The sequence below is a fragment of the Parasulfuritortus cantonensis genome, from assembly GCF_004337445.1.
GTDB lineage: Bacteria > Pseudomonadota > Gammaproteobacteria > Burkholderiales > Thiobacillaceae > Parasulfuritortus > Parasulfuritortus cantonensis.
Window position 1 is genome coordinate 1 of record NZ_SJZB01000053.1, and the last position, 54,526, is coordinate 54,526.

Genomic DNA, 54,526 nt, shown 5'->3' on the forward strand with positions numbered 1-54,526 from the left:
CTAGACCAGGCCGGCGAAGCCCATGAAGGCCAGGCCGAGCAGGCTGGCGGTGATGAAACCGATCGGCGCGCCGGCGAACGTCTCGGGCACCTGGGCGAGGGCCAGACGCTCGCGCAGGCCGGCGAACAGCAACAGGACCAGGGTGAAGCCGAGCGCCGAGCCGAAGCCGTACAGCAGGCTGGGCAGGAAGGCGTGGCCTTCCTGGACGTTGAGCAGGGCGACGCCGAGCACGGCGCAGTTGGTGGTGATCAGGGGCAGGTAGATGCCCAGGACCTGATACAGGCCGGGGCTGACCTTGCGGATCACCATCTCGGTGAACTGCACGGTGGCGGCGATGACCAGGATGAAGGCCAGGATGCGCAGGTACTGGATGCCGAGCGGGGCGAGCAGCCAATGCTCGAGCAGCCAGCCGGCGCCGGTCGCGAGGGTGAGCACGAAGGTCGTGGCCATGCCCATGCCGAGGGCGCTGTCCATCTTCTTGGACACCCCCATGAACGGGCACAACCCGAGGAACTTCGCCAGTACGACGTTGTTCACCAGGGCGGTCGAGATCAGTATCAACAGGTATTCAGTCACGGCAATAAGGCCTCCTGTCCGGCCCCTCGCATTAACCATGCCAGCGTCGGATGGCGGCGTCCGGCCCGGATTTTCAAGGCTTTGCATGCCCATGCACCAATTAGGGGCATTGTCGCCTTGTCGTGGTACTTCCACATGCCGCGTGCCTGTAGGAAAAACGACAAGAAAAGCGCCAAAGCCGGCCGCAAAGGCACTCCCGACAAGCGGCATGTTAGTTGCTAGTATTCTCCCCAGACGCAACACATCCCGAATGAACCGCTTCATGAACGAATCCAGCCGTAGCCAACCGGAAGAGGGCGCCGAGCCGTCGATCCCGTTGGAGATATTCCGCGAGGTGGTCGAACAGGCCGCCCTGGCGATCTCCATCACCGACGCCCATGCGCACATCCTCTATTGCAATCCCGCCTTCCAGCGCGTGACGGGTTACAGCACCGCCGAGATCGTCGGCCGCAACGAGTCCGTGCTGTCCTACAAGGTCACCCCCAAGCTCGTCTACGAGAGCCTGTGGGCGCAGATCCTGCGCCAGCGCGCCTGGAACGGCCTGCTGGTGAACCGGCGCAAGGATGGCAGCCGCTACCTGGCCGAACTGACCATCACGCCGGTCGTGGGCGACAGTGGCAAGACCAGCCATTACCTGGGCATGCACCGCGACGTCACCGAGGTGCACCGGCTGGAACGCCAGGTCCAGAACCAGAAGGCGATGATCGAATCCGTGGTCGATGCCGCGCCGGTGGCCATCGTCATGCTCGACGAGCGCGAGCGCGTCGTCCTCGACAACCAGGAATACAAGAAGCTGATCGGCGAGCTCGGCCAGGAGCCGGCCGCCACCCTGCTGGGCGCCCTGCATGCCGACCTGGGCGAGGAGTTCGAACAGGGCCGCCTGACCGGGCGCGGCTTCACGGGCCGCGAGGTGCGCCATGTCGGGCGCAGCCGCAAGGCCCGCTGGTTCGCCTGTTCCGGTTCCTGGATCGAGGAACAGGACGGTAGCGCCGATGCCTTCTACGAGCCCGTCCGGCATCAGTATCTGCTCCTGGTGATTCAGGACATCACGGCCTTAAAGGAGCAGCAGGAGGCCATCCGGGTCAATGCCCTGCGTGCCGTCCTGGCCGAGCAGGAGCGCATCCAGGCCCTGCGCGAGACGCTGTTCGGGGCCATCTACCAACTTCAGGCGCCCTTCAACATGCTCGCCGCCGCGGTCCGCATGCTGGAACGCCAGCCGGGCGGCAGCGTCGCCGACAGTCTTTCCGCCAGCCTGGCCGAGGCCCTGGACAAGGGCAACGCCACCCTCGACACCCTGCGCGCCTGCATCCCCAGCCAGTCGGACGAGAACATCACGCCGGTGGACCTGAACGCCATGCTCAAGGACCTGTTGCGCCTGTTCACGCCGCGCCTGCTGGCCGACGGCATCACGGTGGAATGGCAGCCGGCCGGCCTGCCGCTGGTTTCCGGCCGTCCGACCCGCCTGGCGACCTTGTTCAAGGCCCTGCTGGAGAACGCCATCGAGGCCATCCACGACAACCGCGGCGGCCGCCGCGAGTTGAAGGTGTCGACCGCCACCAAGCCGGACTGGGTCGAGGTGGTGATCGAGGACAGCGGCCCGGGCATCCCGGAGGAATGGCGCTACAAGGTGTTCGAGCCCTTCTTCACCACCAAGGGGGCCGACCGCCAGCACATCGGCATGGGCCTGTGCTCCGCCCAGGACGTGCTCACCAGCCACGGCGGCCTGATCGAACTGGCCGACGCGCCGGCCGGCGGCTGCCGCGCCCGCGTCCAACTCCCGACGACATAGGACGGCGCGCCATGGACATATACAGCCGCGATACCGGCCTGCGCCGCCGAAACGAACAACTGGAAGCGCAACTGGACACCCTGTTCCAGGTCAGCCAGGTGCTGTCCCGCTCGCTCGACCTCAAGGAGACCCTGGCCGGCGTGCTGAGCGCCCTGCATGAAGGCGGCGGCCTGGAGCGGGGCATGGTCACCCTGGCCGACCCGGAGACCGGCGACCAGCAGGTGGTCGCCGTGCACGGCCTGCGCACCGTGCGCACCGAGGACATCCGCTACGGGCCCGGCGAGGGCGTCATCGGCATGGTCATGGAGGCCGGCGACTGCGTGGTGCTGTCGCGCATCACCGAGGAACCGCGCTTCACCGGCAAGCTGGGCATCTATGACAGCGAGGGGCCCTTCATCGGGGTACCGATCCGGGTCGCCCAGACCATTGCCGGGGTCCTCGCGGCGCAGCCGTCGCGCGACGAGCGCAGCCAGCTCAAGGCGCACGCCCGCTTCCTGGAGATGGTCGCCAACGTCATCGGCCAGAGCGTGCGCCTGTCGCGCGAGGTCGAGCGCGAACGCCAGGAGCTCAAGGAGGAGCGCGACACCCTGCGCCGCACGGTGCGTGCCCAGTACGGCTTCGACAACATCATCGGCCACACCCAGCCGATGCGCCGGGTGTTCGAGCAGGTGCGCCAGGTCTCGAAGTGGAACACCACCGTGCTGATCCGGGGCGAGACCGGGACCGGCAAGGAACTCATCGCCAACGCCATCCACTACAACTCGCCGCGCGCCCGCGGCGCCTTCGTCAAGCTCAACTGTGCCTCGCTGCCCGAAAACCTGCTCGAGTCGGAACTGTTCGGCCACGAGAAGGGGGCCTTCACGGGCGCCATGACCCAGAAGAAGGGCCGCTTCGAGCAGGCCGACGGCGGCACCCTGTTCCTGGACGAGATCGGCGAGGTGTCGGCGGCCTTCCAGGCCAAGCTGCTGCGCGTCCTCCAGGAGGGCGAGCTGGAACGCGTCGGCGGCACCCGCACCATCAAGGTCGACGTGCGGGTCGTCGCGGCCACCCACCGCGATCTGGAAACCGACGTCGCCAACGGCAAGTTCCGCGAGGACCTCTACTACCGCCTCAACGTCATGCCCATCTACCTGCCCGCCCTGCGCGACCGCATGGAGGACATCCCGGACATCGCCCGTTTCCTGATCGGCAAGATCGGCGGCCAGCAGGCCCGCGAACTGGACCTGACCGACTCGGCCCTGCGCGTGCTCATGCACCACGACTGGCCCGGCAACGTGCGCGAGCTGGAGAACTGCCTGGAACGCGCGGCGGTGATGAGCGAGGACGGCACCATCGACCGCGACTCGGTGCTCCTCACCGGCATCGAGGAGCGGGTCTCCGGCGGCCGTGGGCCGGCCCGCGAGATCGACCTCGACGACCCCGGCCTGGACGAGCGCGAGCGGGTCATCGCCGCCCTCGAGCAGGCCGGCTGGGTGCAGGCCAAGGCGGCGCGCCTGCTCAACATGACGCCGCGCCAGATCGCCTATCGCATCCAGACCCTGAACATCAAGGTGAAGCAGATATGAGCGCCGGCCCGGACTGCCGCTACTTCCTTAGCTATGCCGGGGTCGGCCTGCCGTTCAAGCTGATCACGCCGCTGGGCGAGGACCAGGTGGCCAACCGGAACACCTACATCAAGGGTTACTTCGACACGGGCGGCAGCCTGCTCGGCTTCGACAAGCTGGTCTACGGCGAGGTCGAACTGGCCCACCGCTACGAATACGCCGCCGACGGCCGGCTGCGGCGGGCCGAGATCATCGACATCGACGGCGAATCGACCGTCCTCGAATACCCGGCTGGCTGAGGGATTGCCGGGATAGGCCCGCCATCGACCTTTCGGTATGATTCGGCGATGGCGGCTGAAACGCAGATTCCCGACGCAATTCGTGCCCACTTCGAGATCCACGAGTGGAAGCATGCCTGCGCCATACTGGCGACGGACTTTCCTGAAGAGTGGAATGATTTGCTCAGCCTCCTCGCATCCTTCCGGTTATGCCGAAGTTGGATCGTCAATCCGGGCGGCAACAAGTCAGGGGTGGCCAAATTCGTCGACGAGTTTCTTGGCGCACGTGGCTGGCGAGAGAAGCGTTTCGACACCCGGGTCCAAGTCGACCGGGCCGTCATGGCGTCGCCCACTCATGATGTCGACTGCTACAAGAACAAGGTTGCCTTGGAAGTGGAATGGAACAACAAGGATCCGTTCTACGATCGTGACCTGAACAATTTCCGGCTGCTGTTCGACCTCCGGGCGATCAGCGTCGGGATCATCTTCACGCGCTGCGACGAATTGCAGGACATCTTCAATCGGCTCGGCCGAGGGACCTCATACGGGGCTTCGACGACGCACATGAGCAAGTTGTTGCCGCGCATAGAAGGCGGCGGCGGGGCCGGGTGTCCGCTGTTGGTCATCGGAATCACAGAGAAGGTTTACGATGAGTGCTGCTGACGATTTCCGAGCCAGCATAAACGGCCGTTTCGGCACCATACTCGCTGACCCGCCGTGGCAGTTCCAGAACCGGACCGGCAAGATGGCGCCCGAACACAAGCGTCTGAACCGTTACGGCACACTCACGCTGTCGGACATCAAGTCCATTCCCGTCGATACGGTCGCCGCCGACCCGGCGCACCTATACCTCTGGGTACCGAACGCGTTGTTGCCCGAGGGACTGGACGTCATGCGGGCATGGGGGTTCGAATACAAGTCCAATCTCGTGTGGCACAAAGTCCGTAAGGACGGCGGTCCGGATGGCCGTGGCGTTGGTTTTTACTTCCGGAACACTACCGAGCTCGTCTTGTTCGGAACGCGTGGCAAGAACGCGAGGACGCTGGCGCCGGGGCGGCGGCAGGTCAATATCATCAGGAGCATGAAGCGCGAGCATTCGCGCAAGCCGGACGAACTGTACGACATCATCGAGGCGTGCAGCCCCGGCCCGTACCTGGAGCTTTTCGCGCGGGGAACCAAGCCCGGGTGGGTGGCATGGGGAAACCAGGCCGAGGAGTATCAGCCGAACTGGCCAACCTATTCCAACCATAGCCAGGCCACCTTGTTCGAGCCGCCCGGCCCAGAGTATTCCTGCCCGACCGAGGAATGCGCCCGAGAGGGCCGCTGAGCCGGCCGCAACCGCGGTCCTAGTCGCGGAAGAAGCAGTAGTTGTTGCGCCCGGCCTCCTTGGCCGAGTACATCGCCATGTCCGCCTTCTTCATCAATTCCTGGACGTCGTCGGTGCCGTCGACCGGATAGACGGCGATCCCGATGCTCGTCGTGATGCGGACCGTCTGGTCCTGGATCGGGAAGGCCTCGTGGAAGGTGGCGATGATCTTCTCGGCGATCAATTCGGCGTCGTGCGGGTGGGCGATCTCGGCCAGCAGCACGACGAACTCGTCGCCGCCCGGGCGCGCCACGGTGTCGCCGGCCCGTACGCAGCCGGTCAGGCGCTTGGCGACCTGGCGCAGGAGTTCGTCGCCGGCGTCGTGGCCGAGGCTGTCGTTGACCTGCTTGAAGCGGTCCAGGTCCAGGAACATCACCGCGAGGGCGCGCTGGAAGCGCCGGGCCTGGGCGATGGCGTGGCTGAAACGGTCGAGCAACAGGCGCCGGTTGGGCAGGTTGGTCAGGGTGTCGTAATAGGCCAGCTGGCGGATCTGCAACTCGGACTGCTTGCGCTCCGTGATGTCGCGGAAGAAGGTCACCAGGACGCCGCCCTGGATGTCCAGGTAGGTGGTGCTCACCTCGACGTCGATGACGCTGCCGTCGCGGCGCCGGTGCCGGGTCTCGAACAGGGCATGGCCGCGCCGACGGACCTCGTGGTTGCGCTGCAGCGCCTCGACCGGCGAACTGTCCGCCTCGATGTCGGCCAGATGCATGCGCAACATCTCCTGCCGGCTGTAGCCGAGCATGGCGCAGCCGGCGTCGTTGGTGTCGAGCAGGCGGCCGTCGAGGTCGATCATCAGATAGCCGTCGGTGGCGGTCTGCAGGATGGTCTTGTACTCGAGTTCGGCGCGCCGGCGTTCGCTCAGGTCCTGGAACACCACCACGGCACCGACGATTCCGCCTTCGCGCAACATCGGCGTGATCACCAGTTGCACCGGGAAGAACTCGCCCTTGTGCAGGAAGGCCTCCTCGCTCTTGCGCCGGCGCCCGTCGACCAGGGTCTGATGGACCGGGCATTCCTGGCGCGGATAGGCGGAGCCGTCGGGGTGGCGGTCGTGGAACAGCTCGTGCGGGTCGCAGCCGTGCACGTCCGCTTCGTCGAGGCCCAGCATGGCCAGGGCGGCGGGGTTGATGAACATGCATTTGCCTTGGTTGTCGACCCCGTAGACGCCCTCGCCGAGGCTGGACAGGAGCAGGTCGCTGCGCTCGGCCAGCATGGCGGCCTCGTTCATCGAGCGCCGCATCAGGTCCTCGGAGCGCTGCAGGCGGCGGCCGCTGATCAACAGGCCGGCCAGGCCGAGCGAACCGAACAGCAGGTGGCCGAAGAGCAGCGACTCATGCTGCCTGCGGGCGATCTCCAGGTAGGGCGCGAAGGGTACCGTCACGCTGATGCCGCCGCGCACGTCGCCGACCCGGTAGCCCTGGGCGGCATGGCACTTCAGGCAGGGCGCCTCCGTCTCCAGCGGCCGCATGTAGCGCAGGTAGGGCCGGCCGGACATGGTTTCCAGCGAGCACACCTCGCGGGCACCGGTCTCGAAGCGGAGCAGGGCGCGCTTCTCCCAGGCATCCGGGGCGTTTTCCGGGCGCAGCGGCTTGAGGCTGGTGATATGGCCGCGCACGGCGTAGCGCTCGGCCGCGAGTTCGTGCACCTGGCGGGTCATGTAGGCCGGGTTGATCAGGGTCAGCCGGCGTCCGCTGGTGGTCACCAGGTCGCGGTCGCCCAGGAAGGCCAGGTAGGGGTTCGGCGGGGTGCCGGCGCTCGGGGTGACGTAGATGCCGCCCTGGCGCGCCGCCCAGAGCCGGTAAACCAGGTCCTTCTCGTAATGGGAGCGCGCCTCCGCCTCGGCCAGGGCGCGGACGGTGCTGTCGACCTGCTGCCAGTTCCAGATCAGCGAGGTCGCCAGGGCGCCCAGCCAGAGCAGGATCAGCAGATAGATGAGACGCAGTTTCATGGTCGCCGGTCAACAGTGGGGAAGACGTCCGCAATTCCGGACCGCGTGCGGTGCAGGGAGGCGACGATGCTACAAATTATAGAGGCTGCGCCGGGCCGCGCCACGGGCGCCGGGCGTCAGCAGGAAAGCACCAGCCAGGCCGCCAGGCCGCCCTCCGGACGGTTGCCCAGCTCGACACGCCAGCCGTTCGCCTGGGCCAGCTGGCGCACGATGGCCAGGCCCAGCCCGGTGCCGCCGGTCTGGCTGCTGCGCGAGCCCTCGACCCGGTGGAAGGGCCGGAAGACCGCCTCCAACTGGTCGACCGGAATGCCCGGGCCGTGGTCGAGGACGCCGATCCGGCAGGTTTGCCCTTCGGCCAGCGCGCGTATCTCGACCCGGCCGCCGCCGTAGCGGCGCGCGTTGTCGAGCAGGTTGCCGAGCACCCGGCGCAGGGCGGCCGGTGCCGCCAGCGGATGGAGCGGCTCGGCCTCGACCTCGACCTGGACGCCGGCGCTGCGCAGGTGCCCGGCGAGTTCGTCCAGGAGCGCCGCCAGGTCGATCGGCACGGCCGCTTCGCTGCCCAGGCCGCGCGCCAGGTCGAGCAGCTCGCCGACCAGGCGGTCCATCTCGCCGATGTCGGTGTCGAGGCGCGCGATCCAGGCCGGATCGGGCCGCCGCTGCAGCATCTCGAGGGCCAGGCGCATGCGGGCCAGGGGGGTGCGCAGGTCGTGCGACAGGCCGGCGAGCAGGGTGGTGCGGGCCTCCAGGAGGTCGCGCACTTGGCGCGCCAGCTCGTTGAAGCGGCGCGCCAGGGCGGCCAGCTCGCGCGGTCCGGTCTCGGGCAGCAGGTCGGGCGCCTGGCCCTGGCCGAGCACCGCCGCGGCGGCGTCGAAGCGCTTGAGCGGCGCCACCGTCCGGCGCGCCAGCCACCAGGCCGCCAGGACCGCCAGGAACAGGGCGGCGGCCAGGGTGAAGAGGGCGGCGGCGAGCGGCTGCGAGCCGACCCGGCCGTGCGAGAAGCCGACCCACAGGGTACCGCCGCCGCTCGGCAGGGCGGCCCAGTGCCAGAGTTCGCCGTCCATGCGCATCGTGAGCAGGGGCACGGGGCGGCCGGCGCGCTGGTCCAGGCTGGCGGCGAGCTGGTCGAGATAGGGGGTCGGCCAGGTGGTCACCGGTTCCCCGCGCGGCGTCCCGGTCGCCACCGTCAGGTGGTGGCTCCGGGCCAGCTCGCGCATGAAGGCCGGCCGAGTCCCGGGCGGCAACTCGCTCCAGGTCTGCGCCGACAGGACCAGCAGGCCGGCCAGGTCGCTGGCGGCCCGGCGCGCCATGGGCATCATGAGCAGGGAGACGACGGCGACGGCGGCCAGGAGTTCGAAGAGGAGGAACACCAGGGCCAGGCGCCAGGCGTTCTGGTGGATCAGGCTGAAACCCGGCCGGCCGGCCCGTTCAGGCATGGCCGCCGCGCGGGTTGAACAGGTAGCCCTCGCCGCGCACGGTGCGGATGTACACGGGGTTGCCCGGGTCCGGCTCGATCTTGCGGCGCAGCCGGGCGACCCTCAGGTCGACCGTGCGGTCGTAGGGATCGCGCTCGTAGCCCTTGAGCAGGTCGAGCAGGACGTCGCGGTCGAGGACCCGGTTGGGGCGCGCCGCGAACACCTTGAGGAGGTCGAACTCGGCGCTCGACAGGCCGACGTCGAGGTCGTCGCGGAGCAGGCGGCGGGCGGCCAGGTCGAGCCGGTAGGGCCCGAAGCGGAGGCTGTCGGCCGGCGCGGCCGGGCCGGCCTGGGCGCGCCGCAGCAGGGCGCGCAGGCGGGCGAGCAGTTCGCGCGGGCTGAACGGCTTGGCCAGGTAGTCGTCGCCGCCCACCTCCAGGCCGACCACGCGGTCGATCTCCTCGCCGCGCGCCGAGAGCATCAGGATGGGCAGGTTGGCGCAGTCGTCCTGGCGCGCCCGCAGCTCGCGGGTCAGGGCCAGGCCGTCGGCGCCCGGCAGCATGAGGTCGAGCACGATGGCGTCGGGCCGGGCGCGCTCGATGGCACGGCGCATCTCCTCGCCGTCGGCGGCGAGGTCGACGGCGAAGCCGGTGTCGCCAAGGTAGGCGTGCAGCAACTCCCGCAGTGCGGGATCGTCGTCCACGACCAGGATGCGCTCGGGGGTGTCCATGACACCAGTGTAACGGACCCGGCGCGTCGGCACGGCGCCTGATACCGTCCGATACAAAGCGATACCGGCCGCTACCCGGGCGACATGGCGGCGCTGAACGGGTCTGCCAGGATGACGGTGTCTGGAGGCCGCTACCGGCCAGGAGAAACGCATGTCACCCCGTCGTCGTCCGTTGCTGCCCGTCGTCCTGTGCCTGGCCCTGTGTGGGGCCGGCGCGGCCGCTGCGCAGGCGGGCGAGACGCGCGACGGCGCCCCCAGGCGTGCCCTCAACCTGAACCTGAGCCCGGAGGACCGGCATTCGGGGACGGCGGCGCCGGCCGCGGCCGAGCTGCCCGACCTGGGCGGCCCGGCGGCCGCGCCGGCCGATCGCCGGGCCGGCGACGACCTGCCCTACGGGGCCGGCTACGAAGCCAGGCAACAGCGTTGGGGCGGGGGCACGAGCGGGGCGGGCCGGCACGGCTCCGGACGCGGTCGTTGAATCATCCAATCAAGCAAGGAGCAAATCATGAAGCGAAGTACAGCATGGGGTATCACCCTGATATCGGCCGCCTTCCTGGCCCTGGCGGCCGATGCCCAGGCCCGTGGCGGCGGCGGCGGCGGCGGCGGTGGTGGCGGTGGCATGGGCGGGGGCCACGGCTACGGCCAGATGTCCGGCAGCCAGTCCGGCACCATGACCCAGGACCAGACCCAGAGCCAGGACCAGGTCCGCGCCGAAGAGCGCCTGATGACCCAGGAGCGCCAGCGCCTGCAGGACGGCAGCGGCAGCATGACGCAGACCCAGACCACCACCCGGACGCGTCAGCAGACCTCGCGCTGAGGCGGCGGCCGGCCTGGCCCGGGGCCAAGCCATGCCGGCTTTGTAACCTTCACAACAACTCGGCCGCGCCGGCCTGTGCCGTTCCTGACAGCCGGGTCGCGAGCCGGCCGAGTCGTCTTTTTATAAACAATGGCTTAGACGCGTAGCGCCGCCGGGCACGGGGCTTGCACTGTGGGATACGTCTCCCCAAGGAGGAAATCCCGTGCAACTGCCCGTACTCAACTCCGAATCCAGCGGCGCCGCCAAGAGCGGCTGCTCGTCCCATTCCTGCGGTTCCACCGACGACCAGTTGGGCCATCTGCCGGAGCACATCCGCCAGAAGGTCCACAACCACCCCTGCTATTCCGAGCAGGCCCACCACTACTTCGCCCGCATGCACGTGGCCGTCGCCCCGGCCTGCAACATCCAGTGCAACTATTGCAACCGCAAGTACGACTGCGCCAACGAGTCCCGCCCGGGCGTGGTGTCGGAAGTGTTGAGCCCGGACCAGGCGGTCAAGAAGGTGATGGCCGTCGCCGCCACCATCCCGCAGATGACGGTACTGGGCATCGCCGGCCCCGGGGACCCGCTCGCCAACCCCGAGCGCACCTTCGACACCTTCCGCCAGCTGTCCGAGAAGGCGCCCGACATCAAGCTGTGCGTGTCGACCAACGGCCTGACCCTGCCCGACTGCGTCGAGGAGCTGGCCAAGCACAACATCGACCACGTCACCATCACCATCAACTGCGTCGACCCCGACGTGGGTGCCAAGATCTATCCGTGGATCTTCTGGAACAACCGCCGCATCCGCGGCCGTGAAGCCGCCGAGATCCTCATCGCCCAGCAGCAGAAGGGCCTGGAGATGCTGGCCGAGCGCGGCATCCTGGTGAAGGTCAACTCGGTGATGATCCCGGGCGTCAACGACGAACATTTGGCCGAGGTCTCCAGGATCGTCAAGGCCAAGGGCGCCTTCCTGCACAACGTCATGCCCCTGATTGCCGAGGCCGAGCACGGCACCTACTACGGCGTCATGGGCCAGCGCGGTCCGACCCACGAGGAGCTGCAGAAGCTGCAGGACCAGTGCGCCGGCGACATGAACATGATGCGCCACTGCCGCCAGTGCCGTGCCGACGCGGTCGGCCTCCTGGGCGAGGATCGCGGCCAGGAGTTCACCCTGGACAAGATCGAGGCCATGGACATCGACTACGAGGCCGCCATGGTCAAGCGCGCCGAGGTGCATGCCCAGATCGCCCGCGAGCTGGAGATCAAGCAGGCGGCCAAGGACGCCAAGCAGCAACTGGTCGCCATCGAGGGCCTGAAGGCCAAGGGCCCGGCCACCCGGCCGGTCCTGATGGCGGTCGCCACCAAGGGCGGCGGCGTCATCAACGAGCACTTCGGCCATGCCGGCGAGTTCCTGGTCTACGAGGCCTCGTCGGAAGGCGTGCGCTTCATCGGCCACCGCAAGACCACGCCGTACTGCGAAGGCGGCGACACCTGCGGCGACGGCGAGAGCGCCCTCGACCAGAGCCTGCGCGTCCTGCAGGGCTGCGAGGTGGTCCTGTGCTCGAAGATCGGCTACGAGCCCTGGGGTCCGCTGGAAGCCGCCGGCATCACGCCCAACGGCGAGCACGCCATGGAAGCCATCGAGGATGCGGTCGCGGCGGTCTACGAGGAGATGCGTAGCGCCGGCAAGCTGGCCGAGTCCGCCGCCGTCCAGAAAGCCGCCTGAGGAGAAAAGTCATGGCCTTTGAAATCATCGAGTCCTGCGTCAACTGTTACGCCTGCGAGCCCCTGTGTCCCAACCAGGCCATCTATGCCGCCAGTCCGCACTTCCTGATCGCGGCGGAGAAATGCACCGAGTGCATCGGCGACTACATGGATGCCCAGTGCGCGAGCATCTGCCCGATCGAGGGCGCCATCATCGACGAGATGGGGGTGGCGCTGAACGCCCCGGGCTCCCTCACCGGCATCCCGCCGGAACTGTTGGCCAAGATCGACCAGCAGGGAACTGCCGCCGTACTCTGAGCATGGCTACGGTCGTCTTTTACGAGAAGCCCGGCTGCGTCAACAACACCAAGCAGAAGGTGTTGCTGGCCGCGGCCGGCCACACGGTGTGGGCGCGCAACCTGCTCACCGAGCGCTGGACCGCCGCGCGCCTGCGGCCGTTCTTCGGCGACCTGCCGGTGGCCGAGTGGTTCAACCTGTCGGCGCCGCGCATCCGCGACGGCCTGCTCGACTATGAACGGGTCACCGAGACCGAGGCCCTGGTGCTGATGCTGGCCGATCCCCTGCTGATCCGCCGGCCGCTCATCGAGGTGGCGGGCGAGTGCCGGGTCGGCTTCGACCCGGTCGCCGTGGACGCCTGGATCGGGCTCGGCGCGAGCAAGGTCGGCGAGGACCTGGAGAGCTGCCCGCGCACGCACGCGGCGGAACCCTGCAAGGTCACGTCATGAGCGCGATCGAGCTCGCGCCCGGCGTACATTGGATCGGTGCGCTCGATCCGGACCTGCGCGAGTTCGACATCATCCTCAAGACCGCCAACGGCACCACCTACAACGCCTATTGCGTGCGCGGTTCCGAGGGCGTGGCGGTGATCGACACGGTGAAGGAGAACCGTGCCGAGGACTTCTTCGCCCGCCTCGAGGCGGTGACGGCCTACGACGAGATCAAGGTCATCGTCCTCAACCACCTCGAGCCCGACCACACCGGTGCCCTGCCCGAGCTCATGCGGCGCGCCCCCCAGGCCCGCCTGTACATCTCGATCAAGGCCCAGATCATGCTCAAGGGCCTGCTCAAGAGCGACGAGCTCGCCTACACGCCGGTCAACACGGGCGACAGCGTCTCGCTCGGCGACCGCACCCTGCGCTTCCTGCATACGCCCTTCCTGCACTGGCCCGATACCCAGTGCACCTGGCTGGAGGAGGCCGGCATCCTGTTCTCGGGCGACGTCTTCGGTTGCCACTACTGCGACCCGCGCCTGTTCAACGACAAGGTGGGCGACTTCCGCTTCTCGTTCGAGTACTACTACCAGCACATCATGCGGCCGTTCCGCGAGCACGTGCTGGACGCCCTGGAACTGATCGAGCCGCTCGCGCCCGGACTGATCGCGCCGGCGCACGGTCCGATCCTGCGCGACGCGCCGGCCCGCTACGTGCACCGCTACCGTCAGCTGGCGGTGCCGCAGCTGCAGAACGAGGCCGGCGACCACGCCAAGACCCTGGTGATCTTCTACCTGTCCTCGTACGGCAACACGGCGCGCATGGCCCAGGCGGTGCGCGACGGCGCCGAGGAGGTCGACGGCGTCCGGGTCTCGGTGTACGACCTCCAGGGCGGCGAAGTCGGACCCTTCGTCGACCTCGTCGAGGGCGCCGACGGCATCGTGTTCGGTTCGCCCACCATCAACGGCGACGCCGTCAAGCCGGTCTGGGACCTGCTCTCCTCACTGACCATGGTCAACGTGCGCGACAAGTTCGGTGCCGCGTTCGGCTCCTACGGCTGGAGCGGCGAGGCGGTCTCCATGCTGGAGGACCGTATGCGCGGGCTGAAGATGCGGGTGCCGGTCAAGGGCGTACGGGTCAAGCTGATTCCCACCGACGACGAGCTGACGCTCTGTCGCGCATTCGGACGCGACCTGGCCCTGAACCTGACCGGCCAGGTCGTCCGCAAGGTTATCACCATGGAAGAACTGAACAGGAGCCAAGCCCATGCCTAAGGCCAACGTCACATTCGAAGACATCGGCGTCACCGTCACGGTGCCGGCCGGTACCCGGCTGATCGAGATATCCGAGAAGGTCGGGGCCGGCATCACCTACGGCTGCCGGGAAGGCGAATGCGCCACCTGCATGATGAGGATCGTCTCGGGCATGGAGAACATGTCCGAACGGTCGGTCCTGGAGGACAAGGTCCTGCAGGAGAACATGGCCGGCCGCCAGCACCGGCTCGCCTGCCAGGCCCAGGTCCTCGGCGGCGAGGTGGTGGTGCGGCCAGGCTGACACAGAAATCGAGAAGACCAACAAGGCAATTCGAGAGAACGGAAGTAAGAACCGGTGCAACAGCAAATCCTAGGAGCCTAGCAACATGCCCAACATCACCTTTTCCAGTCCCCTGCACAAGGACAAGACTGTCTACGCCGTGGCCGGCAGCCACACCAAGACCGTCCTGACCCTGGCCAAGGAAAACCACATCCCGATCGACTTCTCCTGCCAGGACGGCGAATGCGGTACCTGCCTGGTGAAGGTCACCAACCTGTCCCGCAAGGGTCCCATGGGCGGTCCCCTGACCGACCGCGAGATCACCGTCCTCAAGGACCTGGGCAAGATCACCCAGGCCGAGATCGACGCCATGGCCGTGGACGACAACGTCCACACCTCCTGGCGCCTGGCCTGCCAGATGGTCTTGCGCGACGAGGACATCCTGGTCGAGTATCCCAGCAAGTAACGACCCGGCGCCGATCGCCCCCCGGTCCTGATCCCACCCCGAGCATGGACGCGGGGGCGATGGCGGCGCGCCGACGAGCCCTTGGAGGATCGTGAACCGCACTGCCACGCAACCCGATACGCCAGCCGCCGATCGTGATCTCTACGGTCGGCTCATGGCGCACGCCTGCGGGCATGCCAACGACGATCTGTTCGCCAAGATGCTGGCCAGCCAGGCGGCCGGCCAGGGCGCCCTGCCGCCCGGGCTCGGACTCCGGGCGGAGGCCTTCGGCGCCCTGCTGGCGCGCCACTTCCCCGGCTTCGGCCCGCTCGGCGTCGCCGCCGGTGCCGAACTCGACCCGGTACGGGCATCGGAGCGCAGCGACCTGGTCGGGCTCATGCTCGAAGGCCGGGCCGGCAGCGACCCCTCCGAGGTCTGGCTGGCCGAGATCGTCGCCGCCGCCTGCATGGCCGGCGACCACCTGTGGCAGGACCTCGGCCTGTGGTCGCGCAAGGACCTGTCGCGCCTGATGGCGGACAACTTCCCCCACCTGGCGGCGCTGAACGACCGCGACATGAAGTGGAAGAAGTTCCTCTACCGGCAGATCTGCGACCGCGAAGGCATCCCGGTCTGCCCGGCGCCGTCCTGCCAGTCATGCACGGACTACGCCAAGTGTTTCGAGAGCAAGGAATGATGGCGGCGCCGGCGCGCCCGGCGCCTGCCCGCCCGCCGTCCGTGGCCGAGCGCGCGGTGGCCGCCTACTTGGGCATGGCGGTCGGCGACGCCCTGGGTGCCACGGTCGAATTCATGACCCCGCGCGAGATCGCGGCCCAGTACCGCGTGCACGACCAGATCCGCGGCGGCGGCTGGCTCAACCTGCGCGCCGGCCAGGTCACCGACGACACCACCATGGCCCTGGCTTTGGGCGGGGCCATCCTCGGCCACGGCCGCGTCCTCGCGCAACCGGTCGCCGAGGCCTTCGACGCCTGGATGCGGGCCAAGCCGGTCGATATCGGCAACACCGTCCGGCGCGGCCTGCTGCACTTCCGCAAGAACGGCGCCGTCGAGGTACCGGTCAGCCAGCACGATGCCGGCAACGGTGCCGCCATGCGCGTCCTGCCGGTCGCCCTGGCGACCCTGGGCGAGCCCGAGGAGGTGGTCCGCCTGGCCTGCCGGACCCAGGCCCACATCACCCACAACAACCCGCTGTCGGACGCGGCGACCGAGTGCCTGGCGCTCATGGTCCGGGATGCCCTGGCCGGTGCCGACAAGGTGCGCCTGCTGCACGAGCGCGCCCACCCGCTGGCCCGCCTGCACCCCGAGTTCACCTTCCGGGCCGTGCGCCAGCAGGCCAATCCGAGCGGCTACGTCGGCGACACCCTGGTGGCCGTGTTCCAGGCCTTCTTCGATACCGACGATTTCGAGTTCTGCCTGATCGACGTGGTCAACCGGGGTGGCGATGCCGACACCACCGGTGCCATCGCGGGCATGCTGGCCGGGGCGGTGTACGGCCCCGAGGCGATTCCGCCGCGCTGGCTGGATGCCCTCGACCCGGGCGTGCGGCGCGCCTGCGCGGAGCAGGCGGCCGCCCTGGTCAGGCTGACCTGATCAGACCGTCCGGCGCCGGAACGGCAGCGTCTGGGCCAGCCCGGAGGCGGCCGGACGGGCCTCGGCGGCACCCGGTTCGATGACGTCGTGGCGGTCGAGCTGGGACAGGGTGACGATCAGGCCGGCGGTGGCCAGGAGCAGGAACAGCGGCCCGAACAGCCAGAACACCAGCGGGATGGCGAACAGGAAGGCGCGCATGCCCAAGGCCATCATGTTGCCGGCCTGGATCAGGCGGTCGGCGACGTTGTCGGGCGACAGGCCGGCGTGGGCATCCTGGTCGCTGTGCGGGACGTTGATCATGAACAGGACGTGATTGGCGAGCCGGATGGCCATGGCGTAGCCGAAGAAGGCGACGATGAAGTCGGCCAGCAGCACCATCACCTTGACGATCCAGAGCCCGGGCGACGACGAGCCCAGGAAGCCGAGCACGTGCCAGCTGCGCGCGATGTTCTCGGCCTGCCCGGACAAGGTCAGGGTGCCCATGACCAGGAGCGAGGCGGTCGACGCCATCATGATGCCGACCATGATGAAGTTGCGCAGGGTCTGCACCGCCATGACGTCCTTGCCCGGTTGGGTCATGACCTGGCGCACCCAGAGGCGGCGTGCGTTGGCGTTGACGGCGTGGATGGAGCAGGCCGGGTTGCGCCGGGCGCGGCGGTGGAAGTTGAGGTAATAGCTGGCGACCAGGGCGACGCTGGTCGCCATGGCCAGGGTATCGGCGCTGAATTCCTTCAGCACGGCGAGATCGGGGAGCAGTTCGATCATGGTGTCACTCCGCGGCCGGGCCGTTACAGCGTCGCCGGAGCGTTCTGCTCCAGGCTCGCCAGGTTGTGCCATTTCGCCGCCTTGGCCGGGTTCGGGGCCAAGCCCAACTGGCCCGACCGGTAGGCCTCGGAGAGGTCCTGCATGGCGACCGGATTGCCGTGCCGTGCCGCCTGGCGCAGCCAGGCCACGGCCTGGACCGGATCGGCGTCGACGCCCCAGGCGCCGTTGCGGTAGCGCAGGGCCAGTTCGTATTGGGCGTCGCTGTCGCCGGAGCGGGCGCGCGCCAGGAGGGCATCGGCGCGCTGGCCGTCCATGTTCAGTTGGTCGAACAGGCGCGCCAGGTGCCCCCAGACGCCGGTCGCGTCGGCGTCGGCCTCGGCCGGCGCGGCGGGATCGCCGCCCAGCGCCCGGCGGGCATCCTGGTCGCCGGCGGCACTGGCCTTCTCCAGCCAGCGCAGGCCCGCGAAGCGTTCCTCGGCGCTGGCGCCGGGGGCGCTCAGGGCGAGCCCGAGACGGCTTTCCGCGTGGCGGTCGCCGGCCTCGGCGGCGCGCGTCCACCACTGCCGGGCGGCACCGGCGTCGGCGGCGACGCCGTCACCGGCGGCATAGGCGTCGCCCAGGCTGGCCGCCGCGTAGCTGTCGCCGGCCTCGGCGGCATGCGCCAGCCAGCCGGTCGCGGCCCGGTGGTCGACCGGCAGGCCGTAGCGGCCGTCCCGGTAGGCCAGCGCCAGCATCAGCTGGGCGCTCGGTTCGCCGGCGCGGGCCTGGTCGAGGAGTTGCGCGCGGTCGGCCGCCTCGGGCGCCGGATGCGGCACCGCGGCGAGCAGACCGACCAGGGCGGCACCGGCGGCCAGGATGGCCAGGGCCGGCTTGGCCCGGCGCCAGTCGGGCGCGCCGGCGGCGGCGCCGAGGGCAAAGGCCCCGGAGGGCAGCGGGTAATTGCTAAGAGCGGAAGAATGACGCATGGTTGGACCCCTGATGAGCGGAAGATGATGTTTTCAAGAGCCATTTAGCAAGCCCGGGGCCACCCCCTGGAATTTCATGAAAGCCTTATATATTCATGGCGTTATCACGATACCCGGAAGGCCGGCCCGGCGCCGGCGGCAACGCGTCGCGTAGGAAGCTACGCGATGCGTAGCCTGCATCGCTGGTGGCAGGTCAACCGCCTGCAGCGCAAGGTCATGCTGGTGGTCCTGGTGATCATCGTGGTGCCCATGCTGGCGACCGGCGTGGCCACCGCCGCCTGGGTGATCAACCGGGTCGACGCCTCGATCGAGAACTGGCTGCGCGAATCGGCGCGCCTGAACCTGGACTGGTTGCACGGCCTGCACGACAACGCCCGCCTGTTCGCCGACCTGCTCGAGGAGGCCGGTCGCGAACCCTGGCCGCCGGCCCCGGGGCGCCCGCTGATCCCCGAGCGCCTGCGGCCGCTGGCCACCGAGCTGGGCATCGGCTTCGTCCAGGTCTACGGCCTGGATGGCCGGCGCCTGTACTCGTCGATGCCGGTCGACACCGCCTGGACACCGGAGGCCGGGCGCGACGAGGCGGTCATCCGGATCAACCGCGGCGACCACCGCCAGCTCGCCGCCGTGACCGTGGTGGTGCTGCCGCGCGGCGCTCCGGCGCGCTACCGGATGGTCCTCGGCACCCTGTTCGACAAGCCCCTGCTGCAGCGCCTGGGCGTGACCAGCGGCCTCAAGACCCGGCTGTTCTACCCGCGCGGCGAGGACTTCGCCAAGGCCTTCGCCGAGGAGGAGAGCGTCCCGCTCAACCTGCGCCTGCCGGCCGAGGCCTTCCAGCGTCTGCGCGACCGCCGGGAGTACTTCAGCCCCGAGGCCGAGGACGGCACCTACTGGGGCCTCTACACCCCCGTGCTGGACAGCAACGACCGGGTCGAGGCCATCCTGTTCAGCGGCCTGGCGCACAGCCGGGGCGACCAGATCCTGGCCGACCGCAGCACCCTGACCCTGGCCATCGCCATCCTGGGCAGCCTGTTGGCGGCCGGCATGGGCCTGCTCCTGAGCCGCCTGGTGATCAGGCCGGTCGAGAGCCTGCACGAAGGGGTGATGCGGGTCGCCGCCCAGGACTTCCGGGCCACCATCCCGGCCGCCGGCAACGACGAGCTGGCCGACCTGGCGCGCGCCTTCAACACCATGGCGGCCAGCCTGCGCGAGGCGCGCGACAGCCAGCAGCAGGAGTTCCGGCGCGACAAGATCACCGCCCTGGGCGAGCTTTCCCTGGCCATGGCGCACGAAATACGCAACCCGATCGGCGTCCTCAACACCGCCGCGCAGCTGCTCGACAAGGCCGCCGCCGACCCGGCCCGGCAGGCCGACCTGACCCGCATGATCCGCGAGGAGACGGCGCGCCTGAACGGCCTTCTGCGCGACTTCCAGCAACTGGCCCGGCATCGCAAGCCGCAGTTCCAGGCCATCGCCCCGGAACGTCCCCTGGAGGCCGCCCTGCGCCTGATGCTGGCCGGCCATCCCGAGGTCGAGCTGCGCCGCGAGTACGGCCACGGCGACGCCCTGATCCGGGCCGATCCGGAACTCCTCCAGCAGGCCTGGACCAACCTGGTCAACAACGCCCTGGAGGCGATCGGCGCCGCCCCGGCCCGCCTCACCCTGCGTTCCTGGCTGGACGGCGGCGCCCTCTACCTGGCCCTCGAGGACAACGGCCCCGGGGTGCCGGTGGAGCGCATCCCGCGCCTGTTCGAGCCCTTCTACACCTCCAAGGAGCACGGCAGCGGCCTCGGCCTGACCATCGCCGACACCCTGGTCGAGGCGAACGGCGGCCGCCTCCAGTACGCCCCCGGCCGCGCCGGCGGGGCCGCCTTCATGATGCGCTTCGCCAGCGCCCCGGGAGCCGAGTGATGCCGCACACCATCCTGATCGTCGAGGACGAGCGCAACATGCGCATGGTCATCCGCATGGCCCTGGAGGACGCCGGCCACCAGGTCATCGAGGCCGATTCGGCCGAGGCGGCGCTGGCCCGCCTGGACCGCCCGGACCTGGCCGTGGTCCTCACCGACCTCAAGCTGCCCGGCCTGCGCGGCGAGGAACTGGTGGCGGCGGTGCGCCGGGAACGCCCCGAGGTGCCGGTGATCGTGCTCACCGCGTTCGGCTCCATCCGGTCGGCCATCGAGTGCATCCAGGCCGGCGCCACCGACTACCTGACCAAGCCGTTCGAGGCCGAGGAACTCCTGCTCGCTATCCAGGGCGCCCTGCGCCTGTACGACCTGCTCCGGGAAAACCAGCGCCTGCATGCGGTGATGAGCGACGCCCGGCCGCGCCGGCGCCTGATCGGCGACGGTCCGGCCATGCGCCGGCTGCGCGAGGAGATCGCCCAGGTGGCGCCCTACCGCAGCAACGTCCTGATCACCGGCGAGAGCGGCACCGGCAAGGAGGCGGTGGCGCGCAGCATCCACGAGGACGGGCCGCGCGCGGCCGAGCCGTGGGTGGCCCTGAACTGCTCGGCCATCCCGCGCGACCTCATGGAGAGCGAACTGTTCGGCTACGTGCGCGGCGCCTTCACGGGGGCGGCCCAGAACCGCCTCGGCCGCCTCGAGCAGGCCAACGGCGGCACCCTGTTCCTGGACGAGATCGGCGACCTCGACCTGGCCCTGCAGGGCAAGCTGCTGCGCGTCCTCCAGGAGCGCGAGTTCTCGCCCCTGGGCAGCGATGCCGTGCGCCAGGTCGACGTGCGCGTGGTGGCGGCGACCAATCGCGACCTCCAGCAGCGGGTGCGCGAGGGTGCCTTCCGCGAGGACCTGTATTACCGCCTGGACGTCTACACCATCCGGGTGCCGCCCCTGCGCGACCGCCTGGAGGACGTGCCCGACCTGGCCGCCGCGTTCCTGGCCGAGTTGCGTGCCGAGATGGACAAGCCCGTGCTCGGCTTCGCGGCGCCGGCGTTGCTGGCGCTGACCCGCTACGCCTGGCCGGGCAACGTGCGCGAGCTGCGCAACGCGGTCGAACGCGCCCTGCTGTCGTGCCGGGGCGAGCGCATCGAGGTCGACGACCTGCCCGAACGGGTACGCGGCGAGACCGGCGCGGCCCCGGTCAACGTGGCCGCCGGCCCGGGCGCCGAGGGCCTGGATGCCTGGCTGGAGGAGAGCGAGCGGCGTGCCATCGTCGCCGCCCTGGCCGCCAGTGCCGGCGTCCAGGCCCACGCCGCGCGCTGGCTCGGCATCAGCGAGCGCAGCCTGTGGCACCGCATCAAGAAGCTCGACATCAAGGTCGAGCGCACGGTGCGCGAGTGACCGGGCGCGCGACCGTTGTCCTTCACCCCTTGCTGAACGGGTGCTTCCGATCCTGAGCGGACCGGGCCGGATCTACGAGAACACCTCTCCGAACAACAGCGACCAGGCACTTCCATAGGCGATCTGGTGTTGGGCTTCTCTCGGCAACCTGGCCAGGAAGTCGCGATGTTTCCGGTCGTAGTCGTCGATCTGACGCATGCGGTCGCCGCCAAGGTCGAGCGCGGACAGGAAACGCTCGGGGTAGGTGACGAACAGGTTCAGCCAGTCCGCTCGCAAACCGCCGGAACTGTCCCAAACCCGGGCATGGTGTTGCATCGACAACGGATACACGGAGCCGGCGTCGCCGAACGCGGTATCGAAGTACAGGTTGGGAAATCGCTTGATCAGTCCTTCGACGTAGGCGGGTGTATAGGTGGCCGCCCGTTCGGCGTACCTGACCTGGGCGATGTGGCACCAGATCACCCGGGCCGCAGGGTACTGGGCGAGCATGTGCTCGAGGGGCGCGAGCAGGCGGTCTTCCACCTCGTAATGGATCTGGAACGGGATGCCCAGTCGTTCGGCCAGGGCGAACAACTTGTGGCCCGTCGGGCCGTCGATGGCGATGTCGACGTCGCGGTCGAGTTCGCCCCGCTTGACCTGCCGTGGCGACGGGTAATGCCGCATCTCGTACTCGCCGAGCAGCAGCAACGGCTCCTTCAGCGCTGCCGTCCCATTCGCCGCCAGGACTTCATCGGCCGCTTCGGTAGTAAACGGAGGTTGTCCGCCGTTGCCGACCGGGATGAAGCGGTCCGGGTAGCGGGCGAGCAGGCGCGCGGACAGGTCGTCGTAGCGCAAACCTTCCCCGAACTGCCTCTCCGTCGGGTCGGCCGAGAGGGCCATCAGACCGATGTTCAGCTCGTCCAGCTTGCGGGCGACCGCGTCGATGTCGACCTTGGTCGGGTTGCATGAGCTTTCGATGTCGATATAGGGCAGGGTGCCCGAGGCGAGCAGGCGTTTTAGGCGCGCGGCGTAGCCGGATTTGAGGCCGATGACTTTCTCATCCGCCTGCGCGAAGCCCCGGACTGCCCAGCCGGCCACGGGAAGCAGCAGGGCCAGGCGGATCAGGTGGCGTCGTCGGATGTCCAAGGCTCATCCCCTCGTTGCTCAATTAGGTTGCGGAAGGGATTCTGCTCCGATTTGCGGTTCAGGGGTTTGCTCGGCCAATGTCCCCTTTCAGGCCGGTGCAAAGGCCGGAATCGCCTCATGGCCGACACTCGAGCCAACGCGGAGACGCGGGATAGTCACTCGATGTGCGCAGAGTCCCGGCATTGTTCGGGCGGAGACTCTCCGGCAATCACTTGCCGCCTCGTCTGATCCCGTGCCCGAACGTCCTCTGCGAGGTCTTGCTCCGGGACCATCGTCCGAGATTTACGCCATATTTCCAGGTCGTAAGCCGGGCTGCGGCCGGTGTCCTGAATCCATACCCAACGCTTGTCACAAGAGTAGGAAGCGAACGGCATATAGCTATGCCCGCCCTCGACGCGAAAATTCAGTGTTCTGTATGTGGACTCGAGTCGGCAAACGGCCCGGATAGTTGAGAACAAACAGGATTCCACCCTGATCAGGAGGGTGGCCGAATGTGGTCCCGGCGACACTTCGACGGGCGGACCTTCATGGCCGATCTTGACGTTGTCCACTTCGGTAACCAGGAGCTGATTACTCAAGGGGGCGTCCTGCCAATACGTCCAAATCAGAGCGGTTTCGTCCGACGTGACTGATTCATTGCCTGCGAGCCGGATAATCGGCGTGTCATTCACGCATCCACCAAGAATCAGCGCAAGAGACAGTACGGGAACAACTGGTTTCATCCCACTGAGCATTGCCGTGCCCCCGGAGGACAGGTCTCAATGCTGTACGTATAGCCTTTCTGCGGCCGGTTACAGCGGCCCGCGTGAGGTTCGGCACGGCCCTCCGCAGCCATGACCGTCGCCGGTCATCGCCATGCGCACGCAGGGCCGGGTGCCGAGGGCGTCGCCCGCCGGTTCAGTGCATTGCCGGGCTCAGAGCACCGGCAGGGCCATGCCGGTCTTGTTCTCGCGCGCGGCGCCCATGCGCTTGACGTGGGCGGCGAGCGCCGAGTCCATCGTAGCCAGGTGCAGGTCGAACCACTCTGCCAGGCCCTTCCTGACGTAGGCCCGGGCCAGCATCAGGCGGCCGCGCTGGACCGCGCGGTTCATCTGCACGAGGTCGCCGTAGACCCGGTGGTGTTCGCCCTCGTGCTCGCCCAGGGCCGGGAAGCGCGAGATGCGCATCAGCCGGCCTTCGCTGCTGAAGTGGTCGTGGGTGTGCTGGAGCAGCTTGCCGAACAGGGCCGCGAAGTCGGTGTCGTCGGCCTCGTTGAGCAGGTTGACCAGGGCGACGAACTCCTGATGCGTACGGTCCATGTCCTCGACGCCCAGGCTGTAGCGCTCAGGCTGCCACTCCATCATGCCGCCACCTTGAGCGGTTCGGTACCGGTCGCCGCGGCCAGGAAGTCGGCACAGTCGGCCGGGAGGAGTTCGAAGCCGAGCTTGTCCAGGAAGCGCTTTTCCTTGTCGGTGGCGTTCGGGATCAGGGCCCAGCCGCCGGCGTTGCCGAAGACGACGTCGGACAGCACCATGCGTTCGGTATCGCGAGTCAGGCGCATGCCCAGGAGCAGGTAGCGCTTGCCCTGGCGGGAGCGCTTCAGGAACGGCGGGATGGCGAAGCCGCCCATCAGCTCGGTGATGTAGTCGACGAAGTCGGCGTCCGAGGCGATGTAGTTGGATTCCGGCAGCGGCGTGCCGAGCGGCTTGAACAGCACCGGCAGGCTGACGTCCACGGCCTCCGGGTCGATCGCCCGGTAGGCGGCGCCGTCCCATTGGAACAGCTTGAAGCGGTAGCCGTTGGCGCTGATCCGGGCGATGCCGACGATCAGGGTGTGCGGGCTGGCGGCGTAGGCCTGCTGCAGCAGGGTGTCGCGGTTGACGTCGATGACGTAGGGCAGACCCTGGCCGGCCAGCCAGCCGTGCAGGGGCGACGCGGACCAGGCGGTGTCGCGGTAGGTGGCGTCGAGGAAGCGGGTCAGCGCCGAGCGGCCCTTCTTCAGTTCCACGTTCATGGCGGCACGGGGGAATTCGTACATCAGCTTGGGGGCCATCGGCTTGCCGCCGTTCATGGCCAGGATCAGGCTGTCGGAATCGGCCGGGATGGCGCGCCCGGCATCGTCGGCGACGCCGGCCAGGGCACCGGCGCCCAGGTAGGGGACTGCGCTGCCGTCGCGCAGGGCGGCCAGGATGGGTTCGAAGTTGACGGACATCGGGGTTTCTCCAGGCAAACAAACTCTCTATCCGCAAAAGCCGTGCCGACGGCAAAGTCGAGCAGGGGACAGGGTTTCCGCCGACAAAGCCATGTCGCAAACCCGACAACGACCGTTCCATTGGCGCAAAACGCAGCCGGGTTGGCCGCACAACCCCAGTCGTGGTGCGGGTTTCCGGCGTGGCCCGGATTTTGCGATGTGGATCTCGGTTATTCACGCTCCCAAGGGGAAACATTATGTTGTTGGACACTTACGAAAAGGCCGGTCTGCTCTTCAACGCCAACTTCAAGGAGGCGGCTGGCGCCGGCATGCAGGCCTATCGCGGCGATCTGGTGCTGGTCGAAGGCGCGATCGCCGATGCCGAAGGCCGCCGCAAGGCGCCCGAGGCGCTGCTCAAGGGCGCCGTGGCCCTGGCCGAGGGCGACAAGCTGAAGATGCTGGCCGGCTCCCTGGACGACCTGTCCGAAATCGAGACCCTGATCGGCAAGTACAAGGGCGACTTCGCCGCCGACGGCAAGTTCGTCTTCTACGTGGTCAACGTCGCCAAGCCGACCGTGGCCTCCGCCGACGGTGTCGAGTACCTGCTGATCCCGATGGTCGACGGCATGGTCTGGAACGAACTGGTCGACGAACTGGCCATGGAGAAGGGTGACTTCAAGGGCCAGGGCGCCGGCGAGAAGGTGGCCACCCTGTACGACACCCTGAAGAGCTACAAGCCGAAGTACGAGGCCATCAGCCTGGCCGACGCGATCGCCCGCAAGACCGACGCCAAGCGCGCGGACCGCGGCCCGGTCTAACCCTGGTCGGCAAGGTCGCCGCGGTCCAGGCGGTAGAAGGCGAACACCAGCCAGGCCGAGGCGACCACCAGGAATACCGGTCCGAACAGCCAGAACACCAGCGGCACGGCGAAGAAGAAGGTACGCAGGCCGACGGAGAACAGGCTGCCGGCCCGGTTCAGGCGCTGGCCGACGGCATGCGGCGACAGGCTCAGGTGGGCGCCGGTGTCCGGCACGTTGATCATGAACACCACCTGGTTGGCCAGGCGCACCGACATCGCGAAGGCGAAGAAGGCGACGATGAAGTCGATCAGCAGGCACAGCACCTTGATGATCCAGATCTCCGCCGAATGGCTGCTCACCAGGTTGAGCACGTGCCAGCTCTTGGCGATGTTCTCGGCCTGGCCGGACAGGGTCAGGGTGCCGATGATCAGCAGGGCGGCGGTGGAGGCCATCAGCGAGGCCCCCATGACGAAGTTGCGCAGGGTCTGCACGGCCATGACGTCCTTGCCGGGCGTGCTCATGGCGTGGATCACCCAGAGCGAGCGGGCCAGGTTGTTGAGGCCCTGGATGGTGTAGGTCGGGTCGCGGCGCAGGCGCCGGCCCAGATAGACGTAGTAGGCGGCGATCAGCGCAAGGCTGAACAGGAAGGCCGCGAGATCGTAGCCGAAGGTATACAGCCAGGACATAGCACCTCTCTGAACGTATCCGTGCCGGCCCGTCCCGGGTACCGGCCATGGTCATTGCGACCCGGGCGGACGGCCCGGGTTCCGGGCTCAGGCGCTGGTGCCGAGCCAGAAGCCGACATTCTTGGCGACGAACTCGTCCCAGGGCATGTAGTGCGACCCGTCGCAGGAGAAGGTCAGGCCGACCAGGCCGTTGAACAGGTTGAGCGAGCCGGAGCGCAGGTACAGGGTTTCGTCCATGAAGCGCAGGGCCTTGAAGGTCTCCAGGACGTCGCGCACGCGGTTGGCCGGCACCACCGCCTGCTCGGGATAGGGGCAGTGCGGGTAGGCCAGGCAGAGCCCGGGATCGGACAGTTCGTCGATGCCGTGCATGCGGTAGCGGTAGGGGTCGTTGAGCAGCCAGAGGGTGGCGCGCGAGCTGGAGAAGTGCAGCTTGCCGTGGAACACGCCGTGCACGGTCATCAGCTCGTTCATCAGGTCCAGCACGGTGTCGATGCGCTGGTCCATCAGGCTGTCGGTGCGGGCCTGGTAGAACAGGCCGGCGCGGATCGCCGGGTCGCCCTTCATCTGCTGCCACTGGCCCGGCTGCCGGTACATGGCCTGGGTGGCGGGCAGTTCGCGCAGGTCGAAGTCGGCGCCCAGGTAGCCGAGCAGGTGGCCGGCCGCGTCCTCGATGCGCTGCACCGCGGTCAGGCTGGGCCGGCGCGCGTTGCGGCTCAGATAAGCCTCGGAAAGTGAGAACGGCGCGCCCGCCAGGGCTTCGGCCAGGTAGGGCCGGTCGCCGCGGTCGCGGTCGAAGTGCTCGGGCATGGGCCCCTTGCGCGACAGGTTGGCGGTGATCTGCCGGGCCTGGGCGTCGAGGACGTAGAGGTATTTGCAGTACGGCAGTTCGGCCATGCCCTCGGCCAGGCGCGCCTCCAGGCGCGTGCGCTCCGGCCAGGCGTCGCGGCAGCCTTCGGCCAGGATGGACAGTGACGAGGCCAGCCAGCCTTTCAGGATCTGGCGCTGGCGGGCGATGGCATCGCGCAGGGGTTCGGACATGGCGGTGGGGTCGGAAGCCGGTGTCCGGCAAGCTTAGCGCATGCCCGCCGACGGCCAAAGCGCCCCGTGTCGGCGGGCGGCGGTATCCAGGCCGGGCACGATCGGCCTATCATTGGCCCCGATGCGATCGGCCCGGCGGGCCGAATGCCGCTGTGCATCGAGAAACGGCGCGCGGCCGTCGCACCTTTTCCCTTGTCCGAAGCAGGGTGCCATGTTGCAAGGTTTCTACCATTTCGCCGACGATGCCCGGGCATTGCCCGAGCTGCTCCAGGCCTGGCGTGCCGGCCATCCGGACCTCGGGCTCCTGGCCCTGCTCCCGGAGGCCGAGGCGGCGCACATCCCGGCCCTCCAGGCCGCCTGCCGGGCGGCCGGCATCGCCCTGGTCGGTGCCGTGTTCCCGGCCCTGCTCGGCGACGCCGGCTTTGCCGACCGGGGCATCTGGCTGGTCCGCCTGGATCCCATGCCGCCGGCCTTCCTGGTCACCGATCTCGATCACGACCCCGGGGCCGCCGCCGCCGGGGTGGCCGCCGCCGTTTCGGCGCTGACCGCCGGGCGCGATGCGGACGCCGACCCGGCCATGCTGTTCATGCTCTTCGACGGCATGCTGCCCACCGTCGGCAGCATCCTGAACGGTGTCTACAACCACCTCGGCAGCCGCGTCCACTACGCCGGCGTCAACGCCGGCAGCGAGACCTTCCAGCCCATGCCCTGCCTGTTCGACTCCGACCGCTGCGTCGGCAACGCCGTGCTCGGGCTGCTGTTGCCGGCCGCGACCGCGTACGTGGTCGGGCACGGCTACCCGGTCGCCCGCAGCCTGATGAATGCCACCTCGGCGCAGGGCAACCGCATCGACCGCATCGACGGCCGGCCGGCCTTCGACGTCTACCGGGACGTCATGCGCAGCGAGTTCGGCATCGAGCTCGACCACGCCAACTTCTACGACTATGCGGCGCATTTCCCGTTCGGCCTGGTGACCGCCATCGATGTCCTGGTGCGCATCCCGGTCGCCTTCAACGACGACGGCTCGCTGTTCTGCGTCGGCGAGGTGCCGCCCAACGCCAAGCTGCGCCTGCTGCGCGCCCCGGACCTGGCGGAAAGCCGCTGCGTCGAGTCCCTCGCCGGCCGCTTGCGCGAGCGGGCCGGCGACCCCGCCGGCCGATCCATGCTGGTGTTCTATTGCGCCGGCCGGCGCATGCACTTCGGCGCCGACGCCGGCGCCGAGATCGCCCGCCTGAGGGCGTTCACCGGCGTCGACACCGTGGCCGGCGCCCTCTCCCTGGGCGAGATCGACAGCCTGGAGGAGTTCGGCTTCCCGCGCTTCCACAACGCCGCGCTGGTCTGCCTGCTCTGACCGGCGCCGGCCGGCGTCAGGCGGCCTTGCGCTGCTTCTGGTAGAGGAACTCCAGGACCTGGCCGCGCAGGTGGTGATAGTGCGGGTCCTCCGAGAGTTTCAGGCGGTCGCGCGGACGCGGCAGGTCCACGGTGAGGATCTCGCCGATGGTGGCCGCGGGGCCGTTGGTCATCATGACGATGCGGTCGGACAGCAGCACCGCCTCGTCCACGTCGTGGGTGATCATCAGGACGGTATTGTTCAGCTCGGCCTGGATCTCCATCACCGAGTCCTGCAGGTGGGCGCGGGTGAGGGCGTCCAGGGCGCCAAACGGCTCGTCCATCAGCAACACGTCCGGTTGCATGGCCAGCGCCCGGGCGATGCCGACGCGCTGCTTCATGCCGCCAGAGATCTCGCCCGGCCGCTTGTCGGCGGCGTGGTCCATGTGCACGAGCTTGAGGTTGTGCATGACCCAGTCCTTGCGCTCCGCCTTGCTCTTGTCGGCCATCACCTTGTCCACGGCCAGCTTGACGTTCTCGTAGACGGTCAGCCAGGGCAGCAGGGAATGGTTCTGGAACACGACGGCGCGATTGGGCCCGGGTCCGCGGATCTCCTTGTCCTTCAGGAGGGCGACCCCGGCGCTGGCGTCGAGCAGGCCGGCGACGATGTTGAGGACGGTGGACTTGCCGCAGCCGGAGTGGCCGATCAGGGCGAGGAACTCGCCCTTCTGGACCTTGAGGTTGACGTCCTTGAGGGCGTTGAAGGTCCCCTTGGCCGTGTTGAAGGTCATGTCGATGTTCTGGAGGTCGAGGTAGGCGCTCATGGCAGGCTCCGCTTCGGTCGATGGGGGGTCAACGCTTGGTGTAGTCGAGTTTGTGCTGGGCCCAGCCCATCATCAGGTCGAGCACGATGCCGACCGCGCCGATGACGCCGATGGCCAGGATGATGGAGGACACGTTCAGGTTGTTCCATTCGTCCCACAGCCAGAAACCGATGCCGATGCCGCCGGTGAGCATCTCGGCGGCGACGATGACCATCCAGGCGATGCCCAGGGACAGGCGCATGCCGGTGACCACGTAGGGCAGGGTGGCCGGGAACAGGATGCGCCGGACCAGTTCCAGCTTGCCCAGCTTGAGTACCGCGGCGACGTTCATGTAGTCCTGCGGGATGGCCTTCACGCCGGTCGCGGTGTTGATGATCATCGGCCAGATGCAGGTGATGAAGATGACGAAGATGGCCGACGGGTTGACCGCCTTGAAGAGCAGCAGGCCGATCGGCAGCCAGGCCAGGGGCGACACCGGCTTGAGGATCTGGATCAGCGGCGACAGCGCCATCTGGACGCCCCGGCTCATGCCCATGACGAAGCCGAGCGGGATGCCGACGACGGCGGCCAGGCCGAAGCCGGCGCCGACCCGGGCGAGTGAGTTCAGGAGTTGCCAGCCGATGCCCTTGTCGTTCGGGCCGTTGTCGTAGAAGGGGGCGGCGAGGACTTCCTTGGCGTGTTCCCAGGTCTCGCCCGGGGCCGGGAACTCGGGTGCGACGTGGTTGTGCACGTAGCTCCAGACACCCACCAGCACGGCGAAGGTGAGCAGCGGCAGGAGCAGCATCTTGAGGATGCCGGCAAGGCGCTCGCGCCGGGCCCGGTCGGCGAGCAGGGGGGCCGGCCGGGCCGGCAAGCCCGGCGCCGCGGCGACGGGGTGGGGGTATCGGTCTGGGACATGGTCGGGGTCTCCTCGGCATCGGGCTTGCCGCCCGCCACCAGGGTGAGTTTCACGGCTTGCGCTTGCATGGCTGGCTCCTTGGCGAGGCCTCCCCCGGGGGCCGGGGGAGGCGGCGGCTCTACTTGTTCAGCTTGGCCAGGGCCTTCATGTCCACCTTCAGGTGGGACACCTTGAAGCCCTTGATGTAGTCGACCATGTGGCTGGGGTCGAACTTCATGCCGTCGAAGAACATGTCCGGCCCCATGGTGATGGGGGCCGTCGCCTGCTTGAGGGTCCAGTTCGCCTTGTTGACGCCCTCCGGCTTCCAGTCGATGGTCGGCGCGGCGACGCCGACCTCCTTGGCCGCCTGGCGGTAGATCTCGGGCAGGTAGATGCCCGAGGCGGTCTTCTTGATGTCCACCGCCCTGTCCAGCTGGCCCCAGCGGTACATCTGGGTGATGAACCAGGCCGCGTGCGAGCGCCAAGGGAAGTTGGCGGCGTAGCGGTGGAAGACGTTGAAGTCGGGCAGGGCGACCAGCTTCTCGTCCTTGCTGTAGCGCCAGGTGCCGGTCATCGAGTTGTCGACCACGTCGGTGGGGGCGTTGACGTAGGACTTGGCGGAGATGATCTTGACCACTTCCTTGCGGTTCTCGGCCAGGTCGGCCCAGGCGGCCGCCTCGATCAGGGCGCGCACCGCCGCGCGGTGGCTGTTCGGGTACTTGTCGGCCCACTCCTTGTTCACCCCGAACACCTTCTCCGGATTGTTGTTCCAGATCTCGTAGTTGGTGATGATGGACTTGCCGATGCCCATCTCGACGGCGCGCTGGTTCCAGGGCTCGCCGACGCAGTAGCCGACGATGTTCTTGGACTGCAGGTTGGCGACCATCTGGGGCGGCGGGATGACGATCAGGCGCACGTCCTGGTCCGGGTCGATGCCGGCCGAGGCCATCCAGTAGCGCAACTCGTAGTTGTGGGTGGAGACCGGGAACACCATGGCGAAGGTCATCGGCTCCTTGCCGGCAGCCTTGTCGGCGTCGATCACCTTCTTGAGGGCGCGCGCCGAGGTGGGCCGGGTTTTCATCGCCTCGGGGTCGGCGGCGACCATGCGTTCGTAGAGTTCGTTGGAGACCGTGATGCCGTTGCCGTTCAGGTCCATGCTGAAGGCGGTGACGGTGTCCTTGGGCGTGGCGCCGACGCCCAGGGTGGCGGCGATGGGCATGCCGGCCAGCATGTGGGCGCCGTCCAGGGCGCCGATGGCCACCTTGTCGCGGATGTTGGCCCAGGACGCCTCCTTGGAGACCGTGACGTCGAGGCCGTGCTTCTTGAAGAACCCCTTCTCGTAGGCGACGACGATGGGCGCGCAGTCGGTCAGCGGGATGATGCCGAACGTCAGCGCCGTCTTCTCCAGGCCTTCCGTGCCCGCCGCCCAGGCGGCGCTGCGGACGCCGGGCGGGACCAGGGACATGAGTGCGGCGGCGGCGGATAGCGTGGCGGTCTTTTTCATGAAATCTCGCTTGCTGGTGTCGATGTCGGGCGCGTCGGTGGAAACGGGGTATACCATGTTCAAACTCCAATAAAAACGGCGTCCGACCCTCGAGGGGTGGGACGCCGTTGTCCAATGTGCAGCCAAGTAGGAGAGACTACGCCGACGCGCCGTTGCGCCGGGTGGTTGTTGAGTAGCAATCACTATGCCAAGCATGGAAACACGCAGCATTGCGGCTTGCCGCCGGAAAAACGCGGGGCGCCTGCCCCGTCATGGGGCGCCGTGCACCAGCAGGCAGCCGGCGCCGCCGGGTGTGGCGCCGTTTCACGGCCGGGCAGGGTGGTAACGCCGCCCATGTCGGTCGTGGTTGAGATTCGGCCCGAAACTTGCTAATTAGACAGGGCGCTGGGCGTGCCGGAGGTCCACGCCGACGGGGTTGGCAGCAACATTCGCAGCCGTGTCGACGTCAATGACGTTATTGTTCGGTTCGGCCGCTCAGGCGGCGCCACCATTATTTCGCAGGAGTAGACATCATGACCGCAGAAAAGGCCACCACGGCTAAGGCAACCGCCAAGAAGGCCGCTTCCGAAACCGACGCCAGCAAGGCCAAGAAGGCTGCACCGGCCAAGGCGCCCGCCGTGAAGAAGGCGGCGGCTGCACCGGCTGCCGCACCGGAGGCCGCGGCCAAGCCCAAGAAGGCCCCGGCCAAGCCCGCCGCCGCGCCGGCTGCCGCGGTCGCCCCGGCCGCGAAGCCCGCCAAGGCCCCGGCCAAGGCGGCCCCGGCCAAGAAGCCGGCTGCGGCCAAGCCCGCCCCGGCCGCCAAGCCGGCCGCGGCCGAGAAGCCCGCCAAGGCCCCGGCCAAGAAGGCCGCCGCCAAGCCCGTTCCGATGGCCAAGCCGGTCGCCCCGACCGCCGAGGAACGCCAGCACTGGATCGCCATCGCCGCCTACCATCGCGCCGAGAAGCGCGGCTTCGCGCCCGGCTACGACCAGCAGGATTGGCTGGATGCCGAGGCCGAAGTCGATGCCATGATCGGCAAGGCTTGATGTCCGCCGCCGTCCGGCCGCGTGCCGGACGGCCGGCGCGGCCGGAACGGCGGCCGGTCAGAGGAGGAGGACCATGAAGCCCTACGCCGAGTCCTGTGCCCAGAACCGGGAGCCGATCCTGGCCGTGCTGCGCGGGCTGTTCGCGGACCGCAGCCGGGTCCTGGAGATCGCCAGCGGTACCGGTCAGCATGCGGTGCACTTCGGCGCCGCGCTGGCGCACCTGAGCTGGCAGACCAGCGAGCTGCCCGAGAACCACGCCGGCATCGCCGCCTGGCTGGACGAGGCCGGATTGGCCAACGTCCTGGCCCCGGTGGCGCTGGACGTCAACGACCCGGATTGGCCGCTCGACGGCCTCTTCGACGCCGTGTTCAACGCCAACACCGTGCACATCGTCGCCTGGCCGGCGGTCGAGCGCATGTTCGCCGGCATCGGCCGGGTCCTGGCGCCCGGCGGCCTGCTCTGCCTGTACGGGCCGTTCAACTACGGCGGCGAATTCACGTCCGACAGCAACGCCCGCTTCGACGCCTGGCTGAAGGCGCGCGACCCGGCCAGCGGCGTGCGCGACTTCGAGGCCCTGGACCGCCTGGCCGCGGCGCAGGGCCTGCATCTGGTCGAGGATATCGAGATGCCGGTCAACAACCGCACCCTGGTGTGGCGGCGCGCGGCTTGGACATCCGCCTGACGGAGGACCTGGCCGAACTGCCGGCCGCCGAGTGGGACGCCCTCGCCGGCGCCAATCCGACCCTGCGCCACGCCTTCCTGCACGCCCTGCAGGCGAGCGGCTGCGCGGTCCCGGCGACCGGCTGGCGGGCGCGCTTCCTGACCGCCTGGCGGGACGGCGTCCTGGTCGGGGCGCTGCCCCTGTACCTGAAGAGCCATTCCTGGGGCGAGTTCGTGTTCGACTGGGCCTGGGCCGAGGCCTACGAGCGCCACGGCTTGGCCTATTACCCGAAGGCGGTCGCCGCCGTGCCGTTCACCCCGGTCAGCGGCCCGCGCCTGCTCGCGGCCGACCCGGCCGTGCGCACCGCCCTGGTCGACGCGGCGCTCGACCTGGCCCGCTCGGACGGGCTCTCGTCCCTGCACATCCTGTTCCCCGGGCCGGACGAGGCGCAGGAACTCGCCCGCCGCGGCCTGCTGCTCCGGCAGGGCGTGCAACTGCACTGGCGCAACCCCGGCTACCGCGACTTCGAGGACTACCTGGCCGCCCTGCGCCACGACAAGCGCAAGAAGGTGCGCCAGGAGCGCCGCCGGGTCGCCGAGGCGGGTATCCAGTTCGACCACCTGGAGGGCCAGGACATCGGCCCGGACGACTGGCGCTTCTTCATGCGCTGCTACGAGGCGACGCATCGGCGCTTCGACTCGCCCATCGCCCTCAACCTGGATTTCTTCCTGCGCATCGGCGCCGCCATGCCGGACAACCTGCTCCTCATCGTCGCCCGGCGCGCCGGCCAGGCGATCGCCAGCGCCTTCTGCCTGCGCGCCGGCGACGCCCTCTACGGGCGCTCCTGGGGGGCGCTGGAACAGCACCCCGGCCTGCATTTCGAGACCTGCTACTACCAGGCCATCGACTACTGCATCGGCCGCGGCATCGCCCTGTTCGAAGGCGGTGCCCAGGGCGAGCACAAGCTGGCGCGCGGCTTCCTGCCCAGCGTGACCTGGTCGGCGCACTGGCTGGCCGAGCCGCGCTTCGCCGATGCGGTGGCCCATTACCTCGACCGCGAGGCGGGCGGCATCGCCCGCTACGTCGACGAACTGAACGAACGCGGACCGTTCCGGACCTAGGGCGGGGATGTTTTCGCGCCGCGCCGCGAATAACCGTCCGGATCCCACCGCGAACGCCGCCATGCCCCCCAGCCCCCGCCTCGACCTGCACGCCGCCCAGCCGGCCCTGGCACGCCTCCTCCAGGGCGAGCGCGCCGCCTGGTGCGACTTCGTCGGCGCCGCCGCCCCGGTGGTGCGCGCCGTCGCCCGCAAGGTGCTGGCGCCGGCCGGCCAGGACGCCGAGCTGGCCGACGTGGTGCAGGACACCTTCGCCGCCCTGTGCCGGGACGACTTCAACCTGCTGCGCCGCTACGACCCGGCGCGCGCGAGCCTGGCCACCTACCTGGGCGTGGTCGCCGGCCGGCGCGCCCTCGACCACCTGCGCCGTGCCGCGCCGGCCGCCGTCGACCTCGACGCCGTGCCGGAGGAACGCCTGGCGGTGGATCCGGCGCTGCCGGCCGGGCCGCTGCGCCTGCCGGACGACCTGCTCACCCCCCGCCAGGCCCTGATCCTGCGCCTGATCTACGAACGCGACCTGGACGTCGACGAGGTCGCCCTGCGCCTGGGCATCGCCGCCCAGAGCGTGCGCTCCCTGCGCCACAAGGCGCTCGAACGCCTGCGCGGCCATTTGCGCGCGGCCGGGGATGTTTCGCCGCCCGGCCGCGAATAAGCCTGTGAAAGGACCCGACATGGACAAGCCCACCCTGACTCCCGAAGAACGCGCGGCGTTGCGTGCCTGGCACGGCGCCGACGCCCCGGAACCCGACGACCTGGCCCTGGCCGCCTGGCTGGAAGGTCGCCTGGTCGACGCCGGCGAGACGGCCCGGGTGGAGACCTGGCTGGCCCGCGACGCTGCTCGCCTGGATGCCCTGGCGGCGGCCCTGACGGCGGCCCCGGAAGCGGTGCCGGAGGCCGAACTGGAACGCGCCGCGCGGTTGGTCACGCCACCGGCCGCGGGCCGCCGTACCGGCGCCGCCGCCTGGCCGGTGCGTCTGCTCGGCGGCAGCCTGGGCCTGGCCGGCGCCGCCGCCGGCCTGGCCGTCGGCCTCGCCCTCGGCCACTGGCACAGCCTGGTCGAGGCCAGCCAGATGGCGGCCCTGCTCGGCGATCTCGCCGGCGTCGGCCTGGGAGCCTGGTGATGCGCGCGCTGAAACTGGCCCTGGCCGTCTCCCTGCTGTTCAACCTCCTGGTCCTGGCCGGCTACCTGTACGGCCGCCTGGCCATGCCCGCCGACGACCCGGTGGTCGCCGAGCTGAACCTGCAGCCCGCCCAGGTCGAACGCCTGGCCGAGCTGCGCAGCCAGGTGCGCGAACGCCTGCGCCGGGCGCGTACCGAACTCGGCCCGCACCTCGCCGAGCTGGTCGCCGCCGCGCGCACGGCCGAGCCGGGCAGCGACCGCCTGGAGCCGGTCCTGCGCGGCCTGGCCGAGGCCAGGCTGGCGAACCAGCTGGAACTGGCGCGTGCCGTGGTCGCCTTCCGCGCCGGCCTCGGCCCGAGCCAGCAGGCCGAATTCAACCGCCGCCTGGGCCGGCCGGGCTTCGTGCTCGACCTGCTCGGCTTCGGCCGCGTCGCCAGCCTGCTGCGCACGCTGCCCGGCCTCGAATCACCCATCTTCAAACCATGAGGAGTTCGTCATGAAGCGATCCGCATTCACCCTGGCCATCCTGGCCGCCCTCGGCGCCGCCGGCCTCTGTGCGAGCGGCCCGGCCGCCGCCTGGGAGCGCCAGCGCTCGGGCAGCTACGTCGGCGCCGCCGGCCAGGAAGGCACCTTCGAGACCGTGCGCGAACGCGCTCGGGGCCAGGCCAAGCGCACCCGCAGCTGGCAGAACCGCAACGGCGAGGGTAGCGCCACGACGGTCCGGCAACGGGACCCCGGCGCCGGCACCGCCAGCCGCCAGCGCGACGTCGTGCGCGCCAACGGCAGCGAGGTCCACGCCGGCAGCCAGGCCAGCCGCAACGAGGACGGCAGCATCAGCGTCGACGGCAGCCGCACCGGTGCCACCGGCCACAGCACCGACGTGGCGCGCGAGATCAGCCGGACCGAGGACGGCTCGCTCGCCGTGTCGAGCAGCTACGGCCGCGACGACGGCAAGAGCCTGGACGTGGCCCGGACGGTGACCAAGACCGACGGCGGGCGCACGGCGACGGGCAGTTACAGCACCGGTTCCGGCGCCGCCGGCAGCTTCGCGACGAGTGCCGGGCCGACCGACCAGGGCCGCGCCCGCGCCACCACGGTGACCGGACCCGATGGCCGTACCTACCAGCACGCCGTCGACTGGCAGCGGGACGGCAACAGCGCCACGCGCACCGCCACGGCCACCGGCCCGGACGGCAACGGCGCCAGCCGGACCGGCAGCGTGACCGTCGAGACGCCCTGAGGAGACCGCCATGCGTACCGCCCTGACGATCCTGCTGGCCCTGCTCGCGCCCGCGGCCCTGGCCGAGCCGGCGGCTGCGCCCGCGCCCGCCCCGGGCGCCGCCTGGTGCCAGGCCAATCCGGAGCGTTGCGCGGAGTTGCAGCAGCGCGCACGCGACAAGTGCGCCGCCGACCCGGAACGCTGCGCCGCCGCGAAGGAGCGCCTGAACGCCGCCCGCCAGCGCTGCGCCGAGGATCCCAAGGCCTGCGAGGCGCGCCAGGCGAAGTGGCGCGAACGCCTGCAGGAACGCCGCGCCGCGCCGGCGCCGCAACCATGACGGCGCTCCGGCACGGCCTCGCCGGCATCCTGCTGGTCTGGCTGCTCGGCCTGGCCGGGCCGGCGCCCGGCGCGCCGCTCGACCCGGGCCGGATCGAGGTCGGCGGCCGCCTGCGCGACTACGCCGTGCACCTGCCGAACGGCCGCCGCCCGACTGCGCCGGCACCGCTCCTGCTGGTCCTGCACGGCGGCAACGGCGCCAGCGCCGAGACCATGATGGCGCGCTACCGCTTCGACGAGATCGGCGACCGCGCCGGCGTCATCGTGGTCTACCCGCAGGGTGTCGACCGGCAGTGGAACGACGGCCGCAACGCCTCCTTCCGGCGCGGCCGCGACAATGCCGACGTCGACGACGTCGGCTTCGTCCGGGCCCTCATCGACGTCCTGGTGCGCGACCTGCCGGTCGACCGCCAGCGCATCTACGTCGCCGGCATGTCGAACGGCGGCATGATGACCTACCGCCTGGGCATCGAGCTGGGCGACCGCCTGGCCGGAATCGCCGCGATCATCGCCAACGTCCCCGCCAACCTGATCGGCCGGACGCCGGCCGCGCCCCTGCCGGTGCTGATCATGAACGGCACCGACGACCCCGTGGTGCCGTGGAACGGCGGCCCGGTGCGGGTGCTCGGCAAGTCCTACGGCGAGGTCGTGTCGAGCCAGCGCAGCGTCGACTATTGGCTGGCGGCCGACCGCCAGACGGCGCCGCCCCGGCATACCTGGCCCGGCGATCCGGTGCCGGCCGACGGTTGCCGGCCGGAACGCATCGCCTACGGTGAACCGGGTGCGCCCGGCGAGGTCGTGCTTTACGCCATGCACGGCGGCGGCCACAACGTGCCGGGTGCCGACACCCCGAACCTGCCCGGGCTGCTGGGCCGGAAATGCATCGATTTGGACGCGGCCGAGGCGATCTGGGCCTTCCTGGCCCCGCACGCGCGCCCCTGAGCGGATTCAGCCGGCGAGCGTCGCCATGAGCATGCGGGCGACGTCGGCGATGCGCACCCGGTGCGCCATCGCCTCCCGGCGCAGGGCCTGGTAGGCGGCCTCCTCGCCCAGCTTCTCGGTCTTCATGAGATGGCGCTTGGCCTTCTCGATCAGCTTGTGTTCCTGCAGTTCCTGGCGTGCCCGCAGCATGTCCTGGTGCATGGCCTGCCACGCCTCGAAGCGCATCTGGGCCAGCTGCAGCAGGGGCTGCAGGCGTTGCGCCTCGATGCCGCTCACCGCGTAGGCGGCGATGCCGGCCGAGATGGCCGAGCGCATCGCCTCAGAGGACGGGTCCTGGCTCAGCATGACGATCGGGCGCGGGGTCGATTCGCTCATGGCGCAGACCTGCTCCAGGGTGTCGCGGCTGGGCGAGTCGATGTCCATGATGATGGTGTCGGGGCGCAGTTGCTCGACCCAGCGCGGCAGGTCGATGGCCCGGTCCAGGCGGCCGACGAAGTGATGCTGCGGCAGGTCGTGCGCCAGGGTCGCCAGGAGGTCGTCGAGGCGGCGCTTGGACTGACTGATGACCAGGATCTTGAGGGCGTCGGGCATGTCGGTCAGATCGGTGGGTGAGACGGCACGGGCCGGACGGCGCCGACGAGCAGCCTAGTCCCGGCGCCCCGGTTCGGCAAGAGGGCGCCGGCGGGCGGGCGGCTGGGCGGCGTCATGACGGTGCGTTCGATTCAGGCGGAGGCGAGCAGCCGGCGCAGCTCGGGCACGCAGGAACCGCAGTTGGTGCCGGCCTTCAGCTGCGCCGCCAGCGCCTCGACCGAGCCGGCGCCTTCGGCGACGGCGCGCCGGATGTCGTTCTCGCCGACCGCGAAGCAGGCGCAGACGATGCGGCCGCAGTCGGGCACGGCCTGGCTGGGCCGGCCCAGGAGCAGGGCCGCCCGCTCGGCATCGCCCAGGGTCTCGCGTTCGAACAGGCCTTCCAGCCAGTGGCGCGGCGGCAGGGCCGCGAAGTCGCGGTCGAAGAAGGCCACCGCCTCGATGCGGCCGTCTTCCAGCAGGGCCATGCGGTAACGGTTGGCCGCCTTGTCGCGCATCTCGATCCAGGCCCGGCCGGGGCCGAACAGGCCGCGCAGGCTGGCCGGCCAGGGGCAGTCGGCCTCCGGGCCGGCCAACTCGTAGCGCCAGCAGGCCTTGCCGCGGATGCGGGTCCAGTAGCCGGCGGTCGCGCAGTCGAACTGGGCGCGGGCCAGGACGAAGCCGTACCAGCCCGCCTCATAGGGCGTCACCGCCACCGGCGCGTGCTTGAACTCGGGCTGCCCCGAGACCGGGTCGGTGACCGCGCCGACCAGGGCGTCGACCCGGGCCTGCGCCGAGTTCTGGCCGTTCCAGTGGATGGGCGCGAATACCGAGCCCTCGCGCTGGTCGGCGCTTGCCACGGCGCGCACCAGCAGCTCGCCGTGCGCACTCGCGACCCGGGCCAGGCCGCCCGCGCGCACCCCGGCCCGGCGCAGGTCGGCCGGGTGCATCTCGACGTAGGGTTCGGCGATGTGGGCGAGCAGGCGGGCGGTCTTGCCGGTCCGGCTCATGGTGTGCCATTGGTCGCGGATGCGCCCGGTGTTGAACACCAGCGGGTGCCCGGCGTCGGCCGGGTTGGCCGGTCCGCGCGCCGGTGCCGCCAGCATGCTGGCCAGGCCGCCGGCGCTGAAATAGCGGCCGTCGGCGAACAGGCGTGCCTGGCCGCGGCCATCGGCGCCGACCGGCCATTGCACCGGCTGCAGGCGCTCGTAGTCGCAGCCGACCAGGCCGGTCAGGTCGAAGTCGCGCCGGCCCGCGTTCTCGAACGCCGACAGGGCGGCGTGTTCGTCGAAGATGGCGGCCGGACCGGCGTACGGGAAGGCGGCCTGGTGGCCCATGCGGCGGGCCACCTCGGTGACCATCCACCAGTCCGGCCGGGCTTCCCCGGGCAGGGGCAGGAAGGCGCGCTGGCGCGAGATGCGGCGCTCCGAGTTGGTCACCGTGCCGTCCTTCTCGCCCCAGGCGGCGGCCGGGAGCAGGACGTCGGCGAGGGCGGCGGTGTCGGTGTGGCGGGTGTTGTCGGACACCACCACGAACGGACAGGCGCGCAGGGCGGCGGCGACCCGGTCCGCCTCCGGGACGCTGACCACCGGGTTGGTGGCCATGATCCAGAGCGCCTTGATGCGGCCGTCCGCCACCGCCTCGAACAGCTCGACGGCCTTCAGCCCGGGACGGCGGGCGATGCCGGGGGCCTGCCAGAAGCGGCCGACCCGGTCGATCGCCTCGGCGTCGAAGTCCATGTGGGCGGCGAGCTGGTTGGCCAGGCCGCCGACCTCGCGGCCGCCCATGGCGTTGGGTTGGCCGGTGATGGAGAAGGGCGCGGCGCCCGGCTTGCCGATCCGGCCCGTGGCCAGGTGGACGTTGATGACGGCGTTGGCCTTGTCGACCCCCGAGGAGGACTGGTTGATGCCCTGCGAGAACAGGGTGACGCTCTTCGGCGTCGCCGTGAACAGGCGGTAGAACTCGGCCACTTGGGCCTCGTCCAGGCCGCAGCGCTCCGCCACCCCGGGGATGCTCAGGTCGGCGACCTCGGCCAGGGCGGCGCCGAAGCCCTCGACGTGGCGTTCCAGGTAGGCCCAGTCGATGCCGTTCTCGCGCCGCAGGTGGTTGAGCAGGCCGTGGAACAGCCAGGCGTCGGCGCCCGGCGCGATGGCCAGGTGCAGGTCGGCGATGTCGCAGGTGGCGGTGCGGCGCGGGTCGATCACGACGATCTTCATCGCCGGCCGGGCCTTCTTGGCGGCGGCGATGCGCTGGTACACGACCGGGTGCGCCCAGGCGGCGTTGGAGCCGACCAGGGTGACCAGGTCGGCGACCTCGAGGTCCTCGTAGCAGGCCGGCACGCTGTCCGAGCCGAACGCGCGCTTGTGCCCGGCTACGGCCGAGGACATGCACAGGCGGGAATTGGTGTCGATGTTGCCGGAGCCGATGAAGCCCTTCATCAGCTTGTTGGCGACGTAGTAGTCCTCGGTGAGCAGCTGGCCGGAGACGTAGAAGGCCACGGCCTCCGGGCCGTGTTCCTCGACGACCGTCCGGAAATGCCACGCCACCGTGTCCAGGGCCGCGTCCCAGCTCGCCCGCCGGCCGCCGATCTCGGGGTGGAGCAGGCGGTCGTCCAGGGCCAGGGTCTCGCCCAGGGCGGCCCCCTTGGAGCACAACCGGCCCAGGTTGGCCGGGTGCTCGGGATCGCCGCGCACGCTGTAGCCGTCGCCGTTGCGGGTCACCAGGACGCCGCAACCGACGCCGCAGTACGGGCAGGTGGTGCGTATCGGCTCGCTGGTCATCGTCTCAGCCGTTCGGGCAGCCCTCGTCCGGGCTCAGCGACAGGCGGACCACGCCGTTCTCCAGGCGCACCGGGTAGCGCGCCGCGCAACCCTCGTCCGGGGCCTGGGCGATGCCGGTGTCGAGGGCGATCTTCCAGTCGTGCAGCGGACAGGCCACCTTGTGGCCGGAGACGATGCCCTGCGACAACGGGCCGCCCTTGTGCGGACACTGGTCGCGCAGGGCGAACACCTGGTCGTCCAGGGTGCGGAACAGGGCGATGTCGCCGACCGCGGTGCGGGCGACCCGGGCGCCCTGGCGGGGGATGTCTTCCAGCTTGGCTACTTCGATCCAATCGGTCATGTCGGTGATCCTTCGTCAGCTCAGGCGCTTACCTGGATGGGGGTGAATTCGCGTGTCAGGGCGCCCTCGGTGCGTTCCTTCCAGGGGTCCACCTGGGCGGGTTCCTGGGACAGGCGGAAGCGCTCGGCCAGGGCCTTGCGGCTGGCCTCGTCCTCCACCACCCGGGCCTTGACGTGGGCCAGGCCGACGCGCTCGACCCAGGGCGCGGTGCGTTCCAGGTAGTGGGCCTCCTCGCGGTAGAGCTGGGTGAAGGCGGCGCAGTACTCCAGCACCTCTTCCTCCGTGGCCACGCGGCAGAGCAGGTCGGTGACCCGCACCTTGATGCCGCCGTTGCCGCCGATGTGCAGCTCGTAGCCGGAATCGACGCAGACCACGCCGAAGTCCTTGATGGTGGCCTCGGCGCAATTTCTCGGACAGCCGGAAACCGCCAGCTTGAACTTGTGCGGCATCCAGGAGCCCCAGGTCAGCTCCTCCAGCTTGACCCCCAGGCCGGTCGAGTCCTGGGTGCCGAACCGGCACCACTTGGCGCCGACGCAGGTCTTCACCGTGCGCATGGCCTTGCCGTAGGCGTGGCCGGAGACGAAGCCGGCGGCGGAGAGGTCCTGCCACATGGCCGGCAGGTCTTCCTTCTTCACCCCGAACAAGTCGATGCGCTGGCCGCCGGTGACCTTCATCTCCGGCACCTGGAACTTGTCCGCCACGTCGGCGATGGCGCGCAGCTCGGCCGGCGTGCAGAGGCCGCCGAACATGCGCGGCACCACGGAGAAGCTGCCGTCCTTCTGGATGTTGCCGTGGGCGCGCTCGTTGATGAAGCGGGACTGGGCGTCGTCCCGGTATTCGCCCGGCCAGGCGCACAGCAGGTAGTAGTTGAGCGCCGGGCGGCACTTGTTGCAGCCGTCGGGCGTCTGCCAGCCCAGGGCCTGCATGGTGTCGGCCATGGTCTTCAGGCCCTGTTCGGCGATGGCGGCGCGGATCTCGTCGTGGGTGTGCTCGGTGCAGCCGCACAGGGGCTTCTTCGAAGGCGCCGTGGAGTAGTCGCCGCCCACGGTGGCGGCCAGCAGGGTCTCCACCAGGCCGGTGCAGGAGCCGCACGAGGCCGAGGCCTTGGTATGGGCGCGCACCTCGTCCAGGGTGAACAGCTTCTTGTCCCGGATGCTCTTGACGATGTCGCCCTTGCAGACGCCGTTGCAGCCGCAAATCTCGGCCGAATCGGGCATGGCCAGCAGGCGGGTCTTCTCGTCGCCCAGGCCGCCGCCGGCGCCCGAGTCGCCGATGTGGTGGCGGCCGAACAGCAGCTTGTCGCGGAAGTCGGACACGTCGGTGCCGTCCCGCATCAGCTCGAAGTACCAGGCGCCGTCCAGGGTGTCGCCGTACAGGCAGGCGCCCGCCAGCTTGTTGTCCTGCAGGACCAGCTTCTTGTAGGCGCCCCGGCCGGGGTCCTGGAAGACGATCTCCTCGGTGCCCTCGCCGCCCATGAAGTTGCCGGCCGAGAACAGGTCGATGCCGGTGACCTTGAGCTTGGTGGAGGTCATGGAGCCGCGGTAGATGCCGACGCCGTGCTCGGCCAGGTGGTTGGCGCACACCTTGGCCTGCTCGAACAGGGGGGCCACCAGGCCGTAGGCGATGCCACGGTGGTTGACGCACTCGCCGACGGCGTAGATGCGCGGGTCGAAGGTCTGCATGGTGTCGTTCACCACGATGCCGCGCTGGCACTGCAGGCCGGCCGATTCGGCCAGGGCGGTGTTGGGCCGGATGCCCACGGCCATGACCACCAGGTCGGCCGGCGCCGTCTCGCCGTCCTTGAACTGCACGGCGCAGACGCGGCCGCTTTCCCCGCGCACCAGTTCCCGGGTCTGCTTCCTGAGCAGGAACTTCAGGCCCTTGGCCTCCAGGTTCTGCTGCAGCAGGCGGGCGGCGGGCTCGTCGAGCTGGCGCTCCAGCAGCCAGTCGCCGATGTGGACCACAGAGACCTCCATGCCGCGCTGCTTGAGGCCGTTGGCGGCCTCCAGGCCGAGCAGGCCGCCGCCGATCACGACGGCGTGCTTGTACTGGGCCGAGGCGCGGATCATGTGGTCGACGTCGGCGATGTCGCGGAAGCCGACCACGCCGTCCAGGTCGGCGCCCGGGACGGGCAGGATGAAGGGCTTGGAGCCGGTGGCCAGGAGCAGGCGGTCATAGCTGGCGCGGGTACCGTCGTCGGCCTCGACGAACCGGTTGCCGCGGTCGATCTTCACGACCCGCTTGCCCGTGTGCAGGGCGATGCCGTGGCCGGCGTACCAGTCCCGGCCGTTGAGGACGATCTGTTCCACCGTCTGCTCCCCGGCCAGCACGGGCGACAGCATGATGCGGTTGTAGTTGGGGTGCGGCTCGTCGCCGAACACCGTGATGTCGTACATGTCCGGCGCGGACTTGAGCAGCTCCTCCAGGGTGCGGATGCCGGCCATGCCGTTGCCCACCAGTACCAATTTCATGCGTGCCATGCGTTTGCCCTCGGCAAAAAAAAAGCGTCCTCCCCCGAAGGGAAGGACGCCGTTGTCCAGGATAGATCAGCCCGTGGTGACCTGCAGCGTATATAGCAACGCCCGTGCCACAGGGTAGATATACGTAAAATCAATCGGATAGCGCGTCGCCTGGGCCCGTCGTACGCACTATCGCAGGGCACGGCGCACGGCTTTCGCGCGCAAACGATGCCGTGTCAGCCTCCGTAGGCGGCGTTCTTCATGGTCGTGGCCAGGACGCCGTAGACCTCGGCCCAGGCGGCCTTCACCGCCGGCGTGAAGGCCGGGCCCAGGCCCTGCGCCAGGGTGTCGAGCAGGGCGGCGCCGACGCTGTCGTAGTGCTCGGCCTTGACCCCGTAGGCGACGTGGCGGCGGCCGAGGTCCTGGACCGCCGGCACGATGCTGTCCAGCCGGTCCAGGCTGGCGACGGCGTAGCCGATCATCTGCATCAGCTTCCTGCCCTGTTCCGCGATGTCGCCCTTGAACAGCGGCTTCAGGGCGGGGTCGAGTTCGAACAGTCGCTGATAGAACAGCATGGCCGCCTGATCGGCGATCGGGGCGACCTTGGCGAAGCTTTCCTGGACCAGTTGCTTGTCTTGCGGGCTCATGAACAATCTCCAATTCGGTTGGCAGCGGGGAGGCGAAAAAAAACGGCGCCGCCGCACCGGATCGCTCCGGTGGCAGGGACGCCGTTGTCCACTCATGGCCGTCGACCGGGGTTCGGCACGAGCCAGCCATGCCCGGTATCAGCAAACCGCGTGCCATTGACCTATTCAAGTTGAATCAATGGGTTACGCCGGCGCGGCGGGGCCGTTCCGGGAGCTTGGCGGCACCGGCGCGGGGCGGTCTTGGTGCGCACGACCGGTATTGGTGCCCCGGCCGGGGGCGCCGCTCAGGTGTAGCTGACCTCGTACAGGCCACCGACCACCATGTACTCGTCCTCGCCGCGGAAGCGCCCGGGCAACAGGCGGTGGTAGAAGAAGACCTTGGCCAGCGGCACGCTGACCTCGAGGATGCGGTCGCCGAATTCGTCCGCCCGCTCGCGGTCCCCGGAGAAGGAGGTGAGGCTGTTCAGGAGGACGATGCCGCGGCCGGTGCGCAGGTCGGTCATCGCCTCGTATTCGGCCAGCCGGTTGACGCCCCGGTACAGGGTGACGTGGGTCTCGCCGGGCCGGCGCCGGCCCAGCTCGTACTGGCAGTAGGTGTAGAGCAGGTCGAACTGCGCTTCCAGGGCATTGGTGCCGTAGAGGCCTTGGCTGCGTTGCTCCAGATAGCGTCGGTAGGTTTCCCCGGAGAAGTCGCGGATGGCGCCGCCGTGGTGGCGCGGCAGCAGCCCGAAACGCGATTCCACCCAGCCCTTCAGGACCGCCCCCTCGAGACCGTCGGAGTCGAAGAACCAGCCGCGCAGCATGCGCAGGTAGCTGGCCTTGGCGCGGGCCGTGCCGGCGTCCCCGCTGTAGCCGGCCTCCTCCGGCCGCTCGAGGCTGAAGGTGGCGTCCATGTGGGCCATGAACAGGGCGACCCGCTCGTTGCGGTCGGCCTCGCGGTCGAGGCGGCGGAACAGTCCCTCGTGCACTTCCAGGACCCCGTCCAGGGCCAGCGGCACCGGATGGCGCTGGTAGGCCAGGCTGCCCAGCATGGTGGCCGGCAGGGAGCAGCGGTTGATCGGCAGGCGTGCGCTGCGGGGCAGGGGAAGGGCGGCTTCGGGAGGGGTCACGCGGGCCTTTTTATCCGCCTGGCGGCGTCCTGTCTACGGGCGTCCGCACATGGCCTAGAATCCGGCCATCGACATAGGGAGGCCCGCATGATCCACGACGGCAGCATCGCCCTGCTGATCGACGCCGACAACAGCCCCGCCGGCAAGATCGAACAGGTGCTCGACGAACTCGCCAAGTACGGCGTCATCAACATCCGGCGCGCCTACGGCAACTGGAAGAGCCCGAACCTGAAGGGCTGGGAGGCGGTCCTGCACGAGTACGCCATCCAGCCGATGCAGCAGTTCGCCTATAGCAAGGGCAAGAACGCCACCGACATGGCCATGGTCGTGGACGCCATGGACCTGCTCTACGGCAAGCACCTGGAGGGCATCGCCCTGGTCTCCAGCGACGCCGACTTCACGCCCCTGGTGATGCGCATGCGGGCCAACGGCGTCAAGGTGTACGGCTTCGGCGAGGAGAAGACGCCGATGCCGTTCGTCAACGCCTGCTCGCGCTTCCTCTATCTGGAACACCTGGGCGCGGCCGAGGCCAAGGCCGCCGAGCTACCGTCGCCCGCGCAGCCGGCGACGCTGCCGGTGCGCCGGAGCGGCAACGAGCTGAAGGGCGATACCCGGCTGGTCAGCCTGCTGCGCAATTCGGTCGCCGCGGCGGCCGACGACGACGGCTGGGCCCATCTCGGCGCGGTCGGCAGCCACATCTCCAAGCAGGCCTCGTTCGACCAGCGCAACTACGGCTACGCCAAGCTGGGCGACCTGTTCGCCGCCATCGACCTGTTCGAGATCGGCAAGCGCGACAAGGGGCTCTACGTGCGCGACCGCCGGCGCCTGGCGGCGCGGGAGGCGGACGCCCCGGATCCGGAGTGACTCCGGCGTCGGCCGGCCGGGCCGGGCCGGGCGTGCGACGTTGTCGTGAGCCCGACAACGGCCCGGGAATTTCCTTGTCGCCACCCCTACAAAGACCAGGGCTTTGTCGCGACAAAAACGCCTGTCGACGCCGACGCCGATCAATGCAGCGTAAATAAATCAATAGGTTACAGTTGATTCTCGGGCCTGGCACGGCCATTGCGACAGTGAAGGTGCGAGCGAATCCTTCATTCGCATCCTTTTAGTGACGTGTCAGAGGAGAAATCAAGATGGCTTTGCGTCAATGTGCTATTTACGGCAAGGGCGGTATCGGCAAGTCCACCACCACCCAGAACCTGGTTGCTGCCCTCGCCGAGGCCGGCAAGAAAGTGATGATCGTCGGCTGCGACCCCAAGGCCGACTCCACCCGTCTGATCCTGCACTCGAAGGCTCAGAATACCATCATGCACCTGGCCGCTGAAGCCGGTTCCGTGGAAGACCTGGAACTGGAAGACGTGCTCAAGGTCGGCTACGGCGGCGTCAAGTGCGTCGAGTCCGGTGGTCCGGAGCCGGGCGTCGGCTGTGCCGGCCGCGGCGTCATCACCGCCATCAACTTCCTGGAAGAAGAAGGCGCCTACGAGGAAGACCTCGACTTCGTGTTCTACGACGTGCTCGGCGACGTGGTGTGTGGCGGTTTCGCCATGCCCATCCGCGAGAACAAGGCCCAGGAAATCTACATCGTCTGCTCCGGCGAGATGATGGCCATGTACGCCGCCAACAACATCTCCAAGGGCATCGTGAAGTACGCCAACTCGGGCGGCGTCCGTCTGGCCGGCCTGATCTGCAACTCCCGTAACACCGACCGCGAAGACGAACTGATCATCGCCCTGGCCGAAAAGCTGGGCACCACCATGATCCACTTCGTGCCGCGCGACAACGTGGTGCAGCACGCCGAGATCCGTCGTATGACCGTGATCGAGTACGACCCGAAGGCCAAGCAGGCCGACGAGTACCGTTCCCTGGCCCAGAAGGTCATCGCCAACAAGAACCTGAACATCCCGACCCCGGTCACCATGGATGAACTGGAAGACCTGCTGATGGAATTCGGCATCATGGAAGAGGAAGACGAGTCCATCGTCGGCCAGACCGCCGCCGCGGCCGCCACCGCCTGATGATTTGAGCCCCGGCCGGCGCCGCGCGCTCCCCCGCGCGGGGCCGGCCACCCGAAAACCGACCATGTCGTCCACGGATTGGTGGCGGCGTGAAAGGAGAAGCAAATGGCTAACCTGACCCGTGAAGAGACCGAAGCCCTCATCGCCGAGGTGCTCGAGGTCTATCCCGAGAAGGCTCAGAAGGACCGCAAGAAGCACTTGGCCGTCAACGACCAGAGCATCGAGCAGTCGAAGAAGTGCATCACCTCCAACCGCAAGTCGCTGCCCGGCGTGATGACCATCCGCGGCTGCGCCTACGCCGGTTCCAAGGGCGTGGTGTGGGGTCCGATCAAGGACATGATCCACATCTCCCACGGTCCCGTCGGCTGCGGCCAGTATTCCCGCGCCGGTCGCCGCAACTACTACGTCGGCACCACCGGTATCAACACCTACGGCACCATGAACTTCACCTCGGACTTCCAGGAGAAGGACATTGTGTTTGGCGGCGACAAGAAGCTCGCCAAGCTGATCGAAGAGATCGAACAGCTGTTCCCCCTCAACAAGGGTATCTCGGTGCAGTCCGAGTGCCCGATCGGTCTGATCGGTGACGACATCGAAGCCGTCTCCAAGAAGGCCTCCGCCCAGTTCGAAAAGCCGGTCGTGCCGGTCCGCTGCGAAGGTTTCCGCGGCGTCTCCCAGTCCCTCGGCCACCACATCGCCAACGACGCCATCCGTGACTGGGTGTTCGAGCGCGACGGCAAGGACCTGAAGAGCAAGTTCGAGCCCACCCCCTACGACGTCACCATCATCGGCGACTACAACATCGGCGGCGACGCCTGGTCCTCCCGCATCCTGCTCGAAGAGATGGGCCTGCGCGTGATCGCCCAGTGGTCCGGCGACGGCACCATCGCCGAGATGGAAAACACCCCCAAGGCCAAGCTGAACCTGCTCCACTGCTACCGCTCGATGAACTACATCAGCCGGCACATGGAAGAGAAGTACGGTATTCCCTGGATGGAATACAACTTCTTCGGCCCGACCAAGATCGAGGAATCGCTGCGCAAGATCGCCGCCTTCTTCGACGAGTCGATCCAGCAGAAGTGCGAGGAAGTCATCGCCAAGTACCGTCCGATGGTCGACGCCGTGATCGCCAAGTACAAGCCGCGCCTGACCGGCAAGCGCGTCATGCTCTACGTCGGCGGCCTGCGTCCGCGCCACGTCATCGGTTCCTACGAGGACCTGGGCATGGAAGTGGTCGGCACCGGCTACGAGTTCGCCCACAACGACGACTACGACCGCACCATCAAGGAAATGGGCAACGCGACCCTGCTCTACGACGACGTCACCGGCTTCGAATTCGAAGAGTTCGTCAAGAAGGTCAAGCCCGACTTGGTCGGCTCCGGCATCAAGGAAAAGTACATCTTCCAGAAGATGGGCATCCCCTTCCGCCAGATGCACAGCTGGGACTACTCCGGCCCCTACCACGGCTACGATGGCTTCGCCATCTTCGCCCGGGACATGGACATGACCCTGAACAACCCGTGCTGGAACAAGCTGACGCCGCCCTGGATGAAGCCCGCCGCTGAATCCGAGGACCTGGCCAAGGCCGCGTAAGGAACCGATGCGGGCGGCCCGCGTGCCGCCCGAATGACCAACCTAGTGCCCGTGTCCGCGGATTGGCGGTGCGGGCTAGGAGATGAACATGCAAGTCGCCGAAGATATCAAGCCGTCCTACCCCTTGTTCCGGGACGACCAGTACAAGGACATGCTCAAGGCCAAGGCTGAGCAGTTCGAGGACAAGATCGACCAGGCCAAGATCGAAGAGACCTTCCAGTGGACCACCACCATGGAATACCGGGAGCTCAACTTCAAGCGCGAGGCCCTGACCGTCAACCCCGCCAAGGCCTGCCAGCCGCTCGGCGCCGTCCTGTGCGCCCTCGGTTTCGAGAAGACCCTGCCCTACGTGCACGGTTCGCAAGGCTGCGTCGCCTACTTCCGTACCTACTTCAACCGCCACTTCAAGGAGCCGGTTTCCTGCGTGTCCGACTCCATGACCGAGGACGCCGCCGTGTTCGGTGGCCAGAAGAACATGTTCGACGGCCTGGCCAACGCCAAGGCCCTGTACAAGCCGGACATGATCGCCGTCTCGACCACCTGCATGGCCGAGGTCATCGGTGACGACTTGAACGCGTTCATCAACAACAGCAAGAAGGAAGGCCACATTCCCCAGGAATACCCGGTTCCCTTCGCGCACACCCCGTCCTTCGTCGGCAGCCACGTCACCGGCTGGGACAACATGTTCGAAGGCATCATCCGCTACTTCACCCTGAACTACATGGGCGACAAGGAAGTGGGCAAGAACGGCAAGATCAACATCGTGCCGGGCTTCGAAACCTACCTGGGCAACTACCGCGTCATCAAGCGCATGCTGACCGAGATGGGCGTGCCCTTCTCCTTCCTGTCCGACCCGACCGAAGTGCTCGACACCCCGGCCGACGGCCAGTTCCGCATGTACGCCGGCGGCACCACCATGGACGAGGTCAAGGATGCCCCGAACGCCAAGACCACTTTCCTGCTCCAGCCCCTGCAACTCGACAAGACCAAGAAGTACGTCGAGGGCACCTGGAACCATGAAGTGCCCAAGCTGAGCATCCCCATGGGCCTGGAGTGGACCGACGAGTGGCTGATGAAGGTCAGCGAAGTCAGCGGCCAGCCGATCCCCGAGTCCCTGGTCAAGGAACGCGGCCGCCTGGTCGACATGATGACCGACAGCCACACCTGGCTGCACGGCAAGAAGTTCGCCCTCTACGGCGACCCGGACTTCGTCATGGGCATGAGCAAGTTCCTCATGGAACTGGGTGCCGAGCCCCTGCACGTCCTCGCCAACAACGGCAGCAAGAAGTGGCAGAAGGCCATGCAGAAGGTCCTGGAGTCCTCGCCCTACGGCGTCAACGCCAAGGTCTACGCGGGCTACGATCTGTGGCACATGCGCAGCCTGGTGTTCACCGAGAAGCCGGACTTCCTGATCGGCAACAGCTACGGCAAGTTCATCCAGCGCGACACCCTGCACAAGGGCAAGGAGTTCGAGGTTCCCCTGATCCGCCTGGGCTTCCCGATCTTCGACCGCCACCACCTGCACCGCATGACCACCATGGGCTACGAGGGCGCGATGTACATGCTCACCACCCTGGTCAACGCGGTCCTGGAGCGTCTGGACGAGGAAACCCGCGGCATGGGTACGACGGACTACAACTACGACCTGGTTCGCTAACCCCCAACTCCCCGCCGCCACGCCGCCCGCCTGGGCGGGTGGCCGGGGAACAACGAGGAAACCCCATGGCCAACATCATGATCCGTCGCGGCGACAAGGGCGAATACGTGTTCTACCTGCCCAAGCGCGATCTCGAGGACACCATCACCTCGATGGAGTTCGACACCCCGGAGAAGTGGGGTGGCGAGATCAAGCTGAACAACGGCGGCAGCTACTACATCGACCCGCAGCCGGCCCCCGAGCGGCTGCCGTATTCGGTCCGCGCACGGCGTCTTGACGCGGCGGAATGACCTGAAAGGAAACCATCATGGCTTTGAAAATCGTAGCCGACCTGTGTACCTCTTGCGGCGATTGCGAACCCGATTGCCCGACCGAGTCGATCAAGCCCAAGAAGGGCGTCTATGTCATCAACGCGGACACCTGCACCGAATGCGAGGGCGATTTCGACAAGCCCAAGTGCCTGGAGCTGTGCCCGGTGGACGACTGCATCATCCCGGCCTGAGTACCCCCTCCGCGGGGGCGCCGCTCCCGCGGACCCGAATAGCGAGGAATCACGCATGACCACCATCACCAAAGGCGCCGCGTTGCGCATCGCCCTGGCCGCCAAGGTCCTGGAAGGGGTGGACCCGCGTGCCTTCACCGTCAAGCTGGCCGAGAAGGTCGGCCTGCCCATCACGGAAGACAAGCTGGCCGCCGTCACGGTGGCCGAGATCAAGCTCCTGCTCACCGGCGAGGAGACCGTCGAGCCCGATCAGGACATGGCGTCCATCAAGCTCGCGGTGCGCTACCTCTGGGGCGACAACGGCGACGACTCCGACGTGCCCAAGCCGGAGTCCTACACGGACGGCGAACTGCCCGACAGCCTGCGCGTCGCGGTGGCCTCCAACAGCGGCGACAACGTCGACGGCCACTTCGGCTCGGCGCCCCGCTTCCTGATCTACCAGGTCGGCAAGACCGCCATCAAGCTGATCGACGTGCGGCCGACCCTGATCGCCGACGAGGCCGAGGACAAGAACGTCGCCCGGTCCGAGCTGATCAACGACTGCCAGATCGTCTACGTGCAGTCGATCGGCGGCCCCGCCGCCGCCAAGGTGGTCCGCGCCGGCGTCCACCCGGTCAAGTTCCCGACCCCCGGACCCGCCGTCGCCGCGCTCGCCCGACTGCAGGGCACCCTGGACGCGCCGCCGCCCTGGCTGGCCAAGATCATGGGTGTCGAAGCCAAGAGCCTGGCCCAGTTCGCCGCCGAGGAGGAAGAGGCGTGATCGCCGAGGACACCCTCGCCAAGGTCGTCGCCCAGGTCGACTCGGTCGGCCTCGGCGAAGCCACGATCACGGCGCTGCGCCAGGCCTGGCCGGGTGTCCACTTCACCTACTGTTCCGAGGACGAGGTCCCGGCCCGGCTCAAGCCGGTCGCCGACGGCCGCGACTTCGGCGTCTACCTGGTCAGCGGCGCGGAGCATTGCGTCGCCTTCACCGACCACCTCGAGGCCGCCACCGGACTGGTGTTGGCCGCCCGTTCCGAAGAAGACTGAGGAGTTCTGCGCCATGGGGTCCCGTCTCAGCACGCCGGTCGTTATAAACCCTACGCACATAACGGGTAAGGCGATCCTGGCCGCTGCTGAGCCAACGCCGCGGGCCGGCCCCGGTCTGCTGGAGTTGCTCGCCGAGACCGGGTCGTTGACCGAAGCGGCCGTCATTCTGGGGCTGGACGAGGATCTGGCCTGGCATTACCTGGTGGCCGCGAACAACCTGTGCGACCAGCCGCTCATCCGCACCCGGGCCGACCAGCCGGTCCCGACCGTGCACGCCCGCCGCCTGCTCAGCCGGGACGAGGATCTCGCCCAGGCGTTCGAACGCTTCCTCGACAGCCCCGGTGGCGGCGCCTTCCGGCAGTTCCAGCAACGCCACCAGTTTCTGCGCCGGCTCGAGGCCCGCACCAGCGCGCGCAACCAGTTCTACTGCCAGGTCCAGTCGGTGCGCCGGGAACGGGTCAACGCGGTGGTCACCCTCAACCTCGGCGGCGGCGACCGCCTGGCGGCCCACATCACCGCCCGCAGCGCCGAGGAGCTCGGCCTGGTGGCGGGCCGCGCCTGCCACGCCCTCATCGACCCGTCCTGGGTCGAGGTGCGCGCCGAGTGCCCGGCGGAACGCAACGCCAACCGCCTGTGCGGCCGGGTCGCGCGCGTCCTCGACGACCCGGTCGACGCCGAGGTCGCCATCGAACTGGCCGGCGGACGTATCCTGCTGGCCACCATGACCCGCGCCGAGATGCTCGACAAGGACATCCGGCCCGGCCGGGCGGTCGGCGCCCTGATCCAGTCGTCCCAAATCATCCTGGCGGTCGACCAGCCGGCGGCCGCAACCGAATCGAGAGGAGAGCACCCATGAACCGAGCGCTGAGTTTCGAGCAGTTGATGCAGTCCTGCCACGACGTCACCGACCCGGTCGCCCGTGCCCTCGCGGGTGCCCTGGATTCGGCGGCCCGCGGCGTGATCCAGGCGCCCAGCCCGAGCCTGGGCCTGGACCGGGCCCGTTTCCGTGCCCTGCTGGCGCGCCACTTCCCGATCCTGGCGGCACCCGAAGAGGACGGCGAGGGCTGCCCACCGTTGGCCAGCGACGAGTTCGACGACCTCGTGCAACTGTTTCTGGCGCACCGCAGCCACGACGGCGAGGAAGTCGAGTGGCTGGCGCACGCCATCGCCAGTGCCTGCATGGGCGGCGACCACCTGTACCAGGACATGGGCCTGCCCAACCGGCAGGCATTGTCGGACCTCTTGAACGAGCACTTCACCGCCCTGTTCGTGAAGAACGTCGGCAACATGAAGTGGAAGAAGTTCTTCTACAAGCAGCTCTGCGACCAGGCCGAGGTCAAGGTGTGCCAAGCCCCGTCCTGCAAGGTCTGCAACGACTACTGGAATTGTTTCGGTCCGGAAGACGACACCTTCCCGGCCAATCTGGCGGTCCTGGCCGGGCGGGCCCCGGCCGACGCGGCGGCCTGATGGCCGCCGCCGGGCCGCACTCGGAGACGTCAGGCCTGGGTCGCCAGGATGACGTGCGAGGCCTTGATGATGGCCGACACGGCCGTGCCGATGTC

The 54,526-nt window shown here is 68.8% G+C and carries 59 protein-coding genes (1 of these 59 cut by a window edge); 38 read left to right on the forward strand and 21 right to left on the reverse strand.

Annotation, left to right across the window (positions count from 1 at the left end):
- Positions 1–576, reverse strand: a complete 576-nt coding sequence (gene rsxA, locus EZJ19_RS15260) for an electron transport complex subunit RsxA (RefSeq protein WP_131449118.1) — start codon at positions 574–576, stop codon at positions 1–3.
- Positions 577–838: 262 nt separating this feature from the next.
- Between rsxA and nifL the strand changes: the two genes are divergently transcribed.
- From nifL to EZJ19_RS15285, 5 genes are read left to right on the forward strand one after another with little or no spacing between them, the layout of a single operon-like run.
- Positions 839–2,365, forward strand: a complete 1,527-nt coding sequence (nifL, locus tag EZJ19_RS15265) for a nitrogen fixation negative regulator NifL (protein WP_240754801.1) — start codon at positions 839–841, stop codon at positions 2,363–2,365.
- An 11-nt stretch (positions 2,366–2,376) separates the two neighbouring features.
- A complete protein-coding gene (gene nifA, locus EZJ19_RS15270) occupies positions 2,377–3,930 on the forward strand; it encodes a nif-specific transcriptional activator NifA (protein ID WP_131449122.1) in 1,554 nt (517 codons plus the stop codon).
- On the forward strand, positions 3,927–4,208 hold the full coding sequence (locus tag EZJ19_RS15275) for a DUF6156 family protein (protein WP_131449124.1): 282 nt from the start codon (positions 3,927–3,929) through the stop codon (positions 4,206–4,208). The genes nifA and EZJ19_RS15275 overlap by 4 nt, the downstream gene beginning before the upstream one ends.
- A 48-nt stretch (positions 4,209–4,256) precedes the next feature.
- Entirely contained in the window at positions 4,257–4,850 is a 594-nt protein-coding gene (locus tag EZJ19_RS15280; protein WP_131449126.1) for a BglII/BstYI family type II restriction endonuclease, read from the forward strand.
- Positions 4,837–5,514 carry an MT-A70 family methyltransferase gene (locus EZJ19_RS15285; RefSeq protein ID WP_131449128.1) on the forward strand — a complete coding sequence of 226 codons (678 nt, stop codon included), beginning with the start codon at positions 4,837–4,839 and terminating at the stop codon, positions 5,512–5,514. The genes EZJ19_RS15280 and EZJ19_RS15285 overlap by 14 nt, the downstream gene beginning before the upstream one ends.
- 19 nt (positions 5,515–5,533) lie before the next feature.
- On the opposite strand, the gene EZJ19_RS15290 is transcribed toward EZJ19_RS15285, so the two are convergent.
- The 3 genes from EZJ19_RS15290 to EZJ19_RS15300 all read right to left on the reverse strand — a co-directional run bounded on the left by EZJ19_RS15290 (position 5,534) and on the right by EZJ19_RS15300 (position 9,646).
- A complete protein-coding gene (locus tag EZJ19_RS15290) occupies positions 5,534–7,504 on the reverse strand; it encodes a diguanylate cyclase domain-containing protein (RefSeq protein ID WP_131449130.1) in 1,971 nt (656 codons plus the stop codon).
- A gap of 116 nt (positions 7,505–7,620) precedes the next feature.
- Positions 7,621–8,937, reverse strand: coding sequence for an ATP-binding protein (locus EZJ19_RS15295; protein WP_131449132.1), 1,317 nt, complete (start codon positions 8,935–8,937; stop codon positions 7,621–7,623).
- A complete protein-coding gene (locus EZJ19_RS15300) occupies positions 8,930–9,646 on the reverse strand; it encodes a response regulator (protein ID WP_131449134.1) in 717 nt (238 codons plus the stop codon). Before EZJ19_RS15300 ends, EZJ19_RS15295 begins: the two co-directional genes overlap by 8 nt.
- A gap of 151 nt (positions 9,647–9,797) precedes the next feature.
- Here EZJ19_RS15300 and EZJ19_RS15305 point away from each other — a divergent pair, with 151 nt between their 5' ends.
- The 10 genes from EZJ19_RS15305 to draG all read left to right on the forward strand — a co-directional run bounded on the left by EZJ19_RS15305 (position 9,798) and on the right by draG (position 16,466).
- The gene (locus EZJ19_RS15305; RefSeq protein WP_131449136.1) at positions 9,798–10,124 is read left to right on the forward strand and encodes a hypothetical protein; all 327 of its coding nucleotides are present in this window, start codon (positions 9,798–9,800) and stop codon (positions 10,122–10,124) included.
- 27 nt (positions 10,125–10,151) lie between these two features.
- Positions 10,152–10,463 carry a hypothetical protein gene (locus tag EZJ19_RS15310; RefSeq protein WP_131449138.1) on the forward strand — a complete coding sequence of 104 codons (312 nt, stop codon included), beginning with the start codon at positions 10,152–10,154 and terminating at the stop codon, positions 10,461–10,463.
- Between the two features lie 202 nt (positions 10,464–10,665).
- Positions 10,666–12,171: a nitrogenase cofactor biosynthesis protein NifB gene (gene nifB, locus EZJ19_RS15315; protein ID WP_131449140.1), complete on the forward strand. Its 1,506-nt coding sequence runs from the start codon at positions 10,666–10,668 to the stop codon at positions 12,169–12,171.
- A gap of 11 nt (positions 12,172–12,182) precedes the next feature.
- On the forward strand, positions 12,183–12,467 hold the full coding sequence (locus EZJ19_RS15320) for a 4Fe-4S binding protein (RefSeq protein WP_131449142.1): 285 nt from the start codon (positions 12,183–12,185) through the stop codon (positions 12,465–12,467).
- A 2-nt stretch (positions 12,468–12,469) separates the two neighbouring features.
- Positions 12,470–12,895: an ArsC/Spx/MgsR family protein gene (locus EZJ19_RS15325; protein ID WP_131449144.1), complete on the forward strand. Its 426-nt coding sequence runs from the start codon at positions 12,470–12,472 to the stop codon at positions 12,893–12,895.
- Positions 12,892–14,154, forward strand: coding sequence for an FprA family A-type flavoprotein (locus EZJ19_RS15330; RefSeq protein WP_131449146.1), 1,263 nt, complete (start codon positions 12,892–12,894; stop codon positions 14,152–14,154). The genes EZJ19_RS15325 and EZJ19_RS15330 overlap by 4 nt, the downstream gene beginning before the upstream one ends.
- Positions 14,147–14,434 (forward strand): 2Fe-2S iron-sulfur cluster-binding protein, encoded by a 288-nt coding sequence (locus tag EZJ19_RS15335; protein WP_131449148.1) that lies wholly within the window; start codon positions 14,147–14,149, stop codon positions 14,432–14,434. The genes EZJ19_RS15330 and EZJ19_RS15335 overlap by 8 nt, the downstream gene beginning before the upstream one ends.
- Positions 14,435–14,519: 85 nt before the next feature.
- Complete coding sequence (locus EZJ19_RS15340) at positions 14,520–14,879, forward strand: 2Fe-2S iron-sulfur cluster-binding protein (RefSeq protein WP_131449150.1); 360 nt, start codon at positions 14,520–14,522, stop codon at positions 14,877–14,879.
- A gap of 154 nt (positions 14,880–15,033) precedes the next feature.
- The gene (locus EZJ19_RS15345; RefSeq protein WP_131449232.1) at positions 15,034–15,552 is read left to right on the forward strand and encodes a nitrogen fixation protein NifQ; all 519 of its coding nucleotides are present in this window, start codon (positions 15,034–15,036) and stop codon (positions 15,550–15,552) included.
- Entirely contained in the window at positions 15,549–16,466 is a 918-nt protein-coding gene (draG, locus tag EZJ19_RS15350) for an ADP-ribosyl-[dinitrogen reductase] hydrolase (protein ID WP_240754802.1), read from the forward strand. Before EZJ19_RS15345 ends, draG begins: the two co-directional genes overlap by 4 nt.
- Here the strand turns inward: draG and EZJ19_RS15355 are convergent, their stop codons facing one another.
- Both EZJ19_RS15355 and EZJ19_RS15360 read right to left on the reverse strand, forming a co-directional pair.
- Positions 16,467–17,231, reverse strand: coding sequence for a DUF599 domain-containing protein (locus EZJ19_RS15355; RefSeq protein WP_131449152.1), 765 nt, complete (start codon positions 17,229–17,231; stop codon positions 16,467–16,469).
- A gap of 23 nt (positions 17,232–17,254) precedes the next feature.
- Complete coding sequence (locus EZJ19_RS15360; protein WP_131449154.1) at positions 17,255–18,196, reverse strand: tetratricopeptide repeat protein; 942 nt, start codon at positions 18,194–18,196, stop codon at positions 17,255–17,257.
- Between the two features lie 165 nt (positions 18,197–18,361).
- Between EZJ19_RS15360 and EZJ19_RS15365 the strand changes: the two genes are divergently transcribed.
- Positions 18,362–20,104, forward strand: coding sequence for a sensor histidine kinase (locus tag EZJ19_RS15365; RefSeq protein WP_131449156.1), 1,743 nt, complete (start codon positions 18,362–18,364; stop codon positions 20,102–20,104).
- The gene (locus tag EZJ19_RS15370) at positions 20,104–21,492 is read left to right on the forward strand and encodes a sigma-54-dependent transcriptional regulator (RefSeq protein ID WP_131449158.1); all 1,389 of its coding nucleotides are present in this window, start codon (positions 20,104–20,106) and stop codon (positions 21,490–21,492) included. The genes EZJ19_RS15365 and EZJ19_RS15370 overlap by 1 nt, the downstream gene beginning before the upstream one ends.
- 72 nt (positions 21,493–21,564) lie before the next feature.
- On the opposite strand, the gene EZJ19_RS15375 is transcribed toward EZJ19_RS15370, so the two are convergent.
- From EZJ19_RS15375 to EZJ19_RS15385, 3 genes are all read right to left on the reverse strand, one after another.
- On the reverse strand, positions 21,565–22,617 hold the full coding sequence (locus tag EZJ19_RS15375) for an amidohydrolase family protein (RefSeq protein WP_131449160.1): 1,053 nt from the start codon (positions 22,615–22,617) through the stop codon (positions 21,565–21,567).
- Positions 22,618–23,531: 914 nt separating this feature from the next.
- Positions 23,532–23,960: a bacteriohemerythrin gene (locus EZJ19_RS15380; RefSeq protein ID WP_206199453.1), complete on the reverse strand. Its 429-nt coding sequence runs from the start codon at positions 23,958–23,960 to the stop codon at positions 23,532–23,534.
- Positions 23,957–24,808 (reverse strand): SIR2 family protein, encoded by an 852-nt coding sequence (locus EZJ19_RS15385; protein WP_131449162.1) that lies wholly within the window; start codon positions 24,806–24,808, stop codon positions 23,957–23,959. Before EZJ19_RS15385 ends, EZJ19_RS15380 begins: the two co-directional genes overlap by 4 nt.
- A gap of 242 nt (positions 24,809–25,050) precedes the next feature.
- On the opposite strand from EZJ19_RS15385, the gene EZJ19_RS15390 reads away from it, so the two are divergent.
- Positions 25,051–25,605 (forward strand): hypothetical protein, encoded by a 555-nt coding sequence (locus EZJ19_RS15390; protein WP_206199454.1) that lies wholly within the window; start codon positions 25,051–25,053, stop codon positions 25,603–25,605.
- Here EZJ19_RS15390 and EZJ19_RS15395 read toward each other — a convergent pair.
- Both EZJ19_RS15395 and EZJ19_RS15400 read right to left on the reverse strand, forming a co-directional pair.
- Entirely contained in the window at positions 25,602–26,273 is a 672-nt protein-coding gene (locus EZJ19_RS15395; protein WP_131449166.1) for a DUF599 domain-containing protein, read from the reverse strand. The two genes, EZJ19_RS15390 and EZJ19_RS15395, sit on opposite strands and share 4 nt — an antisense overlap.
- A gap of 87 nt (positions 26,274–26,360) precedes the next feature.
- Complete coding sequence (locus EZJ19_RS15400) at positions 26,361–27,311, reverse strand: PDC sensor domain-containing protein (RefSeq protein WP_131449168.1); 951 nt, start codon at positions 27,309–27,311, stop codon at positions 26,361–26,363.
- A gap of 211 nt (positions 27,312–27,522) precedes the next feature.
- Here EZJ19_RS15400 and EZJ19_RS15405 point away from each other — a divergent pair, with 211 nt between their 5' ends.
- Entirely contained in the window at positions 27,523–28,662 is a 1,140-nt protein-coding gene (locus tag EZJ19_RS15405) for an FIST signal transduction protein (protein WP_165873599.1), read from the forward strand.
- A 16-nt stretch (positions 28,663–28,678) separates the two neighbouring features.
- On the opposite strand, the gene EZJ19_RS15410 is transcribed toward EZJ19_RS15405, so the two are convergent.
- The 3 genes from EZJ19_RS15410 to EZJ19_RS15420 form a co-directional block, all read right to left on the reverse strand.
- On the reverse strand, positions 28,679–29,464 hold the full coding sequence (locus EZJ19_RS15410) for an ABC transporter ATP-binding protein (RefSeq protein WP_131449172.1): 786 nt from the start codon (positions 29,462–29,464) through the stop codon (positions 28,679–28,681).
- Between the two features lie 28 nt (positions 29,465–29,492).
- Positions 29,493–30,317: a nitrate ABC transporter permease gene (gene ntrB / locus EZJ19_RS15415; protein WP_240754803.1), complete on the reverse strand. Its 825-nt coding sequence runs from the start codon at positions 30,315–30,317 to the stop codon at positions 29,493–29,495.
- A 163-nt stretch (positions 30,318–30,480) separates the two neighbouring features.
- Positions 30,481–31,902 carry a CmpA/NrtA family ABC transporter substrate-binding protein gene (locus EZJ19_RS15420; protein ID WP_206199455.1) on the reverse strand — a complete coding sequence of 474 codons (1,422 nt, stop codon included), beginning with the start codon at positions 31,900–31,902 and terminating at the stop codon, positions 30,481–30,483.
- 455 nt (positions 31,903–32,357) lie between these two features.
- Between EZJ19_RS15420 and EZJ19_RS15425 the strand changes: the two genes are divergently transcribed.
- From EZJ19_RS15425 to EZJ19_RS15465, 9 genes are all read left to right on the forward strand, one after another.
- Positions 32,358–32,870 carry a DUF2934 domain-containing protein gene (locus EZJ19_RS15425; RefSeq protein WP_131449174.1) on the forward strand — a complete coding sequence of 171 codons (513 nt, stop codon included), beginning with the start codon at positions 32,358–32,360 and terminating at the stop codon, positions 32,868–32,870.
- Between the two features lie 73 nt (positions 32,871–32,943).
- On the forward strand, positions 32,944–33,552 hold the full coding sequence (locus EZJ19_RS15430; RefSeq protein ID WP_131449176.1) for a DUF938 domain-containing protein: 609 nt from the start codon (positions 32,944–32,946) through the stop codon (positions 33,550–33,552).
- Positions 33,537–34,652 carry a GNAT family N-acetyltransferase gene (locus EZJ19_RS15435; RefSeq protein WP_206199456.1) on the forward strand — a complete coding sequence of 372 codons (1,116 nt, stop codon included), beginning with the start codon at positions 33,537–33,539 and terminating at the stop codon, positions 34,650–34,652. The genes EZJ19_RS15430 and EZJ19_RS15435 overlap by 16 nt, the downstream gene beginning before the upstream one ends.
- 61 nt (positions 34,653–34,713) lie before the next feature.
- Entirely contained in the window at positions 34,714–35,301 is a 588-nt protein-coding gene (locus tag EZJ19_RS15440) for an RNA polymerase sigma factor (protein ID WP_165873600.1), read from the forward strand.
- A gap of 19 nt (positions 35,302–35,320) precedes the next feature.
- Complete coding sequence (locus EZJ19_RS15445) at positions 35,321–35,770, forward strand: hypothetical protein (RefSeq protein WP_131449182.1); 450 nt, start codon at positions 35,321–35,323, stop codon at positions 35,768–35,770.
- Positions 35,770–36,255, forward strand: coding sequence for a Spy/CpxP family protein refolding chaperone (locus tag EZJ19_RS15450; protein ID WP_131449184.1), 486 nt, complete (start codon positions 35,770–35,772; stop codon positions 36,253–36,255). The genes EZJ19_RS15445 and EZJ19_RS15450 overlap by 1 nt, the downstream gene beginning before the upstream one ends.
- A 10-nt stretch (positions 36,256–36,265) precedes the next feature.
- Positions 36,266–37,009, forward strand: coding sequence for a hypothetical protein (locus tag EZJ19_RS15455; RefSeq protein WP_131449186.1), 744 nt, complete (start codon positions 36,266–36,268; stop codon positions 37,007–37,009).
- 10 nt (positions 37,010–37,019) lie between these two features.
- The gene (locus EZJ19_RS15460; protein WP_131449188.1) at positions 37,020–37,325 is read left to right on the forward strand and encodes a hypothetical protein; all 306 of its coding nucleotides are present in this window, start codon (positions 37,020–37,022) and stop codon (positions 37,323–37,325) included.
- The gene (locus EZJ19_RS15465) at positions 37,322–38,266 is read left to right on the forward strand and encodes a CE1 family esterase (RefSeq protein ID WP_131449190.1); all 945 of its coding nucleotides are present in this window, start codon (positions 37,322–37,324) and stop codon (positions 38,264–38,266) included. The genes EZJ19_RS15460 and EZJ19_RS15465 overlap by 4 nt, the downstream gene beginning before the upstream one ends.
- Before the next feature lie 6 nt (positions 38,267–38,272).
- Here EZJ19_RS15465 and EZJ19_RS15470 read toward each other — a convergent pair whose 3' ends face one another.
- From EZJ19_RS15470 to EZJ19_RS15495, 6 genes are all read right to left on the reverse strand, one after another.
- Entirely contained in the window at positions 38,273–38,857 is a 585-nt protein-coding gene (locus tag EZJ19_RS15470) for an ANTAR domain-containing response regulator (RefSeq protein WP_131449192.1), read from the reverse strand.
- 131 nt (positions 38,858–38,988) lie between these two features.
- Positions 38,989–41,613 (reverse strand): nitrate reductase, encoded by a 2,625-nt coding sequence (locus EZJ19_RS15475; protein WP_131449194.1) that lies wholly within the window; start codon positions 41,611–41,613, stop codon positions 38,989–38,991.
- A 4-nt stretch (positions 41,614–41,617) separates the two neighbouring features.
- Positions 41,618–41,953 carry a nitrite reductase small subunit NirD gene (gene nirD, locus EZJ19_RS15480; protein WP_131449196.1) on the reverse strand — a complete coding sequence of 112 codons (336 nt, stop codon included), beginning with the start codon at positions 41,951–41,953 and terminating at the stop codon, positions 41,618–41,620.
- Positions 41,954–41,973: 20 nt separating this feature from the next.
- Positions 41,974–44,433: a nitrite reductase large subunit NirB gene (nirB, locus tag EZJ19_RS15485; RefSeq protein ID WP_131449198.1), complete on the reverse strand. Its 2,460-nt coding sequence runs from the start codon at positions 44,431–44,433 to the stop codon at positions 41,974–41,976.
- Positions 44,434–44,648: 215 nt separating this feature from the next.
- Positions 44,649–45,059 carry a globin family protein gene (locus EZJ19_RS15490; protein WP_131449200.1) on the reverse strand — a complete coding sequence of 137 codons (411 nt, stop codon included), beginning with the start codon at positions 45,057–45,059 and terminating at the stop codon, positions 44,649–44,651.
- Positions 45,060–45,343: 284 nt separating this feature from the next.
- The gene (locus tag EZJ19_RS15495; RefSeq protein ID WP_240754804.1) at positions 45,344–46,168 is read right to left on the reverse strand and encodes an NAD(+)--dinitrogen-reductase ADP-D-ribosyltransferase; all 825 of its coding nucleotides are present in this window, start codon (positions 46,166–46,168) and stop codon (positions 45,344–45,346) included.
- An 87-nt stretch (positions 46,169–46,255) separates the two neighbouring features.
- On the opposite strand from EZJ19_RS15495, the gene EZJ19_RS15500 reads away from it, so the two are divergent.
- The 10 genes from EZJ19_RS15500 to EZJ19_RS15545 all read left to right on the forward strand — a co-directional run bounded on the left by EZJ19_RS15500 (position 46,256) and on the right by EZJ19_RS15545 (position 54,431).
- Positions 46,256–47,032, forward strand: a complete 777-nt coding sequence (locus tag EZJ19_RS15500) for an NYN domain-containing protein (protein WP_131449202.1) — start codon at positions 46,256–46,258, stop codon at positions 47,030–47,032.
- A gap of 269 nt (positions 47,033–47,301) precedes the next feature.
- A complete protein-coding gene (gene nifH, locus EZJ19_RS15505; RefSeq protein WP_131449204.1) occupies positions 47,302–48,183 on the forward strand; it encodes a nitrogenase iron protein in 882 nt (293 codons plus the stop codon).
- Positions 48,184–48,288: 105 nt separating this feature from the next.
- On the forward strand, positions 48,289–49,776 hold the full coding sequence (nifD, locus tag EZJ19_RS15510) for a nitrogenase molybdenum-iron protein alpha chain (protein ID WP_131449206.1): 1,488 nt from the start codon (positions 48,289–48,291) through the stop codon (positions 49,774–49,776).
- An 88-nt stretch (positions 49,777–49,864) separates the two neighbouring features.
- Entirely contained in the window at positions 49,865–51,433 is a 1,569-nt protein-coding gene (gene nifK / locus EZJ19_RS15515) for a nitrogenase molybdenum-iron protein subunit beta (protein ID WP_206199457.1), read from the forward strand.
- 65 nt (positions 51,434–51,498) lie between these two features.
- Positions 51,499–51,723 (forward strand): putative nitrogen fixation protein NifT, encoded by a 225-nt coding sequence (gene nifT / locus EZJ19_RS15520; protein WP_131449210.1) that lies wholly within the window; start codon positions 51,499–51,501, stop codon positions 51,721–51,723.
- Between the two features lie 17 nt (positions 51,724–51,740).
- Positions 51,741–51,935: a 4Fe-4S dicluster domain-containing protein gene (locus EZJ19_RS15525; protein ID WP_131449212.1), complete on the forward strand. Its 195-nt coding sequence runs from the start codon at positions 51,741–51,743 to the stop codon at positions 51,933–51,935.
- 55 nt (positions 51,936–51,990) lie between these two features.
- Positions 51,991–52,695 carry a dinitrogenase iron-molybdenum cofactor biosynthesis protein gene (locus tag EZJ19_RS15530; RefSeq protein WP_131449214.1) on the forward strand — a complete coding sequence of 235 codons (705 nt, stop codon included), beginning with the start codon at positions 51,991–51,993 and terminating at the stop codon, positions 52,693–52,695.
- Complete coding sequence (locus tag EZJ19_RS15535; RefSeq protein WP_131449216.1) at positions 52,692–52,964, forward strand: DUF6129 family protein; 273 nt, start codon at positions 52,692–52,694, stop codon at positions 52,962–52,964. The genes EZJ19_RS15530 and EZJ19_RS15535 overlap by 4 nt, the downstream gene beginning before the upstream one ends.
- A 145-nt stretch (positions 52,965–53,109) precedes the next feature.
- Positions 53,110–53,820 (forward strand): TOBE domain-containing protein, encoded by a 711-nt coding sequence (locus EZJ19_RS15540; protein ID WP_165873601.1) that lies wholly within the window; start codon positions 53,110–53,112, stop codon positions 53,818–53,820.
- Positions 53,817–54,431: a nitrogen fixation protein NifQ gene (locus EZJ19_RS15545; protein ID WP_131449220.1), complete on the forward strand. Its 615-nt coding sequence runs from the start codon at positions 53,817–53,819 to the stop codon at positions 54,429–54,431. The genes EZJ19_RS15540 and EZJ19_RS15545 overlap by 4 nt, the downstream gene beginning before the upstream one ends.
- A gap of 29 nt (positions 54,432–54,460) precedes the next feature.
- Here EZJ19_RS15545 and EZJ19_RS15550 read toward each other — a convergent pair whose 3' ends face one another.
- On the reverse strand, positions 54,461–54,526 hold the 3' portion of the coding sequence (locus tag EZJ19_RS15550; protein ID WP_131449222.1) for a TOBE domain-containing protein. The gene runs 363 nt beyond the window's last position; the window shows 66 of its 429 coding nt (coding positions 364–429); the start codon falls outside the window, past its right edge — the gene reads right to left on this strand; it ends in the stop codon at positions 54,461–54,463.

Bases quoted from the DNA above. Each gene is read 5' to 3' on its own strand.
- nifL (WP_240754801.1), top strand. From the start codon at position 839: ATGAACGAATCCAGCCGTAGCCAACCGGAAGAGGGCGCCGAGCCGTCG.
- nifA (WP_131449122.1), top strand. From the start codon at position 2,377: ATGGACATATACAGCCGCGATACCGGCCTGCGCCGCCGAAACGAACAA.
- EZJ19_RS15275 (WP_131449124.1), top strand. From the start codon at position 3,927: ATGAGCGCCGGCCCGGACTGCCGCTACTTCCTTAGCTATGCCGGGGTC.
- EZJ19_RS15280 (WP_131449126.1), top strand. From the start codon at position 4,257: ATGGCGGCTGAAACGCAGATTCCCGACGCAATTCGTGCCCACTTCGAG.
- EZJ19_RS15285 (WP_131449128.1), top strand. From the start codon at position 4,837: ATGAGTGCTGCTGACGATTTCCGAGCCAGCATAAACGGCCGTTTCGGC.
- EZJ19_RS15290 (WP_131449130.1), bottom strand. From the start codon at position 7,504: ATGAAACTGCGTCTCATCTATCTGCTGATCCTGCTCTGGCTGGGCGCC.
- EZJ19_RS15295 (WP_131449132.1), bottom strand. From the start codon at position 8,937: ATGCCTGAACGGGCCGGCCGGCCGGGTTTCAGCCTGATCCACCAGAAC.
- EZJ19_RS15300 (WP_131449134.1), bottom strand. From the start codon at position 9,646: ATGGACACCCCCGAGCGCATCCTGGTCGTGGACGACGATCCCGCACTG.
- EZJ19_RS15305 (WP_131449136.1), top strand. From the start codon at position 9,798: ATGTCACCCCGTCGTCGTCCGTTGCTGCCCGTCGTCCTGTGCCTGGCC.
- EZJ19_RS15310 (WP_131449138.1), top strand. From the start codon at position 10,152: ATGAAGCGAAGTACAGCATGGGGTATCACCCTGATATCGGCCGCCTTC.
- EZJ19_RS15320 (WP_131449142.1), top strand. From the start codon at position 12,183: ATGGCCTTTGAAATCATCGAGTCCTGCGTCAACTGTTACGCCTGCGAG.
- EZJ19_RS15325 (WP_131449144.1), top strand. From the start codon at position 12,470: ATGGCTACGGTCGTCTTTTACGAGAAGCCCGGCTGCGTCAACAACACC.
- EZJ19_RS15330 (WP_131449146.1), top strand. From the start codon at position 12,892: ATGAGCGCGATCGAGCTCGCGCCCGGCGTACATTGGATCGGTGCGCTC.
- EZJ19_RS15335 (WP_131449148.1), top strand. From the start codon at position 14,147: ATGCCTAAGGCCAACGTCACATTCGAAGACATCGGCGTCACCGTCACG.
- EZJ19_RS15340 (WP_131449150.1), top strand. From the start codon at position 14,520: ATGCCCAACATCACCTTTTCCAGTCCCCTGCACAAGGACAAGACTGTC.
- EZJ19_RS15345 (WP_131449232.1), top strand. From the start codon at position 15,034: ATGGCGCACGCCTGCGGGCATGCCAACGACGATCTGTTCGCCAAGATG.
- draG (WP_240754802.1), top strand. From the start codon at position 15,549: ATGATGGCGGCGCCGGCGCGCCCGGCGCCTGCCCGCCCGCCGTCCGTG.
- EZJ19_RS15355 (WP_131449152.1), bottom strand. From the start codon at position 17,231: ATGATCGAACTGCTCCCCGATCTCGCCGTGCTGAAGGAATTCAGCGCC.
- EZJ19_RS15360 (WP_131449154.1), bottom strand. From the start codon at position 18,196: ATGCGTCATTCTTCCGCTCTTAGCAATTACCCGCTGCCCTCCGGGGCC.
- EZJ19_RS15365 (WP_131449156.1), top strand. From the start codon at position 18,362: ATGCGTAGCCTGCATCGCTGGTGGCAGGTCAACCGCCTGCAGCGCAAG.
- EZJ19_RS15370 (WP_131449158.1), top strand. From the start codon at position 20,104: ATGCCGCACACCATCCTGATCGTCGAGGACGAGCGCAACATGCGCATG.
- EZJ19_RS15380 (WP_206199453.1), bottom strand. From the start codon at position 23,960: ATGATGGAGTGGCAGCCTGAGCGCTACAGCCTGGGCGTCGAGGACATG.
- EZJ19_RS15385 (WP_131449162.1), bottom strand. From the start codon at position 24,808: ATGTCCGTCAACTTCGAACCCATCCTGGCCGCCCTGCGCGACGGCAGC.
- EZJ19_RS15395 (WP_131449166.1), bottom strand. From the start codon at position 26,273: ATGTCCTGGCTGTATACCTTCGGCTACGATCTCGCGGCCTTCCTGTTC.
- EZJ19_RS15400 (WP_131449168.1), bottom strand. From the start codon at position 27,311: ATGTCCGAACCCCTGCGCGATGCCATCGCCCGCCAGCGCCAGATCCTG.
- EZJ19_RS15405 (WP_165873599.1), top strand. From the start codon at position 27,523: ATGTTGCAAGGTTTCTACCATTTCGCCGACGATGCCCGGGCATTGCCC.
- EZJ19_RS15410 (WP_131449172.1), bottom strand. From the start codon at position 29,464: ATGAGCGCCTACCTCGACCTCCAGAACATCGACATGACCTTCAACACG.
- EZJ19_RS15420 (WP_206199455.1), bottom strand. From the start codon at position 31,902: ATGGTATACCCCGTTTCCACCGACGCGCCCGACATCGACACCAGCAAG.
- EZJ19_RS15425 (WP_131449174.1), top strand. From the start codon at position 32,358: ATGACCGCAGAAAAGGCCACCACGGCTAAGGCAACCGCCAAGAAGGCC.
- EZJ19_RS15430 (WP_131449176.1), top strand. From the start codon at position 32,944: ATGAAGCCCTACGCCGAGTCCTGTGCCCAGAACCGGGAGCCGATCCTG.
- EZJ19_RS15440 (WP_165873600.1), top strand. From the start codon at position 34,714: ATGCCCCCCAGCCCCCGCCTCGACCTGCACGCCGCCCAGCCGGCCCTG.
- EZJ19_RS15445 (WP_131449182.1), top strand. From the start codon at position 35,321: ATGGACAAGCCCACCCTGACTCCCGAAGAACGCGCGGCGTTGCGTGCC.
- EZJ19_RS15450 (WP_131449184.1), top strand. From the start codon at position 35,770: ATGCGCGCGCTGAAACTGGCCCTGGCCGTCTCCCTGCTGTTCAACCTC.
- EZJ19_RS15455 (WP_131449186.1), top strand. From the start codon at position 36,266: ATGAAGCGATCCGCATTCACCCTGGCCATCCTGGCCGCCCTCGGCGCC.
- EZJ19_RS15460 (WP_131449188.1), top strand. From the start codon at position 37,020: ATGCGTACCGCCCTGACGATCCTGCTGGCCCTGCTCGCGCCCGCGGCC.
- EZJ19_RS15465 (WP_131449190.1), top strand. From the start codon at position 37,322: ATGACGGCGCTCCGGCACGGCCTCGCCGGCATCCTGCTGGTCTGGCTG.
- EZJ19_RS15470 (WP_131449192.1), bottom strand. From the start codon at position 38,857: ATGCCCGACGCCCTCAAGATCCTGGTCATCAGTCAGTCCAAGCGCCGC.
- EZJ19_RS15475 (WP_131449194.1), bottom strand. From the start codon at position 41,613: ATGACCAGCGAGCCGATACGCACCACCTGCCCGTACTGCGGCGTCGGT.
- nirD (WP_131449196.1), bottom strand. From the start codon at position 41,953: ATGACCGATTGGATCGAAGTAGCCAAGCTGGAAGACATCCCCCGCCAG.
- nirB (WP_131449198.1), bottom strand. From the start codon at position 44,433: ATGGCACGCATGAAATTGGTACTGGTGGGCAACGGCATGGCCGGCATC.
- EZJ19_RS15490 (WP_131449200.1), bottom strand. From the start codon at position 45,059: ATGAGCCCGCAAGACAAGCAACTGGTCCAGGAAAGCTTCGCCAAGGTC.
- EZJ19_RS15500 (WP_131449202.1), top strand. From the start codon at position 46,256: ATGATCCACGACGGCAGCATCGCCCTGCTGATCGACGCCGACAACAGC.
- nifH (WP_131449204.1), top strand. From the start codon at position 47,302: ATGGCTTTGCGTCAATGTGCTATTTACGGCAAGGGCGGTATCGGCAAG.
- nifD (WP_131449206.1), top strand. From the start codon at position 48,289: ATGGCTAACCTGACCCGTGAAGAGACCGAAGCCCTCATCGCCGAGGTG.
- nifK (WP_206199457.1), top strand. From the start codon at position 49,865: ATGCAAGTCGCCGAAGATATCAAGCCGTCCTACCCCTTGTTCCGGGAC.
- nifT (WP_131449210.1), top strand. From the start codon at position 51,499: ATGGCCAACATCATGATCCGTCGCGGCGACAAGGGCGAATACGTGTTC.
- EZJ19_RS15525 (WP_131449212.1), top strand. From the start codon at position 51,741: ATGGCTTTGAAAATCGTAGCCGACCTGTGTACCTCTTGCGGCGATTGC.
- EZJ19_RS15530 (WP_131449214.1), top strand. From the start codon at position 51,991: ATGACCACCATCACCAAAGGCGCCGCGTTGCGCATCGCCCTGGCCGCC.
- EZJ19_RS15545 (WP_131449220.1), top strand. From the start codon at position 53,817: ATGAACCGAGCGCTGAGTTTCGAGCAGTTGATGCAGTCCTGCCACGAC.